This is a genomic window from Halorubrum salsamenti, assembly GCF_007671685.1.
Taxonomy (GTDB): Archaea; Halobacteriota; Halobacteria; order Halobacteriales; family Haloferacaceae; genus Halorubrum; species Halorubrum salsamenti.
On sequence record NZ_VCNL01000001.1, the window covers coordinates 778,818 to 834,061 of the forward strand.

60 protein-coding genes and 1 tRNA gene (2 of these 61 cut by a window edge) are annotated in these 55,244 nt (G+C 65.6%); 35 read left to right on the top strand and 26 right to left on the bottom strand.

The window, feature by feature from the left end; genetic code table 11:
- The 3 genes in view from hisC to FGL94_RS03840 are tightly spaced (at most 26 nt apart) and all read left to right on the top strand, a layout consistent with a single transcriptional unit that may run on beyond the window.
- Positions 1-865, top strand: partial view of a histidinol-phosphate transaminase gene (gene hisC / locus FGL94_RS03830; RefSeq protein WP_144921092.1) — the 3' portion only. Its footprint begins 230 nt before the window's first position; only the last 865 of its 1,095 coding nucleotides appear in the window; the start codon falls outside the window, past its left edge; the stop codon is at positions 863-865.
- A complete protein-coding gene (locus FGL94_RS03835; RefSeq protein ID WP_144921094.1) occupies positions 862-1,404 on the top strand; it encodes an adenylate kinase family protein in 543 nt (180 codons plus the stop codon). Before hisC ends, FGL94_RS03835 begins: the two co-directional genes overlap by 4 nt.
- 26 nt (positions 1,405-1,430) lie before the next feature.
- Complete coding sequence (locus tag FGL94_RS03840; RefSeq protein ID WP_144921096.1) at positions 1,431-2,033, top strand: CDP-alcohol phosphatidyltransferase family protein; 603 nt, start codon at positions 1,431-1,433, stop codon at positions 2,031-2,033.
- Between the two features lie 43 nt (positions 2,034-2,076).
- On the opposite strand, the gene FGL94_RS03845 is transcribed toward FGL94_RS03840, so the two are convergent.
- Positions 2,077-3,222, bottom strand: a complete 1,146-nt coding sequence (locus FGL94_RS03845) for an acyl-CoA dehydrogenase family protein (RefSeq protein ID WP_144921098.1) — start codon at positions 3,220-3,222, stop codon at positions 2,077-2,079.
- A gap of 124 nt (positions 3,223-3,346) precedes the next feature.
- Between FGL94_RS03845 and FGL94_RS03850 the strand changes: the two genes are divergently transcribed.
- Complete coding sequence (locus FGL94_RS03850; RefSeq protein WP_144921100.1) at positions 3,347-4,144, top strand: RIO1 family regulatory kinase/ATPase domain-containing protein; 798 nt, start codon at positions 3,347-3,349, stop codon at positions 4,142-4,144.
- Positions 4,145-4,200: 56 nt separating this feature from the next.
- Positions 4,201-4,821: a replication initiation negative regulator SeqA gene (locus tag FGL94_RS03855; RefSeq protein ID WP_144921102.1), complete on the top strand. Its 621-nt coding sequence runs from the start codon at positions 4,201-4,203 to the stop codon at positions 4,819-4,821.
- A 169-nt stretch (positions 4,822-4,990) separates the two neighbouring features.
- On the opposite strand, the gene FGL94_RS03865 is transcribed toward FGL94_RS03855, so the two are convergent.
- Complete coding sequence (locus FGL94_RS03865; RefSeq protein ID WP_144921104.1) at positions 4,991-5,425, bottom strand: PIN domain-containing protein; 435 nt, start codon at positions 5,423-5,425, stop codon at positions 4,991-4,993.
- The gene (locus FGL94_RS03870) at positions 5,426-5,677 is read right to left on the bottom strand and encodes an AbrB/MazE/SpoVT family DNA-binding domain-containing protein (protein ID WP_144921106.1); all 252 of its coding nucleotides are present in this window, start codon (positions 5,675-5,677) and stop codon (positions 5,426-5,428) included.
- A gap of 281 nt (positions 5,678-5,958) precedes the next feature.
- Between FGL94_RS03870 and FGL94_RS03875 the strand changes: the two genes are divergently transcribed.
- Complete coding sequence (locus tag FGL94_RS03875) at positions 5,959-6,564, top strand: site-specific integrase (RefSeq protein ID WP_144921108.1); 606 nt, start codon at positions 5,959-5,961, stop codon at positions 6,562-6,564.
- Positions 6,565-6,846: 282 nt separating this feature from the next.
- Here FGL94_RS03875 and FGL94_RS03880 read toward each other — a convergent pair whose 3' ends face one another.
- Positions 6,847-7,644: a helix-turn-helix transcriptional regulator gene (locus FGL94_RS03880; RefSeq protein ID WP_144921110.1), complete on the bottom strand. Its 798-nt coding sequence runs from the start codon at positions 7,642-7,644 to the stop codon at positions 6,847-6,849.
- Positions 7,645-7,872: 228 nt separating this feature from the next.
- Between FGL94_RS03880 and FGL94_RS03885 the strand changes: the two genes are divergently transcribed.
- The gene (locus tag FGL94_RS03885) at positions 7,873-8,295 is read left to right on the top strand and encodes an ester cyclase (protein ID WP_144921112.1); all 423 of its coding nucleotides are present in this window, start codon (positions 7,873-7,875) and stop codon (positions 8,293-8,295) included.
- Positions 8,296-8,559: 264 nt separating this feature from the next.
- Here FGL94_RS03885 and FGL94_RS03890 read toward each other — a convergent pair whose 3' ends face one another.
- Positions 8,560-9,087: a hypothetical protein gene (locus FGL94_RS03890; RefSeq protein WP_144921114.1), complete on the bottom strand. Its 528-nt coding sequence runs from the start codon at positions 9,085-9,087 to the stop codon at positions 8,560-8,562.
- 292 nt (positions 9,088-9,379) lie between these two features.
- Positions 9,380-11,047, bottom strand: a complete 1,668-nt coding sequence (locus FGL94_RS03895) for a hypothetical protein (RefSeq protein WP_144921116.1) — start codon at positions 11,045-11,047, stop codon at positions 9,380-9,382.
- A 378-nt stretch (positions 11,048-11,425) separates the two neighbouring features.
- Here FGL94_RS03895 and FGL94_RS03900 point away from each other — a divergent pair, with 378 nt between their 5' ends.
- The 3 genes from FGL94_RS03900 (at position 11,426) to FGL94_RS03910 (ending at position 16,093) form a co-directional block, all read left to right on the top strand.
- Positions 11,426-13,099 carry a histidine kinase N-terminal 7TM domain-containing protein gene (locus FGL94_RS03900; RefSeq protein WP_144921118.1) on the top strand — a complete coding sequence of 558 codons (1,674 nt, stop codon included), beginning with the start codon at positions 11,426-11,428 and terminating at the stop codon, positions 13,097-13,099.
- Between the two features lie 669 nt (positions 13,100-13,768).
- On the top strand, positions 13,769-15,313 hold the full coding sequence (locus tag FGL94_RS03905) for an ATP-binding protein (protein WP_144921120.1): 1,545 nt from the start codon (positions 13,769-13,771) through the stop codon (positions 15,311-15,313).
- Between the two features lie 273 nt (positions 15,314-15,586).
- Positions 15,587-16,093 (top strand): hypothetical protein, encoded by a 507-nt coding sequence (locus FGL94_RS03910; protein ID WP_144921122.1) that lies wholly within the window; start codon positions 15,587-15,589, stop codon positions 16,091-16,093.
- 225 nt (positions 16,094-16,318) lie between these two features.
- On the opposite strand, the gene FGL94_RS03915 is transcribed toward FGL94_RS03910, so the two are convergent.
- Entirely contained in the window at positions 16,319-16,504 is a 186-nt protein-coding gene (locus FGL94_RS03915; RefSeq protein WP_241659120.1) for a hypothetical protein, read from the bottom strand.
- A 236-nt stretch (positions 16,505-16,740) separates the two neighbouring features.
- Between FGL94_RS03915 and FGL94_RS18155 the strand changes: the two genes are divergently transcribed.
- Together FGL94_RS18155 and FGL94_RS03920 are read left to right on the top strand one after the other, a co-directional pair.
- Positions 16,741-16,911 (top strand): hypothetical protein, encoded by a 171-nt coding sequence (locus tag FGL94_RS18155; RefSeq protein ID WP_186313327.1) that lies wholly within the window; start codon positions 16,741-16,743, stop codon positions 16,909-16,911.
- A 148-nt stretch (positions 16,912-17,059) separates the two neighbouring features.
- Positions 17,060-17,572, top strand: a complete 513-nt coding sequence (locus FGL94_RS03920; protein WP_241659121.1) for a hypothetical protein — start codon at positions 17,060-17,062, stop codon at positions 17,570-17,572.
- Between the two features lie 269 nt (positions 17,573-17,841).
- Here the strand turns inward: FGL94_RS03920 and FGL94_RS03925 are convergent.
- Both FGL94_RS03925 and FGL94_RS03930 read right to left on the bottom strand, forming a co-directional pair.
- Positions 17,842-17,915 (bottom strand) — tRNA-Ile (locus FGL94_RS03925).
- A gap of 132 nt (positions 17,916-18,047) precedes the next feature.
- Positions 18,048-18,704, bottom strand: a complete 657-nt coding sequence (locus tag FGL94_RS03930) for an FxsA family protein (protein WP_144921124.1) — start codon at positions 18,702-18,704, stop codon at positions 18,048-18,050.
- Positions 18,705-18,818: 114 nt separating this feature from the next.
- On the opposite strand from FGL94_RS03930, the gene FGL94_RS03935 reads away from it, so the two are divergent.
- Both FGL94_RS03935 and FGL94_RS03940 read left to right on the top strand, forming a co-directional pair.
- Entirely contained in the window at positions 18,819-19,532 is a 714-nt protein-coding gene (locus FGL94_RS03935; RefSeq protein WP_144921126.1) for a DUF1405 domain-containing protein, read from the top strand.
- A gap of 59 nt (positions 19,533-19,591) precedes the next feature.
- Entirely contained in the window at positions 19,592-20,638 is a 1,047-nt protein-coding gene (locus FGL94_RS03940) for an enolase-like domain-containing protein (protein WP_144921128.1), read from the top strand.
- A gap of 477 nt (positions 20,639-21,115) precedes the next feature.
- Here the strand turns inward: FGL94_RS03940 and FGL94_RS03945 are convergent, their stop codons facing one another.
- The 3 genes from FGL94_RS03945 to FGL94_RS03955 form a co-directional block, all read right to left on the bottom strand.
- Complete coding sequence (locus FGL94_RS03945) at positions 21,116-21,475, bottom strand: hypothetical protein (protein WP_144921130.1); 360 nt, start codon at positions 21,473-21,475, stop codon at positions 21,116-21,118.
- Positions 21,476-21,541: 66 nt separating this feature from the next.
- Positions 21,542-23,473, bottom strand: a complete 1,932-nt coding sequence (locus tag FGL94_RS03950; protein ID WP_144921132.1) for an aldehyde ferredoxin oxidoreductase family protein — start codon at positions 23,471-23,473, stop codon at positions 21,542-21,544.
- 43 nt (positions 23,474-23,516) lie between these two features.
- The gene (locus FGL94_RS03955) at positions 23,517-23,753 is read right to left on the bottom strand and encodes a hypothetical protein (protein WP_144921134.1); all 237 of its coding nucleotides are present in this window, start codon (positions 23,751-23,753) and stop codon (positions 23,517-23,519) included.
- Between the two features lie 19 nt (positions 23,754-23,772).
- On the opposite strand from FGL94_RS03955, the gene FGL94_RS03960 reads away from it, so the two are divergent.
- The 3 genes from FGL94_RS03960 (at position 23,773) to FGL94_RS03970 (ending at position 25,813) form a co-directional block, all read left to right on the top strand.
- Positions 23,773-24,273: a hypothetical protein gene (locus FGL94_RS03960; RefSeq protein ID WP_394348591.1), complete on the top strand. Its 501-nt coding sequence runs from the start codon at positions 23,773-23,775 to the stop codon at positions 24,271-24,273.
- A gap of 37 nt (positions 24,274-24,310) precedes the next feature.
- The gene (locus tag FGL94_RS03965; RefSeq protein ID WP_144921136.1) at positions 24,311-25,405 is read left to right on the top strand and encodes an archaeosine biosynthesis radical SAM protein RaSEA; all 1,095 of its coding nucleotides are present in this window, start codon (positions 24,311-24,313) and stop codon (positions 25,403-25,405) included.
- Between the two features lie 186 nt (positions 25,406-25,591).
- Positions 25,592-25,813, top strand: a complete 222-nt coding sequence (locus FGL94_RS03970) for a hypothetical protein (protein WP_144921138.1) — start codon at positions 25,592-25,594, stop codon at positions 25,811-25,813.
- 40 nt (positions 25,814-25,853) lie between these two features.
- Here the strand turns inward: FGL94_RS03970 and FGL94_RS03975 are convergent, their stop codons facing one another.
- Entirely contained in the window at positions 25,854-26,654 is an 801-nt protein-coding gene (locus tag FGL94_RS03975) for a 5-formyltetrahydrofolate cyclo-ligase (protein WP_144921140.1), read from the bottom strand.
- Positions 26,655-26,770: 116 nt separating this feature from the next.
- On the opposite strand from FGL94_RS03975, the gene FGL94_RS03980 reads away from it, so the two are divergent.
- The 3 genes from FGL94_RS03980 (at position 26,771) to FGL94_RS03990 (ending at position 28,591) form a co-directional block, all read left to right on the top strand.
- Positions 26,771-27,484 carry a DUF4013 domain-containing protein gene (locus tag FGL94_RS03980; RefSeq protein ID WP_144921142.1) on the top strand — a complete coding sequence of 238 codons (714 nt, stop codon included), beginning with the start codon at positions 26,771-26,773 and terminating at the stop codon, positions 27,482-27,484.
- 73 nt (positions 27,485-27,557) lie between these two features.
- Positions 27,558-28,178 (top strand): GTP-binding protein EngB, encoded by a 621-nt coding sequence (gene engB / locus FGL94_RS03985; RefSeq protein WP_144921144.1) that lies wholly within the window; start codon positions 27,558-27,560, stop codon positions 28,176-28,178.
- Positions 28,179-28,222: 44 nt separating this feature from the next.
- On the top strand, positions 28,223-28,591 hold the full coding sequence (locus tag FGL94_RS03990) for a hypothetical protein (RefSeq protein WP_144921146.1): 369 nt from the start codon (positions 28,223-28,225) through the stop codon (positions 28,589-28,591).
- 29 nt (positions 28,592-28,620) lie between these two features.
- Here FGL94_RS03990 and FGL94_RS03995 read toward each other — a convergent pair whose 3' ends face one another.
- The 4 genes from FGL94_RS03995 to FGL94_RS04010 all read right to left on the bottom strand — a co-directional run bounded on the left by FGL94_RS03995 (position 28,621) and on the right by FGL94_RS04010 (position 31,191).
- Positions 28,621-28,977: an AzlD domain-containing protein gene (locus FGL94_RS03995; protein ID WP_144921148.1), complete on the bottom strand. Its 357-nt coding sequence runs from the start codon at positions 28,975-28,977 to the stop codon at positions 28,621-28,623.
- Positions 28,974-29,615 (bottom strand): AzlC family ABC transporter permease, encoded by a 642-nt coding sequence (locus FGL94_RS04000; RefSeq protein ID WP_144921436.1) that lies wholly within the window; start codon positions 29,613-29,615, stop codon positions 28,974-28,976. The genes FGL94_RS03995 and FGL94_RS04000 overlap by 4 nt, the downstream gene beginning before the upstream one ends.
- A gap of 125 nt (positions 29,616-29,740) precedes the next feature.
- Positions 29,741-30,607, bottom strand: a complete 867-nt coding sequence (locus FGL94_RS04005; RefSeq protein ID WP_144921150.1) for an RNA methyltransferase — start codon at positions 30,605-30,607, stop codon at positions 29,741-29,743.
- A complete protein-coding gene (locus FGL94_RS04010) occupies positions 30,604-31,191 on the bottom strand; it encodes a hypothetical protein (RefSeq protein ID WP_144921152.1) in 588 nt (195 codons plus the stop codon). Before FGL94_RS04010 ends, FGL94_RS04005 begins: the two co-directional genes overlap by 4 nt.
- A gap of 96 nt (positions 31,192-31,287) precedes the next feature.
- Between FGL94_RS04010 and FGL94_RS04015 the strand changes: the two genes are divergently transcribed.
- Positions 31,288-31,956, top strand: coding sequence for a DUF192 domain-containing protein (locus FGL94_RS04015; protein ID WP_144921154.1), 669 nt, complete (start codon positions 31,288-31,290; stop codon positions 31,954-31,956).
- Between the two features lie 59 nt (positions 31,957-32,015).
- On the opposite strand, the gene FGL94_RS04020 is transcribed toward FGL94_RS04015, so the two are convergent.
- Positions 32,016-33,290 carry an RNA-guided endonuclease InsQ/TnpB family protein gene (locus FGL94_RS04020; protein WP_144921156.1) on the bottom strand — a complete coding sequence of 425 codons (1,275 nt, stop codon included), beginning with the start codon at positions 33,288-33,290 and terminating at the stop codon, positions 32,016-32,018.
- A gap of 561 nt (positions 33,291-33,851) precedes the next feature.
- Here FGL94_RS04020 and FGL94_RS04030 point away from each other — a divergent pair.
- A complete protein-coding gene (locus FGL94_RS04030; RefSeq protein ID WP_144921159.1) occupies positions 33,852-35,087 on the top strand; it encodes a dihydropteroate synthase in 1,236 nt (411 codons plus the stop codon).
- Positions 35,088-35,261: 174 nt separating this feature from the next.
- A complete protein-coding gene (locus FGL94_RS04035) occupies positions 35,262-35,969 on the top strand; it encodes a 6-hydroxymethylpterin diphosphokinase MptE-like protein (RefSeq protein ID WP_144921161.1) in 708 nt (235 codons plus the stop codon).
- A 21-nt stretch (positions 35,970-35,990) separates the two neighbouring features.
- Here FGL94_RS04035 and FGL94_RS04040 read toward each other — a convergent pair whose 3' ends face one another.
- Positions 35,991-36,764 (bottom strand): creatininase family protein, encoded by a 774-nt coding sequence (locus FGL94_RS04040; RefSeq protein ID WP_144921164.1) that lies wholly within the window; start codon positions 36,762-36,764, stop codon positions 35,991-35,993.
- Between the two features lie 148 nt (positions 36,765-36,912).
- On the opposite strand from FGL94_RS04040, the gene FGL94_RS04045 reads away from it, so the two are divergent.
- The 9 genes from FGL94_RS04045 (at position 36,913) to FGL94_RS04085 (ending at position 43,765) form a co-directional block, all read left to right on the top strand.
- Positions 36,913-37,329: a nascent polypeptide-associated complex protein gene (locus tag FGL94_RS04045; protein WP_144921176.1), complete on the top strand. Its 417-nt coding sequence runs from the start codon at positions 36,913-36,915 to the stop codon at positions 37,327-37,329.
- Positions 37,330-37,339: 10 nt separating this feature from the next.
- The gene (locus FGL94_RS04050) at positions 37,340-38,080 is read left to right on the top strand and encodes a methyltransferase domain-containing protein (protein WP_144921178.1); all 741 of its coding nucleotides are present in this window, start codon (positions 37,340-37,342) and stop codon (positions 38,078-38,080) included.
- A 45-nt stretch (positions 38,081-38,125) separates the two neighbouring features.
- The gene (locus FGL94_RS04055; protein WP_144921180.1) at positions 38,126-39,169 is read left to right on the top strand and encodes a transcriptional regulator TbsP domain-containing protein; all 1,044 of its coding nucleotides are present in this window, start codon (positions 38,126-38,128) and stop codon (positions 39,167-39,169) included.
- Between the two features lie 25 nt (positions 39,170-39,194).
- Positions 39,195-40,316, top strand: coding sequence for a pyridoxal phosphate-dependent aminotransferase (locus FGL94_RS04060; protein WP_144921182.1), 1,122 nt, complete (start codon positions 39,195-39,197; stop codon positions 40,314-40,316).
- A 93-nt stretch (positions 40,317-40,409) separates the two neighbouring features.
- On the top strand, positions 40,410-41,612 hold the full coding sequence (locus FGL94_RS04065) for a methionine adenosyltransferase (RefSeq protein ID WP_144921184.1): 1,203 nt from the start codon (positions 40,410-40,412) through the stop codon (positions 41,610-41,612).
- Between the two features lie 77 nt (positions 41,613-41,689).
- Entirely contained in the window at positions 41,690-42,142 is a 453-nt protein-coding gene (locus FGL94_RS04070) for a DUF5804 family protein (RefSeq protein WP_144921186.1), read from the top strand.
- A 78-nt stretch (positions 42,143-42,220) separates the two neighbouring features.
- The gene (locus tag FGL94_RS04075; protein ID WP_144921187.1) at positions 42,221-42,913 is read left to right on the top strand and encodes a hypothetical protein; all 693 of its coding nucleotides are present in this window, start codon (positions 42,221-42,223) and stop codon (positions 42,911-42,913) included.
- Between the two features lie 22 nt (positions 42,914-42,935).
- Positions 42,936-43,352, top strand: a complete 417-nt coding sequence (locus tag FGL94_RS04080; RefSeq protein WP_144921189.1) for an MPN domain-containing protein — start codon at positions 42,936-42,938, stop codon at positions 43,350-43,352.
- Positions 43,353-43,438: 86 nt separating this feature from the next.
- A complete protein-coding gene (locus tag FGL94_RS04085) occupies positions 43,439-43,765 on the top strand; it encodes a DUF5789 family protein (protein ID WP_144921191.1) in 327 nt (108 codons plus the stop codon).
- A 45-nt stretch (positions 43,766-43,810) separates the two neighbouring features.
- Here FGL94_RS04085 and FGL94_RS04090 read toward each other — a convergent pair whose 3' ends face one another.
- Entirely contained in the window at positions 43,811-44,113 is a 303-nt protein-coding gene (locus FGL94_RS04090) for a PRC-barrel domain-containing protein (RefSeq protein WP_144921193.1), read from the bottom strand.
- A 198-nt stretch (positions 44,114-44,311) separates the two neighbouring features.
- Here FGL94_RS04090 and FGL94_RS04095 point away from each other — a divergent pair, with 198 nt between their 5' ends.
- Positions 44,312-47,395, top strand: a complete 3,084-nt coding sequence (locus FGL94_RS04095) for an FAD-binding and (Fe-S)-binding domain-containing protein (protein ID WP_144921195.1) — start codon at positions 44,312-44,314, stop codon at positions 47,393-47,395.
- Positions 47,396-47,470: 75 nt separating this feature from the next.
- On the opposite strand, the gene FGL94_RS04100 is transcribed toward FGL94_RS04095, so the two are convergent.
- Both FGL94_RS04100 and FGL94_RS04105 read right to left on the bottom strand, forming a co-directional pair.
- Positions 47,471-48,472: a DUF5787 family protein gene (locus FGL94_RS04100; RefSeq protein ID WP_144921197.1), complete on the bottom strand. Its 1,002-nt coding sequence runs from the start codon at positions 48,470-48,472 to the stop codon at positions 47,471-47,473.
- Between the two features lie 109 nt (positions 48,473-48,581).
- Positions 48,582-49,028: a bis(5'-nucleosyl)-tetraphosphatase gene (locus FGL94_RS04105; RefSeq protein WP_050024081.1), complete on the bottom strand. Its 447-nt coding sequence runs from the start codon at positions 49,026-49,028 to the stop codon at positions 48,582-48,584.
- A gap of 205 nt (positions 49,029-49,233) precedes the next feature.
- On the opposite strand from FGL94_RS04105, the gene FGL94_RS04110 reads away from it, so the two are divergent.
- Positions 49,234-49,566, top strand: coding sequence for an uS10/mL48 family ribosomal protein (locus tag FGL94_RS04110; RefSeq protein ID WP_144921198.1), 333 nt, complete (start codon positions 49,234-49,236; stop codon positions 49,564-49,566).
- A gap of 100 nt (positions 49,567-49,666) precedes the next feature.
- Entirely contained in the window at positions 49,667-50,947 is a 1,281-nt protein-coding gene (locus tag FGL94_RS04115) for an amidohydrolase (RefSeq protein WP_144921200.1), read from the top strand.
- A gap of 416 nt (positions 50,948-51,363) precedes the next feature.
- On the opposite strand, the gene FGL94_RS04120 is transcribed toward FGL94_RS04115, so the two are convergent.
- The 4 genes from FGL94_RS04120 to FGL94_RS04135 form a co-directional block, all read right to left on the bottom strand.
- Complete coding sequence (locus FGL94_RS04120; RefSeq protein ID WP_144921202.1) at positions 51,364-52,734, bottom strand: geranylgeranyl reductase family protein; 1,371 nt, start codon at positions 52,732-52,734, stop codon at positions 51,364-51,366.
- 106 nt (positions 52,735-52,840) lie between these two features.
- Complete coding sequence (locus FGL94_RS04125; RefSeq protein ID WP_186313328.1) at positions 52,841-53,941, bottom strand: ABC transporter permease; 1,101 nt, start codon at positions 53,939-53,941, stop codon at positions 52,841-52,843.
- Positions 53,934-55,181, bottom strand: coding sequence for an ABC transporter permease (locus tag FGL94_RS04130; protein ID WP_144921204.1), 1,248 nt, complete (start codon positions 55,179-55,181; stop codon positions 53,934-53,936). Before FGL94_RS04130 ends, FGL94_RS04125 begins: the two co-directional genes overlap by 8 nt.
- On the bottom strand, positions 55,178-55,244 hold the 3' portion of the coding sequence (locus tag FGL94_RS04135) for an ABC transporter ATP-binding protein (RefSeq protein WP_144921206.1). Its footprint extends 1,559 nt past the window's final position; the window shows 67 of its 1,626 coding nt (coding positions 1,560-1,626); the start codon falls outside the window, past its right edge; its stop codon occupies positions 55,178-55,180. Before FGL94_RS04135 ends, FGL94_RS04130 begins: the two co-directional genes overlap by 4 nt.

Sequence of the window (55,244 nt, forward strand, 5' to 3'; positions counted from 1 at the left end):
GTGGGACGTGCCGACCGAGCAGGTGTGGGTCTCGCCCGGCGCCGACGGCTCGATCGACTACCTCTCGCGGGCGGCGTTAGAGCCCGGCGACGAGGTGCTCGTCCCGGAGCCCGGCTTCGCCTACTACGCCATGTCCGCCCGCTACCACCACGGCGAGGTCTCCGAGTACGCGCTCTCTCCCGACGACGGCTTCGCGCAGGACGCCGAGACGGTGCTGACCGCCTACGGCGGCGAGCGGATCGTCTACCTCACCTCGCCGCACAACCCCTCGGGCTCGGTGATGCCGCTCGACGAGGTGCGGGCGATCGCGGACGCGACCGCGGAGGAGACGCTCGTCGTCGTCGACGAGGCGTACGGGGAGTTCGCCGAGGTCGACAGCGCGATCCCGCTGACGACCGAGCGCGACGACGTGGCGGTGCTCCGCACCTTCTCGAAGGCGTACGGCCTCGCCGGGCTCCGGATCGGGTACAGCGTCGTCCCGGAGGCGTGGGGCGAGGCGTACGCCCGGGTCAACACCCCCTTCGCGGCGAGCGAACTTGGGTGCCGGGCCGCGCTCGCGGCCCTCGACGACGAGGGGCACGTCGCGGAGTCGGTCGAGACGGCGCGCTGGGCGCGCGAGTACATCGCGGACGAGCTGGACGCCCCGACCGTCGAATCGGCCGGAAACTTCGTGCTCGCCGAGGTCGGCGACGCGGAGCGGGTCGCCGAGGCGGCCCAGGAGCGCGGCGTGATCATCCGCGACTGCACCTCCTTCGGGCTCCCGAACCACGTCCGGATCTCGACCGGCACGCGCGAGGGGACCCGCGAGGCCGTCGACCGGCTCAACGAGACGCTCGCGGACCTCGGGTTGGGTGTTCGAGCGTGAGCGGGACCGAGCGCGACGAAGCTGACTCCCCAATCCGCGTCGCCGTCACCGGCACTCCCGGGACCGGGAAGTCGACGGCGACGGCCCTCCTCGCGGACGAGTACGACGTCATCCACCTCAACGACCGCATCAAGCGGGACGACGGCCTCTGGACCGAGCGCGACGCCGACCGGGACACGCTCGTCGCCGACCTCGACGCGGTCCGCGACCGCCTCGGCGACTGGTCCGGCGTGCTCGACTCCCACCTCGCGCACCGGTTCGACGTCGACCGCGTGGTCGTCCTCCGGTGTCACCCGGAGACGGTCGAGACGCGGCTTCGCGAGCGCGGCGAACCCGCACCGACTGCCGAGGAAAACGCAGAGAGCGAGGCGCTCGACGTGATCCTCTCGGAGGCGGTCGCCGAACACGGGACCGAGAACGTCTACGAGATCGACACCACCGACCGGGACCCGGCGGCCGTGGCCGACGCGATCCGCGCGGCGATCGAGGGCGATCGCGAGCCGAGCGCGGGGACCGTCGACTTCATGGATTATATATGAGCCCGCCGCGACCGTCGGATCGATAGATGACCCTCGACCAGTACCGTTCCGTCGCCGACCGCCTGCTCGGGCCGTGGGTGCGCGCCGCGGCCAAGATCGGGCTCTCTCCGGACCAGGTGAGCGTCCTCGCGTTCGGCGTCGCGGTGGCGGCCGCCGGCGCGTTCGCGGTCGGCGAGCCCGCCTTTTATCTCGCCGGGGCGGTCTGCGTCCTGCTCAACGGCTGGCTCGACCTCGTCGACGGCGCGCTCGCGCGCCACCTCGAGGTCTCCTCCGACGGCGGCGACCTCCTCGATCACGTCCTCGACCGCTACGCCGACATCGCGGTGATCGCCGGGTTCACGGTCGGGATCGAGGCGTACGCGCTCGGCTTCGCCGCGGTGACCGGCGTGCTGATGACCTCGTACATGGGGACCCAGATTCAGGCCGTCGGCATCGGCCGCGAGTACGGCGGGCTGCTCGGGCGTGCCGACCGGCTCGCGCTGATGGGGATCGTCGGCGTCGCCGCCGCGGCGTACTCCGCGCCGATCGTCGCCGGCCTGACCGTCGTCGGGCTCCTGCTCGCGCTGTTCGCAGCCGTCGGCCACCTCACCGCCGTCCAGCGGTTCCTCGGCGCGTGGCGCGATTTATAAGGGACGGAGGCTCCGTTGAAAAACCGATATAAATGACGTCCGTCTACAGCCCGAGCTCGCGGCCCAACACGACGTGTTGGATCTCGCTCGTCCCCTCGCCGATCTCCATCAGCTTCGCGTCACGGTAGAAGCGCTGGGGCGCGAAGTCGGTCGTGTAGCCGTAGCCGCCGAGCGTCTGGACCGCCTCCTCGGCCACCTCGCGGGCGGCCTCGCTGGCGTCGAGCTTCGCCAGCGCGGATTCTCGAGTGACGGACTCGCCGGCGTCGTACGTCGTCGCCGCCTTGTGCGTGAGCAGGCGGGCGCGCTCGGTCTGGCGGTGCATGTGGACTACCTTGTCGCGGATCGCGTCGAACTTCGCGATCGGCTTGCCGAACTGCTCGCGCTCGCCGGCGTACTCCTTGGCGGCCTCGTAGGCGCCCTGCGCGAGCCCCACCGAGAGCGCCGCGATGGAGATCCGGCCGCCGTCGAGCGTCTTCATCGTCTGCGTCCACCCCTCGCCCTCCTCGCCGAGCAACCGGTCCTCCGGGATCCGCACGTCGTCCAGCGAGATCTCGCAGGTGGGCGAGCAGTTGAGCCCCATCTTGTCCCAGACCGTCGTCACCTCGAACCCGTCGTCAGCGGGATCGACGATGAACGTGGAGATGCCGTCGTAGCCCGCGTCGGGGTCGGTGACGGCCTTCACCAGCACGCTGTTGGCGACGTTCGCGTTCGTGATGAACTGCTTCGTCCCGTTCAGCACGTACTCGCCGGCGTCGGCGTCGTACTCGGCGGTCGTGTCCATGTCCGAGGCGTCGGAGCCGCTGCCGGGCTCCGTGAGCGCCCACGCGCCGAGCTCGCCGCCCTCGGCGAGCGGCCGGAGCCATTCCTCCTTCTGTTCCAGCGTCCCGAACAGCTCGATCGGCTTCGCCCCGAGGGAGGTGTGGGCGGCGTACGAGAGCCCGATTCCCCCGGAGACGCGGCCCAGCTCCTCGGTGACCAAGGCGTACATGAGCTGGTCGCCGCCGAGCCCGCCGTACTCCTCCGAGATCGGCACGCCCATCACGTCGAGGTCGTTCAGGTCGGCGAACACCTCCTCGGGGAACCGGTGGTCGTCCTCGATCTCCTGCGCGATCGGCCGGATCTCGGACTCGCAAAAGTCCCGCACGGTGTCGCGGATCATCCGGTGTTCCGCGGGCAGCTCGAAGTCCATGGGCAAGAATTGCGACGCGCTGGCATAAACGATACGAACGACCGTGATCGTTTTTCACGGGGAGACGAGGCGCTCCATTCGGTCGACGTGACCATTTATCAGTCGCGGTCGCCTCGGACCCTCCATGGAGCTCCGCCGGATCGTGCGCGGTCGCGTGGACTGGCCCGATATCGAGCGGGTCGTCCGCGAGCTGGCGGACCGGTACGACCGCGACGAGATGCGGGTGCGGTTCCTCGACGCCGACAACTGGCTGTCGACCCCGATGGTGATCGACGACGACCTGTTCGTGAAGGTGATCACCCGCCAGAACACGCTCGTCCACGCGCTGTTCACCACCGGACGCAACCTCGGCGCCTTCTCTGCGGGCACCGAGGGCTTTTTCGAACGCTACGAGACTCCCTACGAGATGGCGCGTCACGAACTGGAGGCGACGCAGAAGGTCCGCGAGATCGGCGTCAACGCCCCGGAGCCGATCGAGGCGCTGGAGGTCGGCGACCTCGGCGTCCTCGTGTTGGAGTACCTCCCCGAGTTCCGGACGCTCGACGAGCTCGACGCCGAGGACGTGGCCGCGCTCGCCCCGGCGCTGTTCGCCACGCTCCGGACGATCCACGACGCCGGGCTCGCCCACGGGGACCTCCGCGCCGAGAACGTCCTCGTGCGCGACGGCGACCTCTACGTCATCGACGCGACGAGCGTGAGCGAGGAGGGTCGCGAGTCGGCGCGGTCGTACGACCTCGCGAGCGCGCTCGCCGCGCTGGAACCCCTGATCGGCGCACCCGACGCCGTCGACGCCGCGCTCGACAGCTACTCGACCGACGAGATCCTGGCCGCTCGGCAGTTCCTCGACTTCGTCGCGATCCGGCCCGACCACGAGTTCGACGCCGCCGGACTCACCGGCGAACTGGAGAAGCGGGCGGCGTAGGGTGGCGGAGGGGCGAGGAGAGACGGCCTCACCTCGAATACTCTGGGCTCAAAATCATGGACATCAAGATCGGCAAGTCCACCGACATCGACAACACTCTCCGCCAGTACAGCCGGGGCAACCGCGACATCGAACTGCTCGACATGTGGACACCGACCCCCGACAAGACCCTCTCTACCGCCGAGCACGGCGTCCACGAGGTCGCCGAGCAGTACGCGTACGATAAGCAGAGCGAGAAGTTCGTCTTCCTCCAAGGCGCGTATCAGGACTTCGCGGAGACGATCAACAAGCTCCTGCAGAACACCACCCGAGAGGAACTCGCCGAAGAACCGGCGTCGAGCGACTCCACCGCGATCGACGACTACACCGGAACCACGCCCTCCGTGCTCAAGCTCTTCGGCGAGAGCTACGACGTGGACACCTGGGCGGACACGCTCACCACGGCGGTGACGCAGATCCTTCGCAACGTCGACGACCACGAGCCGATCACGGAGATCGAGGGCCGCAAGCGGAGCTACTTCGTGACGGAGGGCCGGCAGTCGGAGCTGGTAAAGCCGCGGAAGATCCCGGACACCGATCTGTATCTCGAAACCAACTTCTCCGCAAATACGGTTGTACGGCTCATCGAGCAGGTGATGGAGAAATACGGGTGCGATAGGGTCGAACTGGAGATATAGTCCTCATACCCGACATACGGCGGGTCGCAGTAGAACACGGTGTCCTCGCTGTCGTACTTCGCGAAGACCTCGAATTAGGCGCGTTCCGAACGGTGTTCCGGATGGTCGAACCGTCGGAACACTCGTCCGGTGTGTGAAGGAGGTTCGCGGAACGCGGGCCGCGTCCCGGTCACTCCGATTGATACGGGTTGGTTTCGACGTCGAGGCGGTAGACGTCCTCGGCGGCGTCGAAGTCGTCGTCGAACGCGTAGAGGTACCCGAGTCCCTCCGCTTGCATGTACGCGACGATACAGGCGTCGACGAACGAGAACCGTTCGTGCTGCCGGAAGAGGGCTTTCGCCGTCGCGAACGCGTCCGTCGTCAGGGAGTCGACATGGAATCGTGTGTTCTCCTCCACCCGGTCGAGGAAGTCGACGGCGGCGTCGTGGCCCGCGTGCGTCGTCAGGCCGTTGAGCGTTTCCGCGAGCACGTAATCGAGGATCACCGCTTCCGGGAGGTCGGCGGTGTCGATCCCCCTGAGGATCGGGAGCGCGTCATCGTGTGCGCTATCGCGGCGGTACGCCGCCGCGAAGAGAACCGTCGTGTCGACGAGCGCGCGGGGCATCTACTCGGTGTCGACGCCCCAAGCGTCGTGTTCGCTCTCGACGGTGGTCTGCTGGTCGCCGTCGTATCCGTCGAAGTCGCTGAACGTTCCGCTGCGCTGTTGGACGACCCGCACGCGGAGCGTGCCGTCGTCCTCGATCTGCCAGCGGAGTTTGTCGCCGTCGTCGATCTCCAGTTCTCGGCGGATGTGGGCGGGGATGTTCGCCTGGTTCCCCGAGACCTTACTCTCGGAATCAACGCTATCGCTACTCATACGCGGGAGTACGGGGACACGACCAATAAATATAGTGTGTCATCACACTACTGTTCGAAATTGGGAGTTCGCGTTCAGCGGGCCGTCTGTGTCCGAAGCCTTCGAATCAGAGCTGTTCGGGAACTGACTCGGAATGGTCGACCCCGACGAGAGAGTACCGCTTCGTTCCCTTGTCCCACTCGACCTTGACCAAGTCAACGAACCCCCCGAATTCGCTCCGATCGCGGTGAGGAACTCGTCGGTTCTGCCGTACTAAGTGCTACCTTCTTTTGGAAGTTCACATGCACTTAGAGGCGACCGGCAAGGGGGACCAGTACAAGTGTTGGCTCACGGATGATGAGATCGAGGAACTCCGGCGCGCTGCGGGAGGCCACCGCGACGACCTCGTGATACAGCTCAGTGGGTTCGTCGGGCTCCGCGCGTTCGAGATCCCGCAGGTCGCACCGAAACACGTGAAGCGGGCTCCCGACGGTGACCACTTCCGGCTCCGCGTGCCAGAGGGGAAAGACACGACCGGGAGCGGCGGGAAACCTCGCGACGCCTACCTCCCGCGGGAGGTCGAGGGCTATATCCATCGGTACGTGCGCTCGGAGGACGTCGGGCGCCACGATCCGATCGTCGACCTCTCCGAGAGCGGGATCCGGGCGGTGGTCAAACGCACGGCCGAACGCGCGGCCGACGCGACCGGCGACGAGGACTTTCTCCACGTGTCGAGCCACGATCTCCGGCGCCGATTCGCGCAGCGGCTCCTCGTCGATAAGCAGGTGAACCCGCGCGTGGTCATGCAGGTCGGCGGGTGGGATTCCTTCCAGGCGATCGAGCCCTACCTGAACGCGCCGACACCCGAGGTTGTGAACGACGCCTTCGAGGAGGCGGGGTTCGCGTAAAATTCGAATCTTTAGAATCCTCGGCAACGGCTCTGTTGAAATCCTCAACGGGTGACACATTCTGATCCGGATGCGGTCAATACAGGAGATCCACCTACCGATGTATATCACCGATCTACCCACATTCCATCAGAAGCCACGTGCGAGATACAGAAGATGTATGCAGCAGAAAAGTAACTACAGACGAGGTAAGAACGGTCAGCTGTACCACTTAAACCGACAGAACCACCGCTCTCAATTTACGACGATTATCGCTCGGCCTGTTGGAACAAAACGGGGTATCTATATCGTGAACAGATCCGGGGTTAACGGTCTTGCCGCATCCACATACTCCTCGTAAAACGATTCCGCCCACGATACGACACGGGGATTTTCGGATTCGAGGAGTCCCTTCGGCACCACCTCATTTCCGTCCTCGTCTTCTCCGCATAACCAGATTAGCGCAATATCGTCGATGAGATGCATGTTTATTGGTACGTGGCCGTCGTAGACCCACACTTGGTCGGCAATCACTGACCAAGGATCGGCCCGCTCTCTGTCGTTTCGGAGGACGTCAAGGAAACTCTCTTCGATAACAGCCTCGAATTCGAGGCTATCTGCCTTGACTTGATCACCGATCGCGCGCATGTACTGCGGTAGTGAATTCTGGGTTAGCCCTCGGTACACGTTCGCGTCTCTGATTCGATCCAGCCCCTGATCGAACGCAGCAGTTGGATTCTCTTGGGTTGGCAACGTGATCCGGGCGTCTTTGAAATGGCAATAATCGATGGTTTGGACTGGTTCTGGGAGCCACTCAACTGCCTTCCCGAGATGCTGAACGCCCTTTGTGGCCTCAATTGACCGAGATATCTCCGTGATCATGGCCTCTCCGCTCCCTGTAATCCAGTATTCGCTCCCGGTTGAGCCAACCCACCCACGTGTTTCAGCTTCTTCAAGAACTCGCGCTGCTGAGGATCGGGGGACCCCTGTCTCCTCTTGCAACTGACGTCGAGAGGCGGACCCATGGGTGAGCGCACTCAAAACGCGAATGCGGTTCTCCGAACTTGCCAGGAATCGGATGTCCTCCAATGCGCCCTCCATGATAAACAGTAACACAGATAGCAGCAAAAAACCACCGAGAAACCGCCGAGGTACCAATAGCGGATGCGTGGTCTGTCTTTTGAACTGAGCGGCTCCCATATCGAGGCCATGGCGAGTAACAAAACAATCGGAGGTGTGGGGGAGAAACTATCAGTTCCCAGACTATGGGAAGATTCCTACGAAGTAAGGCTTTGTAATGCCGGTCTCAATTCTCACCGGGGTACACCGATGGCACAAGCTACGACGGAGTCCGAACAACTCGTGAAAGCGTATGTGGAAGCATGGAATGAAAAGGATTACTCGGCGATACCAGAACTCGTATCGGAATCTGTCGTTGTTCAGAATCCAACGGCACCTGGAGGTTCCGTCCATGGCCGTGACGAACTGGAGGCGTTCATGCGCGGGGTAGTGGCTGGCTTCCCCGATTTCCACGTATCAATTATCGATCTCTTGGCCGACGATAATCGAGTGATGTACGAAGCGAAGCTGACGATGACCCACGAGGGCGAATTCGAGGGTATCCCGCCTACGGGACACGAAGTCGAGATTCAGGAGATGGCTCACTGCTACGTCGCAAACGGTAGGATACAAGAGTATCGGGTTTACTTTGACCAGCAAGAGGTCTTCGAACAGCTCGGATTATCGGAATGAGGCCCGCTCTCCGCTGTTACATATACCCTTTATTTTACCACTGTTTCAGATTTTAGCCAGTGAACTGATAAGACATCGGGACCATGTTGACTAAGCGAATGTTGTGACCGGTGGGTTCAGGTCGATACTCCGTGCAAGACGCGCACTGCATTCAGCATCGCCCAGGAGATCTCCTCAGTTTCTGTCAGTAGTGAGGTGCGAGATACAGAGACCTGTATACAGCACGCGGTTCCTGTCCGACCGAAGAGAGTTCAACAGAGGCGGTTATTTTGCTTTCTCTCGACACGTGGAGACAAACTCTTCAACAATGGCTTTGAATTCGTCTACATCACCATCTGATCCGATTGTTTCGAACTGTACAGTTGTCGTGTCCGGTGAAACTCCCTTGAGTGACTGAAATGCCCTTTCAAATTCGTAGTAGTCTTCCTCGTCCCACTCGACTACACTAAAATCCGGAGCGTTATCCATTATCATTCTGGCCGGCCAGATCTTCAGGTCCCCGTTCACATTCGCTGTAAACACACTAGGGTTGTTCTGGTAATCGCCGAGGTGAGCATCCACCCGGACTTGGAAATTTGCGTTTTTTGCCTCTCCGATGGAAACGTCATCGCCGATCTCCTTCGCAAATTCGTATAATTCGATGAAGGCTTCCGCAGTCTTTGTGGAGATGTCTCCATGACTCTGTTTACGATCGATATCTGCGAATAGTTCCGATTCGGACTCGACGAATGCTGGACCTCTTCGAGACACAGTTTTTGCAATTCGTGTTGCCCTACATAAGTAGCTGCCCACTCTACTGAAATCTTCATAGACTGTACTAACCGATCACTACTCTTCGGGATCGAGCTTCAGCCCGTGCCATATGCGCGTTGTATCTCGCAAGACTATCGAAATACCTACCCAAATTGGTAGAACTCTCGGTGCTCAATACGCACTCTTCAGCGACTGGCTATTTCAGGTGAGAATGTATCTGAAGAAGGGGATTTCAACAGAGCCAAAATAACTGTAGTCACGCCACTCCAGCGGAATACGTTGTTGAACTTCTCAACCGGAGAACCTACCGCCTATGGACCCGCTCGTGACGTCACTCCCCTGCCGACGAATCAGCAGGGGAAGGTTCGATTATCTTTTGCAACATCCACACCAGTAAGATGCCAGCGACGATGAGATACACGACAAGTGGGAGCGAACGGAGAGATTCCACTGCGAACAGCGAGACAGCAAGGATTCCGGTCGCGTAGATCAAGTCGAGATAATGCGCCATCCCCTGCCGACGCTCGCTGTACACAATGAATTCGGGGAGATAGGTGAGGCTGACGAGGAGCAGCGGGAATCCGAGTATCAACCAGGGTGACTGCTGGGTAAAAAGGGTAAACACGATACTAAAGGATACGAACTGGATTCCGAACGCAGCGAGGATGGCCCGTCCCTCGCCCCGAAGTGGTTGCGGTGAGTGACGATAGCCAGCACGAACCGACCAGACGACGATTCCGACCAGGACGGGCCAGACAACACCAAATCCGATCCATCCTATCAACGGACCGCCGTTGACGGTCAGCCAGGCCACCAGTCCCAATCCCAATAAGAGAGCGTTCCCGGGCAAGAACAAGCCGGGAGGCCGCGTCACCGACGGCACAGGAGGCGAACTGGACTCATTCTGCCAGTGGGCCTGCCAGAACGTGACGTATGCAGGCAGCCGTTGGAGTTGCCGGAACCAGTACAGTAGGCTGTAGACAACGTACGTCATCAGACTCATAATAACTCCCACACCAACCCACAGACGCCCTACGAGGCCGCCTATCCGTGAAAAGAACTGGTCACCCAATACATCGGGAATTGCGACAAATCCAAGCCAGGTATCAAAAAACAATTTCCCGATATATGCGAAAATAAAGATGCTAAAGACTAGGGTGAGCCCGCTGACCAGCATACCTAGAATACAAGGCCATAACAGAACCATTCCCTTCCGATTCTGGAAAGAGTCCATGACATTGTCGGCGATTCTGAAGTCGATGTCGCTACCGACAGTGTCGGCGACCGAACCGGGCAGCCGACCGCTGAGTGGGTTATAGTTCCCGAGAACGGCCACAACAACAAGTCCTTCTGGTATCGGTGACAGAAGCCCAACAGCGGCCAGTGTTATACCAAGAAAAACGGCCGGAGTCACGTAGAGCGCGCCGACTAAACTCTCGTTGAGTGCGACGTACAAGTGGCGACGACGACGCGGGAGTTTCTCAATCTTCTCAACTTCCTCATGTAATGGCCTGGTACTAAACAGATCGAACGTCTTGAAAATGTCACCTGACGTGTCGAACAGACTCTCATCCCTGAGCAGGTGTATATAGCCACTAAAAATGACTGTACTGACCACGAAACCGGCGAGAAAGGCTGCCATTATGTTCCCATCGTCTTGGGGGAGGTAGACAAACGGGCCCCCATCTGGAACGCTCCCAGTTATCCGACCGATGAGGAGTCCGAAATAGAGTGTCGCGACCGCAGTGAGTGCTCGAAAAACCTGTGCCTCGACGATGTCGCCGAATTTTCCGATGTACAATTCTGGGGTGTAGGCGTATACGAGATATCCGAAGAACACGTACGTAAGAATGGCACCGACGACGGCATTCCCGCCGCCGAGCGCCTGGTAGCCGATAAATAGACTAGAGCCGAGATCGAATAGATCACCGGCGCTGGCTAGAAGGTTGGCCGCGGACTGGGACGCCAAGATGCTCACACCAGCGAACAGTCCAGCCATCGCTCGACGAGATCGCTTTCGCACCCCTTCGATAAGCCATATCACCGCGACCATGATATGTTATTTGTTACCACTTCTATTCAATATGTTCTATATGACACAGGACAGGTTTCAGCTGATCCTAGCCAAATTAGTTAAAAGAACAACATGGTAAGCACCAATCCCGCCCTGACCGCAGTAGCTACACTCTCTATACTCACCAGAGGCTCTGTATCAGTTGCCGAGGCTCTGTTGAAATCCTCTTCTTCAGATAGATTCTCACCTGAAACAGCCGGTCAATGAGAGCTGCCTATTGACTGTGAGCAGGTCAAATTGACCAATGTCGGAGTATATTTCCAAACAGTTATTTTGAATGCCTGATGACTACTGTGTATCTGAATGCTTGAGCCACTTCTTATCGGTCACATCATAATTTTCGCGCTATCTGCGATTGCCTGTGTGGCGGCAATTCCTCAAGCACGGAAGATCCAGCATCCGGGGACACGAGAGGGGTTCGTTGTCTTCCTCGGTTCCGTCGCTCTGTGGTCTGGTGGGTATCTCGGTTACCTACTCGCACCGACGCATTCGGGGAAACTTGCGTTCTATATACTGGGATTTGTGTTTGCGTTCGTTGCTGTCGGGTCGTGGCTCTACTTTTGTGCTGCCTATACCGGCCGTCCACCGAGACAGGCTCCGTTCCGGAATCTCATCCTCGGGACATTCCTCTTTTTCACCGCACTCAAGGTCACGAATCCACTTCACAATCTCTATTTTACGACCGAATGGGTCACTGAGCCATTTCCTCATCTCGTTATCCACCACGAACTGCTCTACTGGATCGTCTTAGGACTCTCATATGCCGCCATCGCTGTTGGGTTCTTCGTCCTTATGGAGCGATTCTATCATACCGGTAGTGACAGTCGCCCGCTCGTCGTTCTCGTTGGCCTTTCAGGACTGCCAGCTGTTGCAACGATCATTGGCGGTCAAGTTGACTGGCTGCTCCCGTTAATGTATGAGCCGCCTGGCGTCGCGCTCTTCGCCGTTGGAACACTCTTCTTCTACAGACAGCGGTTTGAGGGGATCCGACTCACCGGAGAGTCAGACAAGCCGGCGATCTTCCTCGATCAGGAGAACTGTATTCGGGATTATAACCAAGCAGCTCGCAGACTCTTTCCGGCACTTGAGGAATCGTTTGGCAAACCGCTCGATACTGTGAATCCAGCACTTGCCGATCATCTCACAAAACAAGATGTGCTGGCGATTATGCGAGACGACGGTACACGGTACTATGACGTCTCAAGCACGCCATTCTTAGCTGGTGAGGTGATGACCGGCCAGTTAGTGACAGTTATCGACGTAACAGAGCGCGAGTCGTATCGCCAGCGGCTCGAAGAGAAAACCGATCAGCTCGAAGCCCTGAACCGCGTGGTTCGGCACGACATCCGGAACGATATGACCGTTATTTTCGGATGGGCCAAGATCCTCGAAGATCATATCGATGAAGACGGGGAAGATGCTCTGAACCGAGTGTTACAGAAGTCCCAGCACGTAATCCAAATCACAGAGGTCGCACGTGATTTCATTGAATCTCTTTCAGACGATGGAACTGCTGAATTGGAAGAAGTCAAACTCAAGCCGCTTCTGGACGCAGAACTCGCTGCAGTACGAGATTCGTTCCCGAGCGCTCAGTTTCAGGTAGCGGGTGAGCTCTCTGACGTGTCGGTACAGGCAAACGAGATGCTCTCATCGCTCTTTCGGAATATCCTCGAAAATGCGGTCCGACACAACGACAAAGAAACCCCTGAGATCACTGTTACCTGTGAAGAGGATCCTGAGAAAGTTCGTTGCCGGATTGCAGATAATGGACCTGGCATTCCCGACAACCAGAAAGAACAGATCTTCGGGAAGGGAGAAAAGGGCTTAGACAGTCCCGGATCTGGGATTGGTCTGTATCTCGTCTATCTCTTAACCGACCAATTCGGTGGCGACGTGTGGATCGAAGACAACAATCCTAACGGTTCAGTCTTCGTCGTCGAACTACCGATTCGTACGCCTCCGAATAAGGCGTCTTAGTGATATCCGTGCTGAGATTCGTTGCTAAAATTAGAGAACATCTGAGTTACTACGATTACGGCACCTGAACTCATTCTGTATGTCTCGTAGTATCCTCTTGACTGGAAACAATTTATTCAGTGGAATGATCGGTACGTGAGTCCCCTGTATTTAGCAATCAGTACGTATCAATCTCTGAGTATTTCGACAGAGCCCCGCGTTCTTATTCCCCAAGGGCACGGGCGATAGCTCCCACGATAACGAGTATCCCACCGAGAATGAACGTTCCCGGAATTGGGAGGACGAATACGATCACGCCCACAATCAGGATTAGTGATGATTTACGCATGAGGTTCCATTTCATTCTCCCGGTGGTTAACCATTGGGCCTGTTCCAGAGAGGTACTCAAAGACGGTTTCCGGAAACCTCGACTCGATAGGGAATTGTGGCTCTGTTGAAATCCTATTATTCAGACACATTATCGGCTGAAACACCCGGTCGATGAGAACCGCGTATTGAGCGTCGAGGATTCTACCAGCTCAAGGAGGTGTCCCGATATTCGTGCGAGATACAACGCGCGTATCTTGCACCTGAACTCTTTTCGGCGATGTACACCCGAATTTACGAGGAGATAGTGCGAGCTGATTGGGCCACACAACTTTCATACGAGTTGACTAGGTGTGTTCCGATATGGAGTCCGTCGCGTATCGAGACCAAATCTACGAGATATTTGCCGATCCGAACACCGAATTTGAGACTCAAATTAAGCAGGCACTCACTACGGGTACTGAATTTCTCGACCTCTCTGTGGGCTTTTTCACGCGTATTATTGACGGTACGCAGAAAATCCTTCACGCGACCGGAGATCACCCGTTGATCCAGCCCGGCGAGAGCTGTCCGCTCAACAAAGCGTACTGTCGTCGAACCATCGAAATCGATAGCCAACTCGCCATCGAAGACGCTCATGCGTCCCCAGAGATCTCCGACACCGCTATTGAGACGTTTGATTTAGGCGCGTACATCGGCGCAAAAGTCATCGTCGATGGTGAGGTGTATGGGACGGCGTGCTTTGCCGATACGGAGCCACGCGACGATCCCTTCGTTGACGCAGAGCGGTTCTTCGTTGAACTGGTCGCGCGACTCGGCGGGCAAGCCATCGAGCGACGACGATACGAACGAGAACTCACACAGCGCGAAGAACGGTTGAACGAACAGCGAGAGATATACCGAGCCGTCATCGACGCCAATTTCGACTCCGTCTTTCGCTTCGATACCGACGGAATGTTCACGTATGCCTCTGAAGGCGTCCGGGACCTGTTGGGCTATTCGCCGGCGGAACTGATCGGTCAACCGATAACGATCACCCATCCGGACGCACAGACCAGCGAGCGGGCGTTGAAAAATCGCTCACAGATACTGAGCGGGGAGCCGGCCGAAGCCCAAGATCTGCCACTAAAAACGAAATCGGGTGACATCGTCTACACGGATATTCGCGGTGTCCCAGTCTACGACGGGGGCGTGCCCGAGTCGGAACGCTCAGAGGACGACATCGTCGGGATACAGCTACTGATCCGTGATGCAACGGGACGTCGTCAGCGCGAAGGACTCATCAGCGTGATCAACCGAGTGCTCCGGCACAACGTACGAAACGAGATGACTGTGATCCGAGGGTGGGCCGATATGCTTGCCGAAGACATGGACGGAGAGCAGGCTACCAAAGCGACAGTTATCAGGGCAGCTGCGACGCGGTTGCTTGACCTGACAGAATCCGCACAGCAAATAGAGGAAAACCGCGATATTTCGCCCGAGTTGGAACCGACGGACATCATGCCGCTGGTCGATCGTATCGTCACTGAGTGTGAAACACGGTATGCGGATGTCTCAATAACTGTTGACGCGCCGGACAAAGCGATCGCGGAGACGCTTCCACGCGTCGAAGTGGCGTTATTTGAACTTGTGGACAACGCCGCGAAGCATGGGGGGAGTCCTGCATCTATCGAAATTGATGTGCATGTGTCCGATCTGCAGGTAATCTGTCAAATACGCGATGACGGACCGGGACTTCCGAATACAGAACGGGGTGTCTTAGAGACAGGCGAAGAGACACCACTCGTCCACGGACAGGGGCTTGGACTGTGGCTGTGTTATTGGATCATCACAACGTTAGATGGGAAGATCGAAGTCACAGAATTCGATCGAGGGACAACAATCGAGGTTCATCTGCCGACACCATAACGGGAGTAGAGAGAACAAGAACAGCTTAGACAACTTTTAAGATCGTTATTGAGCAATTCACATACCATTCCATAGAGTCGGGCGAACGCTGCGGTGGATGAGTCCAACTGACCCGCTCATACCGTCGTTTGGCTCTGTTGAAATCTTCAGGTCTGACACGACACCTCTGCTGAATAGAGAGCGCGAGTCGGTCGTGAGTGAGTGGTGTCAGTCGGGGTGATCTGTCGTCACACCTTTATGACCGAGAAACCGCAAGAATTCTCCGATCAGAGTATGACCGACTATCTCGGTCTGTCTCGGCGAGATGTAGGGGCTGGCCTCGCTGCCGGTGGGTCGGCGTTCCTCGCTGCCGTTCTGGTTAACCTCTGGAACTTCGTTCAGACGTTCAGGGCCCGAGGGTTCGACTCCGTGAGCCTAGCGGAGTATCGCACGGGAGTGGGTGAGATCATCTTCCTCGGGATGATCGTCACACCGGTCGTCGCGCTCCTCGTAACGGCCGTCGTTTGGCGTGTGATGATGCCAGATGAACCAGACCCGCGCTACGGTGCCGTTGCAGGTATCGTTTCAGCGATCGGGTCGCTCTTCATATACGCAGTTTTGCTGGGCATTATGCTCTCTCTGAGTCAGAGTTCCGCTGGCGGACTCGGTGGTGGGGTCTCCGAATTCCTGTTCCTTACTGCTCTAATCGCTCTATTCGGGAGTGTGATTGTTCTCTCTGTTATCGCCCCAATAGGGGCTACTGTGGGATACGGATACGAATGGTACTTGACCAGACGGTAGAACTACCCATTTGCGGACAATTCCCGATCGTTCCGTTTTCGCCGTGCTGTACGTCGCTTAACGACTCGACCGGCACGTCTTTGATTCTGAATCTATACTCTGTACCTCGCACGGGGTTTCTGACACAATGTAGGTAGATCGGTACTGTGTGTTGGTATGTGGATCACCTGTACTGACCGCGACCGGGGCAGAATATATCACTTTCTGAGGATTTCAACAGAGCCGTTATTTTGGAGATCCTCCCGGACGCCGGATCTCGGCTATATCAGACCCTTCTTCAGCATAGAACGGAATCTGGTCACCCTGTTCGATCTCCCACTCCTCCGCGAGTGGACGCGAGATCGTCACCGTGACACTCCCGTCTCCTTCCTGTGCGGTGCGACAGTCGGCGAACCGGCCCTGAATGCCCATATTCCTTCACCAACCGGTTGAGGTATAAATCGGCAGAACCCACCAGAGTCTCTTAGATACGCCGAGAAACCTCCTTATTTTCTGTGACTTAGGCGCCGGCGTCGCGACGTGCACGTGTCGGGCCGACGGATCGGTTCGGCTGTCGAAGGCATGAACGACGACGAGCGGGACTCTGAGAAAGAGCCCGACGACGGCGGGAAGCGGTGGACAGACTGGTCGAACTACGGAGGGGAGACATGACCGCAGACGATGCGGAAATCGTCCTCCGCGGCGACGCGGAGACGACGGCGCAGCTCCGGGACGACCTCACGGAGATCGTCGGTGTTCGCGACGACGTGATCCGCGAGGAGCGACCCGGCGGGAGACTCGCCGGGATCCTCACCCGCGTGCGGGGAGCCGTTGCGTGAGCTGGGACCCGGACGGGATCGTGGTCGGAGAGGCGTTTCGCGAGTACGTTGTAGTCCTTCGAGAGACGAGTAACTACGCCCCGGGCGGCGAAAACGCCCGTTCTCAGAACATGACACAGACACTTAGCGGAAGCTACGGAGGAACGGTATGAACATCAAGAAGACGGGACTCGCTGCGCTGCTGGCGCTGACGGTCCTCACGCCGATGGTCGCGATGCCGGTCGCGGCGGCCGGCGGGATCGGCTGGGGTTCGGACGCGAAGACGCCGAACCCGGCGATCGAGACCGAGGTGACGGTCGACGAGTGGTCGAACGCGGACTTCGACAGCGCGCTCGAGTACTACGACGACAGCGGCGAGGCGGCAAACCTGCCGGCCTCGCTGAACGAGTCGAACGACAACCCGGTCACGCTGACGGCGACCGACATCGACTTCGACGAGCGTAACGAGTTCCCCCGCCTCGACGCTGAAGACGGCGAGAACTCCGCCTCGGCACTCGACTCGAGCGAGTGGACGACCTCGGGCGCGACCGTGAGCGACACAACCACGACGCCGGGCGTCGACGCGCTCGGCTACGTCGGGTCGGCGACCTCCGACTCGGCGACGTACAGCAACGTGATTTGTAACCAAATGAGAGTTTCCTCGATAACAGTCATTCAGTAGTGGATGATATACCACTAAGGTATGATCCATTCTGAATATTGGGATTGACAAAATAACGGTCAATACCAACTGAAGAACAACCACGAGTCAGGGCGCGATGACGGGGGGAGGCTAACCAAAAATCCGTGATATAGAGAGGGTGCGTGGAAATTACGGTTGAACCATACTGCTACAGAGGGTTCTAACTATTGAGAGTTAGGACGGAATTAGGTGGCTGGGGAGTTCCCGGCCCCTAACACGCCACGGCCAAAGACCGTGGACGTTGTAGGTGGGCCAACACGGATTTGAACCGTGGACCTCCCGGTTATCAGCCGAGCGCTCAACCTGACTGAGCTATTGGCCCAGGTGAGCGCATTCGTTCGTTGCGCTGGTAGGATTTTAAGGGTTTCCTTTCGCGAATCGACCGCAGTCAGCCGGTTTCAGATTCCGTCGGAAACGGCTCACGCGGAGGGGAGAGCGCGTCGGAGGCGGGGCGTCAGTCTGATCGGTCCGGTTCCTCGTCTTCGACCGTGAAATCCACGTCGACGACGTCGTCCGCGTGGTCCGGATCGTCGAACCGGTCGCCGTCGGAGGCGTCGCTAGGGCCGTCGCCGGTGGACTCCTGGCCGTCGAAGTCGCCGCCGCCACCGAACTCGCCTTCGTCGAAGTTGCCGCCGCCGAACGCGCCGCCGCCCATCGTGAATCCGGTGCCGGCACCGTCGCCGTCGCCGCCCGGGAACCCGCCGATGTAGACGTTACCGGTGGTGAACCCGTTGGTCTCGCTGTCGAGGTACGGGATCACGACGTACTTCTTGAGGGCCATGCGGATCGGGACCCGCGAGAGCGGGAGCGCGAGCAGGAACCCGACCGCGTCGGTGACGAGTCCCGGCGTGAGCAGGAACGCGCCGGCGGCGATCAGGAGGCCGCCGTCGAGCAGTTCGTCGGTCGGGGGCTCGCCGCGGGCCAGCTTGCGCTGGACCCGCGCGAGTGTCGCGCGCCCCTCGGCACGCAGCAGGAGCATCCCGAGGACGGCCGTCAACACGACGAGCGCGACCGTGATCGCCCACCCCAGCCGCGTCGCGACGACGATCAGGAACAGCGCGTCCACGAGGGGGACGACGAGGAGCAGCGCGAGCAGCGTTCGCGGGCGCATACCGTCGCCTTCCCGCCGGGGACCCATAGCCCTTTTCGTCCGGGGTTCCCGCGACTCCCGCCTCCACCGATCTGCGACCGCCACGGCTTTGACCGGTCGGTTCGAGCCGACCGTATGGACATCGTCGGCGCGCTCGGCCGCGATCCCCCGGACCGCGAGTCGCTGCCGCGGTGGCTCGCCCCGCTCCCGAAGGCGCTGGAAGACGTCGCCTTCCGATTCGTCTGGGTCATCGTCGCGATCAACCTCCTCGGCACCGCGTTCGGATTCTGGTACTACCGGTTCCAGTTCCGCGAGCTCCCGGTCGAGATGTGGGCGTTCATCCCCGACAGCCCCGGCGCGACGCTGCTGATCGCGCTCGCGCTCGCGGCGTGGGGGCTCGGCCGGACGAGCGACACGCTCGCGACGCTCGCCTTCTTCGGGAACGTCAAGCTCGGGCTCTGGACCCCGTACGTGCTCGTCGCCTTCTACCCGGCGTTCCTCGCGAACTCCGGGCCCGCGATGTACGCGTTCCTGTTCGTGAGCCACCTCGGGATGGTCGTACAGGCGTTCGTGCTCCACCGGATCACCGACTTCCCGCTGAAGGCGGTGGCGGTCGCGGCCGCGTGGTACACCGTCGATCTGCTGATGGACTACTTCGTCCCCGTGATCGGCGAGGTGACTCACACGTCGATCCCCTACCCCGACGCCGAGCCGTGGTTCACGACGACCGTGCTGCAGGTCGCGGCGGCCGGCGCCGTCGCACTCACCGTGATCCCGCTGTTCTGGGCGCTCGCGACGCGGGTCGCCACGCTCCGGCTCCGGCTTCGCGACGCGGGCGGGGGTGTCTGACCTCGCGAGATCGCCGACGGCGTCTCCCGTTTAAGTCCCTGCGGGCCGTCGAGTACGTCATGAGCGCGTACGAGCGGATCGCGGACCTATCGGTGACGATCGAGTCGGTTGAGCGCCGACGGTACACCGGCGAGACGACGAGCGGCTTCGAGCGCACGACCACCGAGTTCCGCCTCACCGGGGACGGCGTCATCGGTCGCGGCGAGGACGTGACCTACGAGACCGAGGACCACGACGCGCTCGTCGGGACCGACCCGATCGACGTCGAGGGCGAGTGGACGATCGACGAGCTGTCGGCGCGCCTCGACGAGATCGACCTGTTCGCGCACAAGCCCCCCGAGCGGGAGTACTTCCGCAACTACCGCCGGTGGGCGGTCGAGAGCGCCGCCCTCGATCTGGCGCTCCGGCAGCGCGAGGAGTCGCTCGGCGAGTACCTGGAGGTCGAGCCCGACCCGGTCCGGTTCGTCGTCTCGACGCGGCTCGGGGAGCCGCCGACGACGGACCGCGTCGAGGAGCTGCTCGCGCTCGACGACGAGTTGGAGTTCAAGCTCGACCCGACGCCCGACTGGCCGGAGGAGGCGTTCACGGCTCTCAGGGAGACCGACGCGGTCCGGATCCTCGACCTGAAGGGCTGGTACGAGGACACCGACGTCGACGTCGAGGCCGACCCCGAACTGTACCGGGACGTGTTCGCCGCGTTCCCGGCCGCGATCGTGGAGGACCCGGCGTTCACGCCCGAAACCCGCCCGCTCGTCGAGCCGCAGGCCGACCGGCTCTCATTCGACTACCCGATCGACGGCGTCGAGAGCCTCGAATCGCTTCCGGTCGAGCCGGGGTGGTGTAACGTCAAACCCTCTCGGTTCGGCACCCTCGAGTCGCTGTTCGAGACGATCGCGTACTGCGAGGAACGCGGGATCGACCTGTACGGCGGCGGCCAGTTCGAACTCGCCAGCGGCCGGACCGCGATCCAGACGCTCGCCGCGCTGTTCTACCCCGACGGGCCGAACGACGTGGCTCCCCGGCCGTTCAATGACCCCGAGGCGTCGCCGCCGTACCCGATGAGTCCGATCCGGCCCGACCGCGACGCCGTCGGCTTCGAGTTCTAGGGAGAGCGCCCCGTTGAAGTCCTCAGCGCGAACGGTTTCGGGAATCGGTAGTGCGGATCGACGGCAACGATTCAGGATTTAAAGCGCCGTGAGCGACGGCGACGATCGCTTATAAAGAACGATGCGGTCGGCGCGCCTGCGAGCGACCGCCATCGGCGGCCGCGAGCCAGCCCGCGAGGGACGCGGTGAGCGCTCGGAGAGCGCGAACCGCGAGGCTGGGGAGGTGTGAGGCTGTGCGGTGCGGTCGGGTGGGTGGGGCTCAACGGGGCAGTCGCCGGCGGCGTTGCCGCCGGCTGCCAGCGGCGCTTCGCGCCTCGCGGCTCGCGGCTGGGGCTTTGGCGGTGTTCTCCGCGTCGTCGATCACGGATAAACAGCCGACAGCGACACCGCTAGCCCACTTATAAATGACCACTCTCACGACGGACTACACCCACTCCCGCCGTCGTTCAGCAGAACCGTGCGTGGTGGGAGCTCCTTCTAGCGCTCGCGCTCGCTGATCCGTTCCGACGACCGCGACCCCCCGATGTCGCGTTCGGTCGCGGAGTCGTCCTCGGTCGCGGAGTCGTCCTCGGTCGCGGAGCCGAACCGGGACGCCGCGTCGGCCTCGCGCTCGCGGGCGTCTGCGATCCGCTGGGCGGCGTCGGCGAGCGCGTCGAGCGCGGCGAACAGCCGGTAGCTGAGGTACAGACCGACCGGTAGCGCGATCCCGACGAGAGCGCCGAGGAGGAGGTGTGCGATCACGAACGAGTAGACGAACGCGAGGAGCGAGACGACGGCCACCGCCGTCCCGACCGGCGTTCGGAGGGCTTCGGAGGGAGAGAGCGGGTCGTGCGCCATACGCGGCGCTACCGTCGCGGGCTACTTAAAAATAAACGCGAGCGGCGGTCGAGACCCGACCGTCGATCAGTCGTCGGCGGGGGCCGCGGAGTCGCCGGCGGAGACGCCGGTTCCGGGGCCGATGTCGATCCCGAGCTCGTCGAGCTTCTCGTCGGGGACGACGCCGTCGACCCAGTCGCGGGTCTCGTAGTACTCGGCCTTCATCTCGTCGAGCTCCGCGAGCTCGCCCTCGCTGGCGCCCGTGCCGGGGATGGCGTCCGGGTGCCCGTCGATGAAGCGGTTCGGAAGCGTGTCGTCCGCGCCGTCGAATCCGACGAGGTTGTTGTAGTAGCGCTCGAGGTTGTACACCCGCTCGCCGGCCTCGAACAGCTCGTCCTCGGTGACGTCGCGGCCGGTCATGCCGTTGTACTGGAGCACGTACTCCTCGATCCCCTCCGCGAACGCGCTGAACTTGCAGATGTCGAAGGAGTCGGAGACGGCGTGCAGGTTCTGGAAGGTGGCGGTGAGTTCGCCCTTGCCCTCCCACTCGTACGGGTCGACCTTCTCCGGGATGCCGAGGATCTCGGCGGCCGGCGTGTAGCCGCGCAGGTGGCAGGCGCCGCGGTTGGAGGTCGCGTACGCGATCCCCATCCCCTTCATGCAGCGCGGATCGTAGGCGGCCATCGTCTGGCCCTTGACGGAGAGCTTGTTGCCGTGAGCGTCCTTCGCGTCGGCGACGCGCTCGGGGCCCTCCGCGAGGAGGTCGCCGAGGTCCGAGGAGCGGTGGCCGATCTCGTCGATGAGGTCGATCATCGTCTCGGAGTCGCCCCAGTCGAGGTGGCCGACGCCGTCGAGCTTGCCCTCCTCGCTCATCTCCATCGCCATCGCCATCATGTTGCCGGCCTCGATGGTGTCGATGCCGAGGTCGTTACACCGCTGGAGCATGAGCGCGATCTCGTCGCGGTCGGAGTGGCCCGAGTTCGGTCCGAGCGCCCACGCGGACTCGTACTCGTACGACTCCGTGCGGACGTTCATGTCCTCGCCTTTGTGCGTGACGTCGACCTCGACCTCCTTCTTACACGCCACCGGACAGGAGTGACAGGTCGGCTCGTCGACGAGGATGTTCTCGCGGACGTTCTCGCCGGAGACGCGCTCCGCCTCGATGTCGACCCCCTCTGCCTCGTTGTACGCCTCGGTCGAGGTGTACTTCGCGTTCTTCGACGGGAGGCCGTCCATCTCCTCGGTCGCGTTCATCAGGACGTTCGTCCCGTACATCGAGAGCCCGCCCTCGTTGGGCGCGGTCACATCGGACTCCCGGATGACCTCCATCGACTGCTGGTACCCCTCCTGGAACGTCTCGGGGTCGGCCGGCTTCGGCATATCGGTGCCGCTCTTCACGACGACCGCTTTCACGTTCTTCGCGCCCATCACGGCGCCCGTGCCGCCCCGTCCCGAGGCGCGGTCGTCCTCGTTGATCACGCAGCCGTAGCGCACCTGGTTCTCGCCGCCCTGGCCGATCGCCATCACGGAGACGTCGCGACCGACCTTCCCGTCGACCTCCTCGCCGATCTGGTCGATCGTGTCGTGGACGCCCTGTCCCCAGAGGTGGGAGGCGTCGCGTACCTCGACGTCGCCGTCCTGGACGAACAGGTAGACGGGGTCGTCGCTCGCGCCGTCGAGCAGGATCCCGTCGAGCCCGGACCACTTGAGCCGCGCGCCGGACCAGCCGCCGTGGTGCGAGTCGGTGACCGTCCCCGTCAGCGGGGACTTGGTGACGAACGCGATCCGTCCGCTCATCACGGTCTGGGTCCCCGTGAGGGGCCCGGTCATGATCGCGAGCCGGTTGTCCGGCCCCAGCGGGTCGACGTCCGGGCCGGCGTCGAAGACGTACTTGACCCCGAGCCCGCGCGCGCCGATGTACTTCTCCGCGTCCTCCTCGTCGATTCCGCGGTAGTCGACCGCTCCGTCCCCGAGATCGACCTGTGCAACTCGGTCTCTGTAGCCGCCCATTTCAGTCATGTAATGCTCGTTCATTATAGAAGCGCCGTAGTGGGTTAGTTGTTCACCTCTCGACGTAGCCGATATCAGTTACGTCGACAACCCCGAGGTCGCCGCCGCGATATATAAGCGATAGAACCGAGGAACACGCCGAAAACCCCCGACAGAACGGCGTTTGCTCCACCTCCGCACGCTCGAGTCGGTGGCCGTGCTTCCGAGCGGTTTCGGCGAGAGCAGCGCGGGCAACGGTGTCGTCTCCGGACGCGTCACCCCGCGACCGCTCCGTGACGGCTAACTTCACGGGCCGCGAACGAGGGCGCGTGAACGGGACCGACCGCGAACGCGACGGCGGCGGCGACGGCCACTCCGACCGGGGGGTGCGAAGCGGCCCGCGGCTCGGTACCGCCGCGTTCGCGCTGGCGGTCCTCGTCGCGTCGGTGATCCCGGTGTCGTGGGTCGCGCCCGGCGGCGGGGCGGAGGGCGCGAGCGGCGGAGGCGGCGTCGGCGCCGCCGGACTCGTCGACGCGCTCCCCCTCGACGTCGGGCTCACCGACCCCTTCCACCTCGTCGGCTACGCGATCCTGACGGTTCTCGCGAGCCGCGCGATCGGCCGAGGTCGACGCGGGCTCCTCCTCGCCGCCGGCGCGGCGGTCGCGTTCGGGTTCGGGATCGAGCTCGTGCAGGCGCCGATCCCGTGGCGGTCGTTCGCGTGGCGCGACGCCGCCGTCAACGCGGCCGGGGCGGCGATCGGGTTGGTCGCTCTCGCCGCGACCAATGCGATCGGTGCGGTCGACGCGTCCCGGGCCCGGCGCTCGCAATGACGACACGGCTTTACGCGCTCGTCCGCTTCCTCCGGTAATGAGCAAGCCGAGCCCCGACGCGTACGAGCAGGGGCGCGGGATGGACGCGCACAACGCCGTGATGCGCGACATCCGCGCCGAGCGCTCGGAGACGTACGACCCGACCCAGCCCACCCGCGTGTGGATCGACGAGGACAACACGCCCGACGGGGTCGTGAACTCCCTCACGATAATCCTCAACACGGGCGGCTGTCGCTGGGCCCGCGCCGGTGGCTGCACCATGTGCGGCTACGTCGCGGAGTCGGTCGAGGGCGGCAGCGTGAGCCACGAGGCCCTCATGAACCAGATCGAGGTCTGCCTCGACCACGAGCGCGAGGAGGCGGACGAACCGGCCGAGCTGATCAAGATCTACACCTCCGGCTCGTTCCTCGACGAGCGCGAGGTGCCCGCGGAGACCCGGCGAGCCATCGCCGAGACGTTCGCGGACCGGGACCGCATCGTCGTCGAGTCGCTGCCGGACTTCGTGAGCCGGGAGAAGATCGGCGACTTCGCGGACCACGGGATCGCGACCGACGTGGCGGTCGGGCTGGAGACCGCGACCGACCGCGTCCGCCACGACTGCGTGAACAAGTACTTCGACTTCGCCGACTTCGAGGACGCCTGCGCGGAGGCGGCCGCCGCGGACGCCGAGTTCGACGCAGACGTGGGGATCAAGGCGTACCTCCTGATGAAGCCGCCCTTCCTCGCGGAGCCCGAGGCCGCCGCCGACATGATCGACTCGATCCGGCGCTGCGCCGACGTGGAGGGCTGTCACACCGTCTCGATGAACCCGACGAACGTCCAGCGCTACACGATGGTCGACGAGCTGTTCTTCGAGGGCGGGTACCGCCCGCCGTGGCTCTGGTCGGTCGCGCACGTCCTCGCGGAGACCGCCGACGTCGACGCCATCGTCGTCTCCGACCCGGTCGGGCACGGCTCCGATCGCGGCGCGCACAACTGCGGCGAGTGCGACGACCGCGTCCAGACCGCGATCAAGGACTTCGACAAGCGACAGGACCCGAGCGTCTTCGAGCAGGTGTCCTGCGAGTGCGAGGCGACGTGGGAGCTCGTGATGGAGGAGGAGACGAGCTACAACATGCCGCTCGCGCGGTAGCTCCGGCTTTCTCCCTCCGTCCGAAAGGGAAGCGATCGAGGGCGATTGCGATCACCTCACTTCGAAATACCGGAACGTTCGATCTATTCCGTACGAATCTTTGGACGGTATGAGCATGTGAATGCGGATCATACCGAACGATCAGGTCGAAAAAGACCCTTATACCTCCGGATACTGAGATGAACCATGAACGCAGACGCCAGCAGTTCCCGGTCAGACGTCGGCAGTCCCCGGTCCTCCCGCGGAAAGTCGGTCCTGTTCTGTGCGGAGTGCAGCTTCGAGAACCCCGTTTCCGAGGGGTGGCTCGTCGTCAGCGACGGCGACGAGCGCACTATCGTGTGCCCGGAGTGCGGCCACGTCGCCGACCACCGGACGGAACGGTCGGCTCCGGCGCCGCGGGCGGACTGAAAACGGAACCGGTCAGTTGTCCTCGGTGCCCCGCCACAGTTCACTCCCTCCCCGGCGCACGCTCTGACAACACCGGAATCGCGTCCAGTTTCTCGTCGTCGAGCGCGTCCCAGTCGATTCCCTCCGGGCGCGCGTAGGGCGTCTCGGTCCGAATCGTCCGTTCGGGAGTCACCACCAGATCGAGCGGTACGTCGTGCGCGTCGGGCGCAGGGAGGTCTGCCGGGTCGGCGATCGGTGATTCCGGGCCGTCGAGTACCGACAACCCGTGAACCGTGGTCGCCACGGCGGTCGCGTCGTCGTCGGACCGCGTTCGACTGCCAGAGGCGCGGAGCGCCTCGCTGTCGACGGCGCCGAGCTCGCTGAGTACGCCCCACTCTAAGTCGCTGTACCCCTCACCCTTCCCGATCCGGGCGCCGTCGGTCGTGACGCCCACGGAGCCGGCGATCACGAGATCGACGTGCGGCACGTCCTCCGGCGGGACCGGGGTCCCGTGCGCCGAGATACCCGAGACGGTGGTGGCGTCGTCGATAGCGGCGTCGTCGGCCTCGATCGCGTCCAGGTCGAGCCGGAGGAACGGGTCCGGGTCGCGGAGCCGCGGCTGGGCGACGTACACCGTCTTTCCGTCCCGGAGCGCGGCGCGCCGCACGGGGAGCTGTGGCGCGTCCGGATTGCACTTCAGCGTCGTCGCCGTCGCCCACGCGTCGGTCTCAGTCAGGCGGTCGCACGCCGCGTCGGCGCCCGCGAAGTTCGGGATCCGGTCGTGAGGCGGAAACGGGAACCGGGCTTCGCCGCGCTCCTCGAAGGCGTCCCAGACGGCCTCGCGGACGGCCTGTTTGTCCATGATCGAAACAGGAAGCGCACCGACAAGTACTCCTCGACCCGGCGTCCGTCGCGCTTTCACCTCTCGATCGGTGAATTACCGGGATGTTTATATATCAGATGGGTGTGAAATCATCTATGCTCGAAGACGGACTCTCGTATCCCGTTCGCGGTGACTGGATCGGACGAATCATCATCGGGGGCGTGCTGGGCTTCCTCTCAGTGCTTCTCCTTCCGGCGTTCGTCATCGTCGGGTATCTCGTTCGCGTGCTCGAACAGACGATCGGCGGAGCGGACGTGCCGCCGGAGTTCGACGAGTGGGGCGACCTCCTAATGAAGGGGGTAATCGGGTCGGTGATCACCCTCGCGTACACCATCGTCCCGCTGATCGTGTACACGGTCCTCGTGACGGTCGTGTTCGGGGCCGGCGCCGGCGTCGGCGGGGACGCGGGTGCGCTCATCGGGATCGTCGGCTTCCTGCTCGCGCTGGCGTTCATCCCCGTGCTGTTCCTCATTTACTACGCGGTCCCGGCCGGTCTGACGGCGTACGCGGCCCGCGGCGAGATGGGCGCCGCGTTCGACATCGACCTGCTGAAGCCCACGCTGTTCAGCACGGAGTACCTCGTCGCGGTGCTGATGCCCATCGTCGTCGCGATGATCACGTGGATCATCACGGCGGTGCTCTCGGTGACGGTCATCGGCCTCCTGCTCGTTCCCTTCGTCCAGTTCTACGGACAGGTCGCCGTGTTCCGGATGTTCGGCTCCGCGTTCGCGAGCGTGAACGACCGGATCGACACGGAGTCGGCCGGTAACGACGCCGGTGCAGTCGGCGGCGACGACCTCGCGTACTGAAACCGCCTCGGCGACGACTGCCGACGCGTCTCGCGACGCGCCTTTTAAACCGCTCAACCGCTCACGTACGGATATGTTCGAAGACCGGCCGGACCGCGACGCCGAGGTCGTCCTCGTGGGACGCTCGAACGTCGGCAAGTCCACGCTGATGCGCGAGCTGACGGGCCACGACTTCTCGACCGGCGGCAAGCCGGGGGTCACCCGCCAGCCGAACCACTTCGACTGGGCCAGCGAGAGCTTCATGTTCACGGACCTGCCCGGGTTCGGGTTCATGTCCGGCGTCGAGGAGGAGCACCGCGAGGCGATCAAGACGAACATCGTCCGCTACTTGGAGGAGAACGCCGACTCGATTCTGGCGGGCGTCGTCGTGATGGACGGGAAGGCCGCCGTCGACATCATCGACCGCCACGCCGAGCGCGGGAACATTCCACACGACGTGGAGATGTTCGGCTTCCTGGAGGACGTCGGCGTCGAGCCCATCGTCGCCGTCAACAAGACCGACAAGATCGACGACCTCGACGAGCGGCTCGACGAGATCTGTGACCGGCTCGGGCTGTACCCGCCGTGGCAGCAGTGGTCCGACCGGATCGCCCCGATCTGCGCGAAGCGCGGCGATATCGAGGCGTTAGAGGAGTGTCTCCGGACCCGGTTCCACGAGCACAACCGCGACGACCTGCTGAAGTTCGTCGCGTGAGGATCCGCCTGCTCTTTTAACCCGTTCGGCGGCGATGGAGCCGTATGAACGCCCGTCCCGTCGCGGCGCTCGGCGTCGCGCTCACGACGTTCCTCGCCGTCGCCGCGCTGCTCACCGACCTCCTCGCGGCTCGGATCGCGTTTTCCGCGATCGTCGGGCTCCCGGTCGGGCTCGTCGCCGGCGCCATCGCCGGAATCGAGACGTGGGCGCGCCTCTGGCGCTCCCCGCGGGCTCGACCGCTCCTGCTCGCGGTCGCCGCGTTCGGCTACGCGCTCCTCGTCGCCGCCGCGGTCTCCTACGCGATACCCCCGGCTCGCGGTCTCGTGAGCGTCAGTACGGTCGTTCCGTTCGCCGTCGCCTGCGCGGTCGCCGCGTTCCTCCTTGCTCGCCGGTACGCCGACCGGATCGCGTGACCGGTGGGAGAGGCAGGCGATCGTCGCCCTCAGGCGAACACGACGAACCGGAACAGCCACAGCGTGACCATCCCGACGCCGATGGTCGCCGTTACGTTCTCCGTACGCCACGCGACCGCGCCGGCGACGACGCCGGCGATCAGTCGCTCGTCGACGAGCGTGGCCGCGACCGAGGGGCGAATCGTCACGAGGTCCGGGAGCACGAGCGCCGCGAGCACCGCCGGCGGAACGTATCGGAGGGGGCGTTTGATCCGGGATGGCACCTCGTCGATCCGCCCGAACAGGTGGATGAAGGAGAGCCGGAACCCGTACGTCGCGAGCCCGATGAGGAGGATGGCGAGCCAGATCCCGAGCGAGCCGCCGAAGAGGGCGGACCCGCCCGTCACTCGCCGAACACCTCCGTCAGCAGGCCGACGGCGATGCCGGAGACGGCTCCCGTGAGCAGCCCGAGGTTCAAGGGGAGCCCCGCGGCGACGACCGCGACGGCTCCGCCGGCGACGCCCGCAGCGGTCGTCGGTCGGTCCTTCATCGCAGGAACGAGGAGCGCGAGGAACACCAGCGGGACCGCGAAGGTCAGCCCCCACGCGTCGGGGACGCTGGCGCCGACGACGACGCCGATCACCGTCCCGATCTGCCAGACGACCCACAGCGCCGCGGCCGCGCCGAGGTAGTAGCGCCACCGGCTGCGCTCCGGGTTCGCCTCGAACTCCGCGACCGAGAGCGCGTACGCCTGATCGGTGAGCAGGTACGCGAGGCCCGCCCGGAACCTGCGGCCGTAGTCCGCGAAGTGCGGCGCGATCGAGGCCGAGTACATCACCATCCGGACGTTGATCACGACCGCGGTGCCGACCACGACCGCGAACGGCGCGTTCGACCCGATCAGATCGATCGCGGCGAGCTGAGACGCCCCCGCGAACACGATCACCGACATCCCGACCGCCTCCGCGAGTCCGAGCCCGGCGTCGACGGCGGCGATGCCGGCGACCAGCGCGAACGGAGCGATGCCGAGCAGCAGCGGCGACACGTCTCTGACGCCGGCCCGGACGTCGCCGGCGGAGGGATCGTCGCCGGGATGATCGCCGGCGGAGGGATCGTCGCCGGGATGATCGCCGGCAGAGGGATCGCCGTCGGCGAGGTCTCCGTCCACGGTCACTCTCGCGGGTAGACGGGCTCGTCGTACTTCGACGCGAGGTGGTCGGCGTGTTCCAGCTTCGCGTTCGCCTTGCGGAACGTGCCGAGCAGCGAGTGGATCTCGCGTTCGGTCGGGTGCGCGCGCCCGAGCAGCCGGCGCATCAGCAGTGCGTTCTTCTCCCGTACGTGTTCGCGCTGACCGGTGGCCTCGAGGAAGTCGCCGAAATACTCGTGGAAGCGCTCCACGTCGGCCTCGGGGGCGCGCGTGACCGCGGTGTCGGGGAGCTGGGTCTCGCCGACGGTGAGATCGCGGAGCTCGTACAGCAGGACCGTGGCGGCCTGCCCGAGGTTCAAGACGGGGTAGTCGTCGTCGGCCGGGATCGAGCACACCTCGTCGAGCCGCGAGAGCTCCTCGTTGTTGAGTCCGCGTCCCTCTCGGCCGAAGACGATGGCGGTGGGCGCGTCCACGGTCTCCAGCGACGTTCGCAGTTCCGTGGGCGTCTTAAACGGGTACCGCTCGTGGCTCTGGTCGTCCTCGCCGGTGATCGCGGTGGTGCCGACCGTGTGGTAGTTCGCGACGATCTCGTCGAAGGTCACCTCGTCGGCGTTCGGGAGCACGTCCTCGCGGGCGTGGCCGGCGAATCCGTACGCCTCGCCGTCCTCTTTCAGTTCCGGCGGATCGACCAGCTTGAGGTCCGTGAGCCCGAAGTTCTTCATCGCTCGGGCGATGGTACCGACGTTTCCGGGCGTCTCCGGCTCGACGACGACCACGACCGGCTTGCGGCGGGTCTGCGAGTCGGCGTCGGTAGCGGCGTCGGTGTCGGGGCTATCGGCGGTCGCGTCGTCGGTGCGGTCGGCGCCGTCGCCCTCGTCGGCTCCGCTCATCGGTTCGACGGGTAGTCGGTCGAGAGATCGACGTCTTCGAAGTCGTCCTCGCTCAGCTTGTCCTCTTCCTCGTCGTCCGTCTCGCCGGCGAGTTCGAGGATGTCGATCCGGTCGCCGTCGAAGTCCTGCTCGACGCGCTCCTGGATGTCCTGCTGGTCCGGTAGGTCCGGAAGTCCGTCGGGGTCCTCCTCGACGTGCTCGACGGAACCGTACCCCTCGGGAGCCTCGTTGCCCGCGGCGACCCACTCGTGGAACCGGTCGCCGAACTCGAGGGAGCCGGCGTGCTCGCTGCCGCCCTCCTCGCGGAACCAGTAGATCAGGTCCGGCTCGTGTTCGGGACAGAGCAGTACCTCCCCCTTCGGCTCGCCGTAGACGATCTCGGCCTGATTACAGCGGTGAACCTCCGCCTCGCCGTGTTCGAGGTAACAGACGTCGCAGGGCTCCTCGACGAGGCTGACGAGCCTGACGAGGCGCTCCCGGGGCTCCTCGGGGATCTCGTCGAGGGGCTTCAGCTCCTCGTCGTCGGTGAATATCTCGTCCTCGTCGAACCGCCATCCGCGGAGGCCGACGCTCACTTTCGCCATGCGCGAGGTTACGCGAGGCGCGGATAAAAGCGCGTCCTTCCGGGGACGAACGCCCCGTTCGCGAGGCATATACGGGCGCGGTCCGTACCCCCGTCAATGCGACGACGGAAAGTTCTCGCGGCGGCGGGTGTCGCGTCGATCGGCGGGCTCGCGGGCTGCGGGGGGAGCGCGCCGACGGCAGACGAGGGGGGCGGGAGCGGCGACGACGGGAGCGGCGACGACGGGAGCGGCGACGACGGGAGCGGCGACGACGGGAGCGGCGACGACGGGAGCGGCGACGGCAGTGACGGAGACGACGAGGCGGGTGGCGACGGCGAGACCGACACCGTCACCGACGACCTCCCCTCCGACTGGCCCTCCGGGAGGTACGCCGACTACGACGCGACCACGGTCACGGTCCGAGACGCCGAGGGCGACGATCTGGGTGCGGTGCGGGCCGCGATCGCAAGAACGGGGGACGACCGAGGCCGCGGCCTCAGCGACGCCCCCTCCCTCCCCGAGAACGCCGGGATGCTGTTCGTGTTCCCGGAGCCGCGCGACTCGCTGACGTTCATCATGCCGGACATGGACTTCGGGATCGACATCGTCTACGTCGACGCTGAGAGGACGATCACTCGGATCCACAACGCGCCGGAACCGGGACCGAACGAGGACGGGAGCGAGCAGGAGTACGACGGCTCGGGCCAGTACGTGCTGGAAGTTCCTTACGAGTGGACCGACAGGCGGGGCGTCGAGGTCGGTGACTCGCTGGCGTTTGAGCTTTGACATCCTCCCGCGCCTGAAGACGCGGGAATCCCACGGTACCGCACCGCTGAGTTGGGATATTATGGTTCGCGGTTAGCAACCTGTTCTCGTGGGGCGAAACGGCCCTCACTACGGTCGAACAAGTGAACCGCTGGCTGTGCCAACCAGCCGTTATCCCTATCGCCGCCATCCGTGGCGAGACTCGGGAGTACCTTTTGTCGAATGTTCTCCGCACCGTTCACGTCCGCGTTCGCAACCGTATTGCACTTCTCACATACGTACAACCCACGTTCGACACGCTGGTTGTCATCCGTGTGACCACATGCTGAACACGACTTCGACGTATCGCGTTCCGACACCAATTCCACGTCGATGCCTTCGGCTTCCGCCTTGTAGTCAACTAGCGCCGTGAAACGGTCAAACGCCCATCCGTGCAAATCAAGATTACCGTGGTCGCCCCAATTCCGAGACTCGCCGTTCTCGTCGTCCTCTCGGATCCCGCCGAGGTCGCCAACGACAAGAGTCCCGACATCTCGTTCGATGCACTCCTCGACAATCGCTTTCGAGAGCGCGTGCAAGAAGTGTGTCCGACGACCAGTCCGCGTCCGGTCAAGACGGGTGGCCTCACGAGACGAGGAATCGTCGCACTTAGCCTTCTTCTTCGTGAAGTAGTATTCGTCCTCTTTGAGTGCGCCACCGGGATACAACACCGATTCACCGCCGAACGAGACGGCGGCGAAGTTGCAAATCCCGAGGTCAACACCGGCCACTTCATCGCCCGGTGGTTCCGGGTCGATGACGGTGCGACAGACGAATTGAAGCCGCCACTCGTCGCGCTTGTAGATCGCGCGAACCTGTTGAATGTCCCACTCGGTCAGGTCAACATCCGGGCGAGTCTGGTACTCACACAAAATGAAGTCTGAGCGGTGTTCTTTCAGGTTGCGGCCTTTCGAGAGGCGGACACGAGTGAACTGTGCGTCGTGCTTGAAGCCAGCCGCTTTGAACGACACGGTTGAACGTGGGTGGGAGTCTCCGTGTTTGCGGTAGCCGGGCGGTCGGGCACGGTCGTCGCCGTTCCGACGCTTGCCGAACCAACCGTTGAACGCTTCAGCGAGTTCTTCGAGAACGCGCTGACTGGATTGAGAATGTAAGCCCGTGTAGCGTTCGTGGCTTTTGAGTTCGGCTTTGAGTTCCCCGTCATCGGGGATCTCGCCCGTTTCATCCCACTGTTCTTGTGTATAGTAGCGACCGACGTTCCAGAGTTTTGAGGCGGCCCATCCGAGTTGGTTGAGGTCGTCACGAACCTGTTGCTGATTCGTGATAGTAGCCTCGAAGGTTCGGATGGTTCGACTCATTTTCTGGCTTCATAACTGGTTATGAGTGCTGTTTTGTTAATAGTGGTGGTTGCCGTGGAATATCCGGCCCTGCTATCGCCGGTGGGTTGTGCAGGAGTTGTCGGATTCATCCTGCGCCTAAAGGCGCAGGTATTCTCCTTGATTCTATATAAGTCGTGATCGTCGTCGGATCTCCGGCCGTTTATTTATAAATGGTACTTGACGGAGCGACCGTGAACATCGCCAAAGCCCCAGCCGCGAGGACGGGGCAGGCGACGCAAGCACTGGAGGGAGTGAGTGAAGCGAACGACCGAAGCGCACAGCGAGCGTGCGCCGTCCTCGCGGCTGCCCCTTCGAGTCCATCCCCACGGCACCACAGCCTCACACCTCCCCAGCCTCGCGGCTCCCTTCGCTTCGCTCCGGTCGCCGCGTCCCTCGCGCGTGCTCCTCGTGGCCTCTCGGCCACTCGGAGGCACGCGCCACCGCACCGCCGGTGATTTATAAACGGTTGTCGCCACCGATCCCCCGGCGAGCGCGTCGGGTACTCGTCCCGTTTATGTCGCTCGCGCCCGTGGTGAGCGTATGCGAAACGTGGACGCCGCGGGGCTCGGGATCGGCGACGACCACCCTCCCCGGATCATGGGCGTGCTCAACGTCTCCGCGGAGTCGCCGTACGACCCCAGCGTGTACGACGACCCCGGCGAGGCCGCCGAGTACGTCGACGAGGAGCTGATCGGCGAGGGCGCCGACATCGTCGACGTGGGCCTCGAATCGGCCAACAAGGACCTGGACGTGCTCTCGGCCGAGCAGGAGCTGGATCGACTCGATACCGCGGTCGAGACGCTGGAGTCGACCTCGGGCGACGCCGTCTGGTCGATCGAGACGCGGTATCACGAGGTCGCCGACGCGGCGCTCTCGCAGGGGTTCGACATGGTCAACGACATCTGCGGCTTCGCCGACCCCGAGATGCCTCGCGTCTGCCGCGAACACGACGCGGCGGTCTCCAAGATGGCCTCGCCGCCGGATCTGGAACGACCGGGAGCCATCGAGGACGTCGACGACATCTACGAGGCGCTGTCGATGAACGGGTTCACCGACAAGACGATCCTCGACCCCGCCTTCGGCGGCTGGTCGGAGGCCAAAACGCACGCGGACGACCGCGAGACGTTCCGCCGCCTGCGGGAGTTCCGGGGGTACGGCCGCCCGCTGCTCGTCTCGATCAACCGCAAGAGCTTCCTCAAGACGATCGCGGGTCGGAGCACCGAGGAGGCCCTCCCCGTGTCGCTCGCCGCCACCTCGATGGCGGTCGAGCGCGGCGCCCACGTGATCCGCACCCACGACGTGGCCGAGACGCGCGACGCGGCGCTGGTCGGCGCCGAGTTCGCCCGGGACCGGGTCCGCTCGGTGGGCGGGGCCGAAGCCGGCGAGGTCGCCGTCGAGGAGCTCGACGTGACGACCGTCCGAGAGGCGGAGCGCCACCTCGACCGGCTCGACGCCGACCGGTCCGTCGCCGGCGACGCGGTCGTCCGCACCTACGAGCTGCGCGGGCTCGCCGACGAGGCCGTCGGCGCGCTCCGGGCGGCGACCGCCGAGTCCGGCGTCGGCGCGGCGTTCGCCCTCGCCGGCTCCGCCGCCCACGAGGCCGCGGTCCAGCCCTCCGCCACCGACGGGGGGAAACCCGACCGCACCGGTGCCGACGGCGGAGCCGGGCTCCTCGTCGGAACGCCGGCCGGGCTGTCCGCGGTTCGATCGTCCGTTTCGGGCGTGTCAGCCGCGCTCGACGCGGGACTGGAACCGATCGATAACACTTCCAAGTAAGAGAAAGTTTATGCCGTCGTGCAGACAACCCGTTCAGTGGACGCCGGAGGGGCACGCGGGTAGGGGTACTCTGTGCTACTCCGGCCCATACCATATTCTACCCCGCCAGCGGCTGCGCCGCCCGGCGTCAGGGTCGAGACGCGGTGTCGGCGCGTCGACAGTGAGGGGGAACCAATGAACTTCGAGACCTTCGAACCCGTTTACGAGGCGATCCTCGCCGACTTCGGCTTCGACCGGGCGGCCGACGAACGCGCTCGCGACCTCGCCGCCGATATCGCGACCCCGTTCCCCCTCGACCGACTCGGCGACTGGCGCGGCGAGACGGTGGCGGTGGCGGGCGCCGCCCCGTGCCTCAGCGACGAGGTCGAGGTCGCCCGCGCCGCCGACGTAGTGGTCGCCGCCTCCACCGCCGCCGACGCCCTCCGCGACCGGGGGGTCGCCGTCGACTGCATGGTGACCGACCTGGACAAGAACCCCGACACCGCGGCCGAACTCACCCGCGAGGGCGTTCCGGTCGCGGCCCACGCCCACGGCGACAACGTCCTCGCGGTCCGCGAGTGGCTCCCCCGGTTCGCAGACGAGGCGACGCTCGCGACGACGCAGGCGGCCCCCGTCGGCCCGGTCCGGAACCTCGGCGGGTTCACCGACGGCGACCGCGCCGCCTTCCTCGCCGACCACGTCGGCGCCGGGCGCCTCGTCTTCCCGGGGTGGGATTTCGACGACCCGAACGTGAACCCGATGAAGGCGCGGAAGCTCGACTGGGCCGCCCGCCTGCTGCGGTGGCTGGAACGCCGCCGCGACGAGCGGTTCGGAGTTCTCGACGGGCGTCGCGGGGAGCTCGACGACGCGCTCGATCCGCTTCTTCGGGGACGCGACGGGTAGTTCGAGGGGGAACGGAGGGAGTTACCTGACCCGACCCTTCGGCAGCAGCTCCGCGCGGTCGCGGGCGTCGAGCCACTCGACCAACTGAACGAGCTGGTCGCTCGCGGCCTCGAACAGTCGCTCCGCCTTCTCTTCGGTTACGTCGGTCGGGTCGCCGAACGCCCCGTTCGCGGAGTTGTCGATCGAGTCGTAGAACGTCCGGGCGCCGTGGACCACCGCGTCCGACTCGTCGAGGTGGACGAGCCCGTCGTCGCGGGCGTCCTCCAGCCGGTCCGCGTCGACCAGCTCCGGGGCGATGTGGGTGATCATCGCGGTCTCCTTCGGGCCGGCGTGCGGACCGTTGTGCTCGAATAAGTCGTCGACGAGGTCCGGGATCGACTCGTCCCACATCCACTCGATCGCGTAGGCCGTCTCGTCCTCGTGGAGCCGGCGCCCGACCTCCCGGAGGTGCTGGACGTTGCCGCCGTGGGCGTTCACGAACACGACGCGGTCGACGCCGTGATACGCGAGGTTCCGCGTGAACGACTCGACGTAGTCGCGGAACTCCGGCGGGTCGACCCACATCGTCCCCGGGAACTGCCGGTGGTGCGGGCTGACGCCGACGGTGACCGTGGGGGTGCGAACGGCGCCGGTCTCCTCGGCGGCCGCGGTCGCGAGCGCCTCGGCGATCAGGTGGTCGGTCGCCAGCGGCAGGTGCGGTCCGTGCTGTTCCGTGGAGCCGAGCGGGACGAGCGCGACGGATCCGTCCGACAGCGCCTCCCCGAGCTCCGGCCACGTGTGATCGGCGAGATACACATCTGACCTCGGGTTCGTGGACGTATGAAACCCGCTTTCTCGGTCGCGCTCGCCGGGAGGGGAACTCCGGGCGATCCCGAGCGCCCCCGAGCGACGCCGTCGACCCGTGTCGCCACCCTTTTTGTGCTGTCCCGCCGAATTCGGGCGTATGTTCGGAGGAGGCGGCATGAACCCGCGAAAGATGAAACAGATGATGAAACAGATGGGGATCGACGTCGAGGAGCTCGACGCCGAGCGGGTCGTCATCGAGACGGCCGACGGCGACGACCTCGTCTTCGACGGCGCCCAGGTGACCAAGATGGACGCCCAGGGGCAGGAGACCTACCAGATCGTCGGCTCGCCCGACTCGGTCGCCGACGCCGGCGCCGGCGGGAGTCCCTCGGCGGTCGAGAGCGGCGAGGGGTCGGTCGACGCGACGGAACGCGACGCCGGCGTGACCGACGCCATCCCCGACGAGGACGTGGCGCTCGTCGCCGAGCGCGCCGAGGTGCCGAAGTCGACGGCCCGCGAGGCCTTGGAGAACGTCGACGGCGACCTCGCGGCCGCGATCGCGGAGCTGGAGTGACTGATCCGGCGTGACCGACGCCGCGTACCTGTTGGTCCACGAGGACCGGGAGTACCTGCTGGAGCCGGGCGAGGAGTTCGGCACCGACCTCGGCGTGCTCGAAGTCCCCGTCGACGTCGAGGGCGGCGACACCGTCGAGACCCACCTCGGCACCGCCTTCGAGGTCCGCGAACTCCGCGGCCCGGATCTCTTCAACCACCTCGAACGCACCGGCGCGCCGATGATGCCCCGCGACGTGGGGCTCGTGATGGGTCACACCGGCGCCTCCGGCGGCGACCGCGTGCTCGACGCCGGCACGGGGACGGGAATCCTCGCGGCGTACCTCGGTCGCGCCGGCGCCGACGTGACCAGCTACGAGATCGATCCCGACTTCGCCGACGTCGCCCGCGGGAACATGGCGACCGCCGGCGTGGCGGACCGCGTCGAGGTCCGCACCGGCGACCTCACCGAGGAGCTGGACGCGCTCGCCGACGAGGACCCCTTCGACGTGTTAACGCTCGACACGGGCGACGCCCCGGCGGTCGTCGAGCGCGCGGACGACCTGCTCGCGTCCGGTGGCCGCCTCGCCGTGTACTCCCCGTTCGTCGAGGGGACCCGCGAGGCCGCCCTCGCCGCCCGCGAGGCCGGCTTCGAGGGCGTCGAGACGCTCGAAACGATCCAGCGCGAGATGGACTTCTCCGACCGCGGCTCCCGCCCCTCCACTGCGGGCGTCGGCCACACCGGGTACCTGGTGTTCGGTCGAGCGCCCTAGCCGAAACGGCGCAACGTTCTTTCCGACGCCGCCGCCACGGAGCGTATGGCTTCGCCGACGGCCGGTGACGACACTTCGAACCACGACGGCGAGGGCGCCTCCGCGGTCGCCGCCGCGCTCGCCGAGGCCGACGACGGGCTGGCCGACGCGATCGAATCGGCGCTCGCCGGTCGGTCCGAGGTCGTCGCCGTCGGGATTCCGCTGGCGCTTCTCCCGCCGATACTCGCCGCGAGGGAACGCACGACTGGAGGTGCGTGGCGGGTCGCCTGTCGTCCGGGGGTCGTCGACGCGCTCGGCCGGGCGTTCGTCTTCGGCACCGCGGTCGCCGAGGCGGTCGCGGAGGGGGAAATCGAACTTCGGACAGTCACGGACGGGGCCGGGACCGATCGGGTCCTGTTCGCGTCGTCGGACCGCGTCGACGCGGTCGCCGGGCCGAAAGGGGGTCGAGCGATCGTCACCGAGGAGGCGCCGGAGCGCGCCGTACCCGGGGCCGGAGCGGTGCGCGAGCGGTTCGCGGCGGCTTCGTCCGCGAGCGTCGCCATGCCCGCCCGCAGCCGTCTGCTCGCGGCCGCCAGCGAGACGCTCGACGACAGGTTCGCCGACGACGTTGCGGCCGTGCTCGACGCGCTCCCGTACGGCGCGGTCGGGCGGACCGGCGATCTCACCGACCGGACGCTCCTCGTCGCGCTGGCGGCGCGTCACGACCACCTGCTGTGGGACCTGCGACGGTGGATCGGCGACGGGGGCGTCGATGACGGTGGGCAGGGAGGCGATGCGGACGGAGGGGGCGTCGGGATCGCCGCCGGACAGGACCTCACCGACGACCGGCGGGCCCTCGTAAAGCGCGGTCTGATCGAGGCGATCAAGGTGCCGGAGGGCGACGGACGCCCCCAGCTCCGTCTCCGCGCGGTCGACGACGCGCTGCTCCGCGCGACGCCCGAAGAGGTGCTCAGCGTGCTCCGCGGGCGGTTCGCGCTCCCGGTCGACGGGGACGGCCGGGTCCGGCGTCCCGGAGGCGACGAACGGCGACCGGTGTGGGAGCGGAGAGGGCGGTCGACTCGGGGCACGGAACGACGTGACAAGAACTAACTCCCGGCGGCGCTCCCGAACGGATATGCCGAACTTCTCCGACAGGGTCGAGCGGATCTCGATCAGCGGGATCCGCGAGGTGTTCGAGGCGGCCGGCGACGACGCGATCAACCTCGGGCTCGGACAGCCCGACTTCCCGACGCCGGACCACGCGCGACGGGCGGCGGTCGACGCCATCGAGGCCGGAAAGGCCGACGCCTACACCGAGAACAAAGGAACCCGATCGCTGCGCGAGGCGATCGCCGAGAAACACCGGACGGACCAGGGCGTCGACCTCGACCCGGGCAACGTGATCGCGACCGCGGGCGGCAGCGAAGCCCTTCATATCGCCCTGGAGGCACACGTCGACGCCGGCGACGAGGTGCTGATCCCGGACCCGGGGTTCGTCTCCTACGACGCGCTGACGAAGCTGACGGGCGCGGAGCCGGTCCCGGTCCCGCTGCGCGACGACCTGACGATCGACCCGGACGCTATCGAGGACGCTATCACCGACGACACCGCGGCGTTCGTGGTGAACTCGCCCGGCAACCCCACCGGCGCGGTCTCCGACGAGGAAGACGTCCGAGAGTTCGCGCGGATCGCCGACGAACACGACGTGCTCTGCGTCTCCGACGAGGTGTACGAGTACACCGTCTTCGACGGGGACCACCACTCGCCGATGGAGTTCGCCGAGACCGACAGCGTCGTGGTCGTCAACTCCGCCTCGAAGCTGTTCTCGATGACGGGCTGGCGGCTCGGGTGGGTGTACGGCTCCGCAGAGCGCGTCGACCGGATGCTGCGGGTCCACCAGTACGCGCAGGCCTGCGCGTCGGCGCCCGCCCAGTACGCCGCCGAGGCCGCACTGCGCGGCGACCGCGGCGTCGTCGACGAGATGACCGCCTCCTTCGAGCGCCGCCGCGACCTCCTGCTCGACGGCTTCGACGACATCGGGATCGACTGCCCGACGCCGCAGGGGGCGTTCTACGCGATGCCGCGGGTGCCCGAGGGGTTCGTCGACGAGTGTCTCGACCGCGGCGTGGTCGTCGTGCCGGGCGAGGCGTTCGGCGAGGGCGGGCGCGGCCACGCCCGGATCTCGTACGCGACCGACGAGAGCGAGCTCCGAGAGGCGCTCGACGTGATGGCCGAAGCCTACGAGGCAACGAAGTAGCTGCAAATTCTGCCATAAGATAACTAGAGAGCATTAGACGCTCCCGGGAGGTTTCCGCAAGTTATACTGCCGCCGGCCAAGTACCGAAGCGTAATGGACCGGAACATACAGGTCAGCCGCCTCGATCGGCGGGCGGTCGAGGACCAGGAGGTCGAGATCGTCGAGCGAAAGGGTGTCGGACACCCGGACTCGATCTGCGACGGTATCGCGGAGTCGGTGTCGCGTGCGCTCTCGCAGCTCTACTTGGACCGCGTCGGGAAGGTGCTCCACTACAACACCGACGAGACGCAGCTCGTCGCGGGCCGCGCCGCGCCCGCCTACGGCGGCGGCGAGGTCGTCGAACCGCTCTACGTGCTCATCGTCGGCCGTGCCACGAAGGAGTACGAGGGCGAGCAGCTCCCGGTCGACTCGACCGCGCTCGCCGCGGCCCGCGACTACCTCTCCGAGGCGATCCCGGAGCTGGAGTACGGCACCGACGTGATCGTCGACGTGAAGCTCGGCGAGGGATCGGGCGATCTGCAGGACGTGTTCGGCGAGGACACCCAGCAGGTGCCGATGGCCAACGACACCTCCTTCGGCGTCGGCCACGCGCCCCTGACGGAGACGGAGGCCATCGTCTACGAGGCCGAGCGAGAACTCAACACGACCTACCACTCCGACCATCCCGAGCTCGGCCCGGACGTGAAGATCATGGGCAAACGCGAGGGCGACCGGATCGACATCACCGTCGCGGCCGCGATGGTCGATCAGTACGTGGACGACCTCGACGAGTACGACGACGCCGTCGCCGACGTACGCGAGTTCGTCACCGAACTGGCCGAGGCGCGCACGGACCGGGAGGTCCACGTCGACGTCAACACCGCCGACGACTACGACGAGGGCTCCGTCTACCTCACCGTCACCGGCACCTCCGCCGAGCAGGGCGACGACGGCTCCGTGGGACGCGGCAACCGCGCGAACGGGCTCATCACGCCGAACCGCCCCATGTCGATGGAGGCGACCTCCGGGAAGAACCCCGTCAACCACATCGGGAAGATCTACAACCTCCTGTCGACCCGGATCGCGGAGTCCGTCACCGACGAGGTCGACGGGATCCGCGACCTGCAGGTCCGCCTGCTCTCGCAGATCGGGCGCCCGATCGACGAGCCTCACGTCGCCGACGCGCAGCTCGTCACCGAGGAGGGGCTCGAGGTCGACGACATCGAGGAGGAGGTCGCCGCCATCGTCGACGAGGAGCTGGCGAACGTCACCGACGTGACCCGCAGCGTCATCGACGGCGACGTGTCGACGTTCTGAGTCGGGCGTCGGTCATCGACCGCGGACGGACCCCGCCGACCGCAACCGATTTGTGGAGCGGCCGAGTCCGATAGCGTGTGACGCGGGTGTGTCTCCTCGGCGACTCCGACGTGAACCTCACCTACGAGCTGCTGTCCCGCGAGACGGCCCGGGACGCGCTCGCGACCTACGACATCGAGGAGCCCTTCGAGAACAGCGTCGCCGTCGACACCGTGAGCCTCGGCGCGGCGGTGTCGCTTTTAAACGACCTCAACTGGTACCTCGTGCGCTTCGTCGACGAGGCGCTCGTCCGCGAGCCCTCTGTTTCTCCCGACGAGTGGCTCTCTCGCGACCTCGCCCGCGAGGTGCGCGACGGCGCGGTCCCGCCCGAGGAGACCGACCAACGCCTGAAGGTGTTCGGGCTCGTCGACGGCCGGCCGGTCGAACCCCTCTACGTCCGTCGGACGCAGGGCGAGACGCCCGAGTACGACCTCCGCGACGTCGACGAGACGGTGATCGTCCGGGTGAGCGAATCGGAGTTCTCGGGGTAGATCGGCGGCGATACGTCGTGTCAGCGGTTCCGGCGGAGACGGGTTGAAAAGGATCCGGGCCGAATACGTGTTATGGGAATGAAAGCTGACGGCGACGCGGATCTCCACGAGATCGATCGCTTCGGCCGCGGCGTCGGCTGGATCGCGTACCCGGGCGAGTCGATGGAGCGCGCGAGCCACGCGGTCGCGGTCCCGAACGAGGGGAGCGAGACCGACGACGTCTGGGTGTTCGACCCGGTCGACGCCCCCGGCGTCGACGACCTCTTGGCGGATCTCGGTACGGTCGCCGGCGTCGTGATCGGCCTCGACCGCCACAAGCGCGACAGCGCGGAGATCGCGGCCCGACACGACGCGCCCGTCTACGTCGCCGAGTGGATGACCGGCGTCGCGGACGAGCTCGACGCGCCCGTCGAACGGTTCGGCTCGCGGCTGGCGGACTCGGGGTTCGAGGCGTTCCGGCTCCGCGACTCGACGGTCCCGCCGTGGCAGGAGGTCGGTTTCTTCGACGGGGAGACGCTGATCGTCCCCGAGTCGCTCGGCTCCGCCTCGTACTTCCGCGGACGGCGAGAGCGGCTCGGCGTCCACCCGATGCTCCGCCTGACGCCGCCGACGGATGCGCTCTCGGGGCTGACCCCGGATCGGGTACGTGTGGGCCACGGCGTCGGCGTGGAGGAACGGGCCGCGCTCGCCGTCGAGGACGCGCTCTCCGGGTCGCGCCGCAAGGCCCCCCGGCTGTACGCGCGAACCCTGCGCTCGGCGCTCGGGATCTGACCGTGTCGACGCCCGTTCGCTCGTGATTCACGTCACGCGCGACCTGTTGACGGTGTTGCTCGATCGAGCCGCCGAGCGCGACCCCGACGCGACGAGCCTGCGGCTCTCGGCCACGCGGGCCGGTGAGTTCGACGAGGACACCGGCCTCGACCCGGCGACGCCGGTGTTGACCCACTTCACGCCGGCGGGGGTCGGCGGGTCGGTGAACGCGGTGTTCGGCGTCGATATCGGGACGCCCGTCGGCCGAGGCGGAGCGCGGTTCGTCTCGCACCCGGACGGATTCCTCGGCGTGTCGAAGACGGACGATCTCGCGGCGGTCGTGCTCGTTGCCGTCCCGCCGTACGACGACGACGCGGTCGCCGCGTTCGACCGAGCCGGCGACGGGATCGAGCTGGCGGTCCTCGACGCGGCGCCGCCGGAGGAGTCGATCCCGGAGTGAGTACGCCCTGACGGATAGGCGACGACGGAGGGTCGCCCGCGCTCCGAGCATGGGTTTAAAACCCTCCGAGCGAGTACCACGCTCCAATGTCAGCGCGCCCACCCGGTGGCGGCGGACCCTCGGAGCCGGACGCGATCGAGTTCGGTATTGCCGTGCTCGACGAACGGATCGAGGAGGCGGACGTATCGTTCCCGGCGACGGCCGAAGAGGTCCGCGACGCCCTCGGCGACCACGAGATTCCCTACGACTCCAAGGATCGGACGATCACGCTCAACGAGGCGCTCGACGAAGTGCCACAGAGCCGGTTCGAAAATGAGACGGAGCTCCTCGACGCGCTGTACCCGGTGTTCGACCGCAGGCGGCGGGAAGGCGGCGGGCTCCTGACCAGTCTGCGGGACGCGCTTCCCTTCTGACGCCCTCGGCTCATCCGCGCGGTCAGTCGAGTCGGCCCCTCGTCGCTAGACCTCGACTTCCGTCTCGGCCTCGGACTCGTCGCTCCCGGTGTCGAGCCGTTCGATGATGTCGTTTACCAGCACGACGTCGCCGACGGCCCGGACCCAACGGTACGGGAGGATGACGCCCGTGTTCCCGCCGACGCGACCCGCGAACAGCTCGTGGTTGAGTTCCGCGAGCGCGAGCCCGGTCACCGCCTGCGCGTCCAGATCGAGGCGTACGTCCTCGATCTCGCCGACGAAGACGCCGTTGTTCGAGTACACCTCGCGACCGACGAGAGACGTGATCTCCTCCGGAGCAGCGTTCATATACGATACGGTCACGAGCGCGCCTATTAAGCGTTCGTTGTCGAACGACGTCCGTCAGACGGATCGCCGACGACGTCGCCGGTCGTCCGTGTGTTCAGATACCCCTCGCGTCCGGCTTCCCACCGCGGTCTGAGAGAGCCGGTTCCCGCGATTGACGACTGGGAGAGGTTTTTCACGGCTCGGACGTGAGGGGTTCGCATGGCGACCAACACGTCGGAGCCGGATCCGCGGGAGGGAGGCGACTTCGACTACACGGGCGGGACGGTGGAGCGCCCGGACCTCGTCGAGGCGCTGGAGGCCCGGGTCGACGGCGACGTGCGGTTCGACGACTACTCGAAGCGGCTGTACGCGACCGACGCCTCGGCGTACGAGGTCACGCCGATCGGGGTCGTGCTGCCGGAGTCGACGGCGGACGTGGCCGCGGTCCACGAGTACTGCTACGAGGAGGGAATTCCGGTGTTACCCCGCGGGGGCGGCACGTCGCTCGCGGGCCAGACCGTCAACGAGGCGGTCGTCCTCGACCTCACCGAGTCGATGGACGGGGTGCTGTCGACGGACCCGGAGGCGGAGATCGCCCAGGCGCAGGCGGGGGCGTACGTCGGCGACCTCAACGCCGCGGTCGAGCCCCACGGACTGAAGTTCGCGCCCGACCCGGCGTGGCGCGACAAGTCGGCGATCGGCGGCGCGATCGGCAACAACTCCACCGGGTCGCACTCGCTGAAGTACGGGAAGACGGACCACTACGTCGAGGAGGTGGAGGTCGTGCTCGCGGACGGGACGGTGACGACGTTCGGGGAGGTCGCCGTCGAGGACCTGCGCGAGTCCGCGGACCCGGACGCCGACGACCTCCTGCCGCGGATCCACGCCGAGATCGTTCGGATGCTCGACGAGGAGGCCGACGCGGTCGACGAGCGCTACCCGGAGATGAAGCGGAACGTCTCCGGCTACAACCTCGACCGGCTGATCGCCGAGTACCGCGGCGAGTACGGCGAGGCGGGCGTCGTTAACCTCGGGCGGCTCATGGCCGGCAGCGAGGGGACCCTCGCGACGGTGACGGCGGCGACCGTCTCGCTCGTCGAGGTCCCGGAGACGAAGGCTGTGGCGCTGCTCACCTACGACGACCTCCTCGACGCGATGGAGGACGTGTCGCCCATCCTCGAACACGACCCCGCCGCCGTCGAGGTGATGGACGACGTGCTCTTGGGGCTCGCCGCGGACACGCCGGAGTTCGAGGAGGTCGTCGGGCTGTTACCCGACGGGACCGACTCGGTGCTCCTCGTCGAGTTCTACGCCGAGAGCGACGCCGAGGGGAAACGGAAGGTCGCGGACCTGATCGCAGATCGGGTGGGCGGCGGCAGCGCGAGCGCCGCCGACGCGACCGTCCCCGAGACCGAGGCCGACCCGCGAGAGGGCGCCGCGGAGACGACGAGCCAGCCGCGCCGCGCGGTCGACGCGATGGAGGCGCACGACCCGGAAAAGCGCGACCGGTTCTGGAAGATGCGCAAGTCCGGGCTCCCGATCCTGCTCTCGCGCACCACCGACGAGAAACACATCTCGTTCATCGAGGACTGCGCGATCCCGCCGGAACACCTCCCCGAGTACACCCGCGAGTTCCAGCAGATCCTCGAGGACAACGACACCTTCGCGACGTTCTACGCGCACGCCGGACCGGGCGTGCTCCACGTCCGACCGCTGATCAACACGAAGGACGTCGACGACGTGGACGCGATGGTCGACATCGCCGACCGCGTCACCGACGCCGTGGTCCGGCTCGGCGGGTCGGTCTCCGGCGAGCACGGGGACGGCCGAGCCCGGACCCAGTGGAACCGGAAGCTGTACGGCGAGGACCTGTGGCACGCCTTCCGCGAGTTGAAGACCGCGTTCGACCCCGACTGGCTGCTCAATCCGGGGAACGTCTGCGGCGACTTCGACATGCGCGAGAACCTCCGGTTCGACGCGGAGTACGAGTACGACGCCGGCTTCGACCCCGCGATGGAGTGGGCGATCGACAACGGGATGCAGGGGATGGTCGAGCTCTGTCACGGCTGCGGGGGCTGTCGAGGACCGCAGGAGACCACCGGCGGCGTGATGTGTCCCACCTATCGCGCCTCCGAGGAGGAGATACAGGCGACCCGCGGCCGGGCGAACATGCTCCGCGGAGCGATGAACGGCGAGCTCCCAGACGACCCGACCGGCGAGGAGTTCGTTACCGAGGTGATGGATCTGTGCGTCGGCTGTAAGGGCTGTGAGGTCGACTGTCCGAGCGGCGTCGACATGGCGAAGCTCAAGGCCGAGGTCGAACACGCCCACCACGAGGAGCACGGGATCGACCTCCGGACGCGACTGCTCGGGAACTTCGAGCGGTTGGCGCCGCTCGGCTCGACGCTCGCGCCGCTCTCGAACCTCCCCGGAAAGCTTCCCGGCGCCGGCCTCGTCACCGAGAAGGTCCTCGGGATCGCGAGGGAGCGCGACCTCCCCACGTTCCGCTCGGAGAGCCTGACCGACTGGTTCGAGGCCCGCGGCGGCGCCGGGGTCCCCCGCGCAGAGGCCGACCGGAACGTGCTGCTGTTCCCCGACGTGTACACCACCTACACGAACCCCGGCGCGGGGAAGGCCGCGGTGCGCGTGTTAGAGGCCGCGAACTGCCACGTCGCGATTCCGGACGTGGACGGGAGCGGGCGTCCGCCGCACTCGAAGGGGATGCTCGACAAGTCGCGACGGGCCGCCGCGGACGCCGTCGAGACGCTCGCGCCGGACGTGCGGGACGGCTGGGAGGTGGTCGTCGTCGAGCCGACCGACGCCGTGATGCTCCAGAGCGACTACCACGACCTGCTCGACGGCGACGCCAGCGACGTGCCCGACGTCGACGTGGCGACGGTCTCGACGAACACCTACGGCGTCATGGAGTACGTCGACGCCCACCGACTCGACGAGGCGCTCGCCCTCGACGCGCCCACGGAGTCGCTCACCTACCACGGCCACTGCCACCAGAAGGCGACGAAGAAGGACCATCACGCGGTCGGCGTGCTCCGGCGCGCGGGGTACGGGGTCGACCCGCTCGACTCCTCCTGTTGCGGGATGGCGGGGTCGTTCGGCTACGAGGCCGAGCACTACTCGATGAGCAAGGCGATCGGCCGGGTCCTCTTCGACCAGGTCGAGGAGAGCGACGGCGACGAGGTCGTCGCCCCCGGCGCCTCCTGCCGGAGCCAGCTGAAGGAACGCGACCGCAGTGCCCCCGAGCCGCCGCATCCGATAGAGAAGCTGGCGGCGGCGCTGACGTAGGGGGGTTGTCGCGGGGCGTCAATCGTCGCGGGGCAGGTCAATCGTCGCGAGGCCGGTCAATCGTCGCGGGGCAGGTCAGTCGCCGTCGCCTTCGGCGACCCGGTCGCGCTCCCGCTCCCGCCGCCGGTCGAGGACCAGTTCGAGCCCCTTCCCGGGACCGCCCTCGATCGGCCACCCCTTCGTCCGCCACTGGGGCGGCTCGGGCGAGAACGACGAGCACGAGCCCGAACACTCCCGCCCGGTCGGGAGTTTCTCTTTCGCCGCGCAGTGCGGGACGACCGCCTGCCCCTCGCGGCGGAGCCGGAAGTGGCGGCAGTCCGGTCGCATCGTGTCGGCGAAGGAGCGCCACCCCTTCCCGTAGGCGCGCTCGGCGATCTCCAGCCGGAGCGTCTCGGTCTCGGGATCGCGGCGCTCGTGCTCGGCGGGACCCAGATCGCTCGGGTGCCACGCCACGTCGGCCGCGTCGGCGTCGACGCCTTCGGAGAAGTCGGTCGCGAGGATACCGGCCTCGACGGGCATCTCGCGGAGGAGCGCGGGCTCGACGCGGTCGCCGGTCGTCTCGGTGGCGAGCCACGCCTCGTCCGCGAGGGCGGTCTCGACGTCGTGGGCGAGCTGGTCTGCGAGGCGGTCGGCCGCGGATCGGTCGAGGTCCGGCTTGTTCTCGACCGCGACGATCCGCTCGACCCAGTCCGGGTACGGTCGCACCCGGCGGAGCTGGATCCGGTTGTTCCGGCGTCGCTTCTCGATCAGGTCACGGCCCGCGGCGCGGTGGACCGCCCGCCTGACGTAGCGCCACGGGTAGCCGGGATGTGGCAGCGCGTCGCGGTACCACGCCCACTCGGCGGGAGCGTGGCGCACGACGTGGAGGAGGTCCGAGTCGATAGACCGGTCGCCGAACGCGCGGCGGGCCGCGAACGCCGCCGGGTCGACCTCGATCACGACCGTGTCCCAGCGGCGCTCCTCGGTACCGAGCTGGCGGGCGACGAACGCGGGACGGGAGCCGTCGCTCGGGTGCCACGCCAGCTCGGCGTACCGACAGACCAGAAGCTCGTAGCCGAACTCGGCGTCCGGAGTCACGGTTGCGGTAGTGCGGGATCGCTTAAAAACGAACCGCTGGACAGGGTGGGTCGTCTCGAACCGGGGCGACCGCTCAGCCCCGGCCGACCGCTCGAACCGGGCCGACCGCTCAGACGTAGTCGCCGCTCTCCTCGTCCTTCCGCTCGTCGAGGTAGTCGTGGGCGTCCTCGAGGATCTCTCGGGGCCCTGTCTGGGTGATCGTGTTGAGCGCCTGGTCGTAGTCGCGCCACTGCAGGTCGCGGTGCTCGTTCGAGATCTCGGCGCTCGCCTCGAACGAGCGCGCGATGAACAGGTGCACCGTCTTGTGGATGGTGTCGCCGTTCGCCTCAAACACGTAGTCGTACTCCTTTCGGAAGCCGTCGATCAGCCGGAAATCCTCGATCCCGGCCTCCTCGCCGACTTCCCGTATCGCCGTCTGCTGGAGCTCCTCGTCCCCCTCGACCCCGCCTTTGGGGAACTCCCAGTCCCCCGGCCGGCTCTTCAGGAGCAAGTACTCCCGTTCGCCGCGGGTGTCGCGGAAGAGGATGGCTCCAGCGCTGGTCGCTTCGACCGTCATTACCGTCAGGTAAGCCACCACCCCTAAAGAGGGTGTCGGAGTCGCAAACGCACCGGCCGTTACGGCCCTCTTCGGCCGATTTGCGCGGCGTTAATCGGTCGCCGCTGGGATTTTTATACGTCACTCTCGGCGTTGGATGTAGCGTCCCACGCTCGGTAGATGCGTTTTTACTCCTCGGGCCACCATGCACGGACGACCCCCAGCCATGACCTTCGTCACGAAACTCTCCTTCGCGTCCGGCGACCGCGACGTGCTCGCCGAGACCGTTCAGGAGCTCAAATCGACGCTCGAACGCAAGGGCGCTGAGTGTAAGGGCCCGCACTCCACGCCCGCCGATACCGTCCGCGTTCCGCTTTATAAACAGCTCCGCGCCGGCGACGAGTTCTCGCCGTGGAGCTACGACGTGTACAAGCGCTCGATGGAGATCCACGGGTCCGACGACATCGCTCGCGAGGTCGTCGCCCGCGACTTCCCCGACTCGCTCCACGTCGAGGTCGAGGTCGACCAGAAGAAGCCGCTCGGCCACCGCCGGGACTGAGCAGATCGGACCGACGCCGATTCGCCGCCCCGCGCCGGTGACCACCGGCGTCGGTACCCGCCACGCGATCGTTTAAGCCCGGTCGCGGCCTCCCGCCGGTATGAGCGCTCTCGACGACGACGCGTACCGCGCGTTCCGCCGCGACCTGCACCGCCACCCCGAGCCGGCGTGGCGCGAGTTCTACACGACCGCTCGGATCGTGACGGAACTGCGCGAGCGCGACCTCACGGACCTGTACGTCGGTCCGGACGCGCTGGCGACCGACGACCGCATGAACGTCCCCGACGACGAGGAGCTGGCGGAGTGGGAACGGCGAGCACGCGACGCGGGCGCGGAGCCGGAGATCGTCGACCGGCTCTCGGGCGGCTACACCGGCTGCGTCGCGGTCGCCGAGCGCGGTCCCGGCCCCGTGATCGGGCTCCGGGTCGACATCGACGCGCTCCCGGTGACCGAGTCCGAAGACGACGACCACGTCCCCGCCGCCGAGGGGTTCCGCTCGGAGCGAGAGGGGTACATGCACGCCTGCGGCCACGACGCGCACGCGACGATGGGGCTCGGGACCCTCGACGCGGTGCTCGACTCCGACTTCTCCGGCACTCTCAAGGTGTTCTTCCAGCCGGGCGAAGAGCAGGTCGCGGGCGGCAAGCCGATGGCGGAGTCGGGCCACCTCGACGACGTTGACTACCTCTACGCGGTCCACGTCGGCCTCGATCACCCCTCCGGCGAGGTCGTCTGCGGCGTCGACGGGTTCCTCGCGGTCCGGCACTTCCTCGCGGAGTTCACCGGCGAGCCGTCCCACGCGGGCGCGCGCCCCGAGCAGGGGCGAAACGCGGTGCAGGCGATGGCGGCCGCGGTTCAGAACCTCTACGCGATCCCTCGCCACGCCGACGGGCCGACCCGGGTGAACGCCGGGCTCGTCGGCGGCGGCACCGCGACGAACGTCATCCCGGAGGAGTCGCTCATCGAAGGCGAGCTCCGGGGCGCGACGACCGAACTGGCCGACTACATGTCCGACCACGCCGACCGGGTTCTGGAGTCGGCCGCGGAGATGCACGACTGCGAGGTCGAGGTCTCGACGAAGGGGGAGGCGCCGAGCGCGACGAGCGACGACGCGCTCGCCGGGATCGTCGGCGATGTCGCCGGCGGTGTCGCCGGCGTCACGGAGATCGTCGACAGCGCCGATCTGGGCGGCTCCGAGGACGCCACCTATCTGATGCAGTCGGTCCAGCGGCGCGGCGGGCTCGCCTGCTACGTCGGCGTCGGCACCGACCACCCCGGCGGCCATCACACGAGCACGTTCGACGTGGTCGAAGACGACATCGCGATCGGGATCGACGTGCTCGCCGGGGCGATCCGGCGCGTCGCCGAGACGCGGCCCTGAGCGGGTCGGACGCAGCGATGAGCGATGGGGGAGTACGTCTCTCAGTGCGGTTGGTTGGTCGTTTATAAGTCGGATCGGGGTGTTGCTGTTAGTGGTTTATCCGTGATCGACGCTGCTGCGGAGAAGACCTCCAAAGCCCCAGCCGCGCTCGGCTGCCCCTTTGAGTCCCACCCGCACGGCACCTCAACCGCAGCCTCATACCTCCCCAGCCTCGCGGGCTCGCTCGCCGACCGCACTTGTGTTTATAAGCGATCGTCGCTGTCGTTTGCGGCTATTTAAATACTGAACCGCCGCCGCAGATCTGCAACACTCACTCCCGCTACCGATCGCCGTCGTTCCTGTAGTGACCGAGACCGGGATCGCACACGCTGGAGGCTCAAAGCGTCGAAGGGACAGAAACGACGTACGGGTCCGGTTCAGTACTTCGCGTCCGCGCCGGTCGTTTCGTAGATCCGGTCCATGATCGCGTCGCGCTCGCCGGTCCAGTTCGCCATCGCGGCGGGGCTGGTGGGGTACGCGTCGTAGTGATCGAGCAGTTCGTCGGCGAGCGTCTTCGTCTGGTAGAAGTTCCGGATCGTCCCCCAGTAGCCGAAGCTCTTGACCGCCGCCTTCAGCTTCAGTCCGAAGGACATGGAGGTCGACCCCTCGTACAGCGCCTCCGCGAGCTTCTCGCCCGGTAGCGCCGCGAGCAGGCCCATCAGGTCGTCGACGTCCACCGCGGTCGCGAGCACGTTGTACACGTCGAGGCCGGCGTATCGGCCGCCGAAGTGGTCCATGACGCGGGTGTTGTACCGCCAGAGGTTCTCCTCGCTCACGTCGCCGTCGGAGACCGCCTTCACCGCCTGCTCGCCGGCGTACTTGCCCGCGTACGCCGCGCCGGCGATGCCGCCCCCGGTCGTCGGGTTGACGTGGCCCGCGGCGTCGCCGACCGCCATGTATCCCGGCGCGACCGCCGAGTCGTACGGGCGGCGGGTCGGCAGCGCGGCGCCGAGCTTGTCCGTGACCTCCGCGCCATCGAACTCGGAGCGGTTCCGGAGGTCGCGTTTCAGCGCCTCGACGAGCTGCATCGGCTCCTCGTTCATCTGGAAGCCGAGCCCGACGTTGATCTCCGTGCTCGTCCGCGGGAAGTACCAGAGGTAGCCCGCGGCGCGGTCGGTCGCTTTGAACACGAGGGCGTCGTCCCACTCGACCGGCTCCGGCACCTCGACGATCTCGCGGTACGCCGAACAGAACTGCGAGTACCGCACGTTGGTGTCGAAGGTCGTCCCCTCGAAGTCAGCCTTGTCCTGCAGCAGCGACAGCGATCCGGCGCCGTCGATGACGAGGTCGGCCTCGTAGGTGACCGGGTCGCCCTCGCGCTTGGCGCGCAGTCCCGTGACCCGCCCGTCGGCGGTCTGGACCACGTCGTTGATCACGGTGTCGTAGTGGAAGTCGACGCCCGCGTCCTCCGCGCCGGAGATGATCTGTCGCCCGTACTCCCAGCGGTCGATGACGGCGAGCTCGCCCGGCACGGGGATCTCCAGCACCGTGTCCTCCTGCGGGATCTCGAAGCGTCCGTGGTCGACGCCCGTGTTCGTGAACGCCGGTTCCAGCCGGTCTTTCGGGATCGCCTCCGGGAAGGCGTCGGCGCCTTTCAGCGCGTCGCCACAGGCGATGTGACCGGCCTCCTCCGCGTCCTTCCGCTCGACGATGACGACGTCGAGCCCCTCGTTCGCGATCGTCGCGGCCGCGTAACAGCCGGCGGTCCCGGCGCCCGCCACGACGACGTCGTACTCGTCGATGCTCATACCACGTGCGTGGTCGCCCCTGTGGCAAAACTCTTTGTTCCCGATTCGGTCGCCTGTCCGACGACACGAGGGCTGGGAATCTCGGACGGGCGAGTCGAGGTTTCCCTCAGTCCTCGGTCTCGTAGTGCTCCCCGGCCGCCTCCGGGAGCTGCGTCCGGCCAACCAACGCGAGCACGATTATCACCACCACGAACGGCGTGATCCGGATGAGCTGGCGAGGGATCCCGATCCCCTGTAGCTGGAGCACGGTCTGAACCGCGTCCAGCCCCGCGAACAGCATCGTCGAGAAGAACGCCCCGACCGGGTTGTAGTTGCCGAACAGGTACGCCACGATGGCGATGAACCCCTTCCCGTTGACCATCGTCGGGCCGTTACCGGTGAACTGGCCGAGGTCGAGCGACAGCGCCGCACCGCCCATCCCCGCGAGCACGCCCGAGATCAGCACCGCCGCGTACCGGACGCGGGTGACACTCACGCCGGCGGTGTCGAGCGCCTTCGGGTTCTCGCCGCTGGCGCGGATCCACCGTCCGAACGCCGTCCGCTCGAAGACGTACCACGAGCCGAAGACGGCGGCGAACAGCATGTACACCGACGGCGACGCCGAGAACAGCGCGCCGAAGAACGGGAGGTCGGCGAGCACCGGCACCGTGATGGAGTTCGTCGTCGCGACGGTCGGCGTGTTCGGGCTGCCGTAGATCACCTGCGAGGCGAACGGCGCGAGCCCGAGCGCGATGAGCCAGACCGCGAGCCCGGCGATGATCTGGTCCGCGCGGAACCCGATCGTCACGACGGCGAACAGCGCCGCGAGCAGCGTGCTCGCGACGACCCCACCGGCGAAGCCGATCCACACCCCACCGGTGATGTCGGCGACGTAGATGGCGCTGAACGCCGAGATAATCAGGAGTCCTTCCAGCCCGATGTTGATCACGCCGGACTTCTCCGCGAAGATCCCGCCGAGGGCGGCGAACGCGATCGGCACCGACAGCCGCAGTGCCGACGCGAGCGTGTTCCGACTCGTGAGTGCGTCCGAGAGCGTCCCGGCGAGCGAGTCCGGGAACAGCATCCCGGCGAGAAGCAGCGCGATGACGGCGGCGACCGTCACGCCGGCGACGAGCGCGCGGGTCGTGTACCGCTCGAAGAAACTCTCGCTGTCGGCGTTTTCGGTGGCGGTATCCGTGTCGTCGCGGTCCGTGGGTGTGTCACTCATCGGTCTCGCCTCCTCGGTCGCCCGCAGTGCCGCCGTCGGTCGCGACCGCCTTCGACTTCGATCCCGTGCCCGGCAGTCCGCGGGCCATCAGCCGGAAGAACTCCGGCATCGCCACGAAGAGGATGATGAGCCCGCGGAGGACTCCAACGAGCTGCGGCGGGACGTCGGTCGCGAACTGGACGACCGTCGTCCCGCTCTTCAGCACGCCGAACAGCAGCGCGGCGATACCGACGCCGAGCGGATTGTTGCCGGCGAGGATCGAGACGGTGATCCCGTCGAAGCCGTAGGAGGGGATCCCCGTCTGGAACGTCCCAAGTACCATCATCACGTACATCGCACCGGCGATACCGCCGAGCGCGCCCGAGAGGGTCAGGCTCGCGACGACGGTGCGCTTGGCGTCGACGCCCCCGTACTCGGCCGCCTCGGGCTGGACGCCGCTCGTGCGGACGTCGTATCCGAAGGCAGTGTGTTCGAGGACGTAGTACAGCGCGGCGATGGCGAGGAGACCGAAAGCGAGCGCGACGATCGAGAAGTCCTGTCGGCCGCCGAACAGCAGGGCCGGAAACTGTGCGAACTCCGGGAGCGGAACGGTCTGGTTCGCGGCGCTCTCGGGGTCTTTGAAGATCCCGCTGACCAGATACAGCGCGACGCCGGTGGCGATGAAGTTGAGCATGATCGTCGTGATCACCTCGTTGGCGTCGGCGTACGCCTTCAGCAGGCCGGGAACAGCCCCGTAGAGGCCGCCGAACACCGCGCCGACGAGGAGCCCGAACGGGATCAACACGACGGTTCCGAGGGCTCCCGACACGAGCGACGACGCCCAGAGAACGCCGAGAGCGGTCGCCAGCGCGCCGACGACCATCTGTCCCTGCGTCCCGATGTTGAAGATCCCGGCGCGGAACGCTAACGCGACCGAGAGCCCGGTGAAGATCAGAAGCGTCGTCTCCCGGAGCGTGACCGCGAACTGGCCGTTCGGCGACCAGCTACCGCTGAACGGGTCGCCGAGCGCTCCGAGGAAGAGGCGGTCGAAGACGACGACGGGGTCGTAACAGAACCCCATACCGAGGTAGTACACCGCTTCGCCGGCGGTACACGTCGTCATTCGACCGGCCACGAGTACCAGCACCGCACCGATGAGGATGGAGAGGACGAGCGCCGCCGTGCTGATCAGAATCCGCTCGGTCGCGGACGCGTCGACGAGACGGGAGAGTGCGTCACGTGCGCGGTCGGCGGCGCTCACGCTCGCTCACCGTCCGCGGCGTCCGTGGGGTCCGCTGGTTTGTCCCGTTCCGTCTCGTCCGCA

Coding starts and splice junctions, on each gene's coding strand:
- FGL94_RS03910 (WP_144921122.1), top strand. CDS start 15,587: ATGACCGACTATCTCGGTCTGTCTCGGCGAGATGTAGGGGCTGGCCTC.
- FGL94_RS04015 (WP_144921154.1), top strand. CDS start 31,288: ATGCGACGACGGAAAGTTCTCGCGGCGGCGGGTGTCGCGTCGATCGGC.
- FGL94_RS04105 (WP_050024081.1), bottom strand. CDS start 49,028: ATGACGGTCGAAGCGACCAGCGCTGGAGCCATCCTCTTCCGCGACACC.
- FGL94_RS04090 (WP_144921193.1), bottom strand. CDS start 44,113: ATGAACGCTGCTCCGGAGGAGATCACGTCTCTCGTCGGTCGCGAGGTG.
- FGL94_RS03980 (WP_144921142.1), top strand. CDS start 26,771: ATGCTCGAAGACGGACTCTCGTATCCCGTTCGCGGTGACTGGATCGGA.
- FGL94_RS04075 (WP_144921187.1), top strand. CDS start 42,221: ATGAAAGCTGACGGCGACGCGGATCTCCACGAGATCGATCGCTTCGGC.
- FGL94_RS04110 (WP_144921198.1), top strand. CDS start 49,234: ATGACCTTCGTCACGAAACTCTCCTTCGCGTCCGGCGACCGCGACGTG.
- FGL94_RS03855 (WP_144921102.1), top strand. CDS start 4,201: ATGGACATCAAGATCGGCAAGTCCACCGACATCGACAACACTCTCCGC.
- FGL94_RS03895 (WP_144921116.1), bottom strand. CDS start 11,047: ATGGCTGGACTGTTCGCTGGTGTGAGCATCTTGGCGTCCCAGTCCGCG.
- FGL94_RS03885 (WP_144921112.1), top strand. CDS start 7,873: ATGGCACAAGCTACGACGGAGTCCGAACAACTCGTGAAAGCGTATGTG.
- FGL94_RS03915 (WP_241659120.1), bottom strand. CDS start 16,504: ATGGGCATTCAGGGCCGGTTCGCCGACTGTCGCACCGCACAGGAAGGA.
- FGL94_RS03970 (WP_144921138.1), top strand. CDS start 25,592: ATGAACGCAGACGCCAGCAGTTCCCGGTCAGACGTCGGCAGTCCCCGG.
- FGL94_RS04065 (WP_144921184.1), top strand. CDS start 40,410: ATGGACCGGAACATACAGGTCAGCCGCCTCGATCGGCGGGCGGTCGAG.
- FGL94_RS04120 (WP_144921202.1), bottom strand. CDS start 52,734: ATGAGCATCGACGAGTACGACGTCGTCGTGGCGGGCGCCGGGACCGCC.
- FGL94_RS04035 (WP_144921161.1), top strand. CDS start 35,262: ATGAACTTCGAGACCTTCGAACCCGTTTACGAGGCGATCCTCGCCGAC.
- FGL94_RS03940 (WP_144921128.1), top strand. CDS start 19,592: ATGAGCGCGTACGAGCGGATCGCGGACCTATCGGTGACGATCGAGTCG.
- FGL94_RS04095 (WP_144921195.1), top strand. CDS start 44,312: ATGGCGACCAACACGTCGGAGCCGGATCCGCGGGAGGGAGGCGACTTC.
- FGL94_RS04030 (WP_144921159.1), top strand. CDS start 33,852: ATGCGAAACGTGGACGCCGCGGGGCTCGGGATCGGCGACGACCACCCT.
- FGL94_RS18155 (WP_186313327.1), top strand. CDS start 16,741: ATGACCGCAGACGATGCGGAAATCGTCCTCCGCGGCGACGCGGAGACG.
- FGL94_RS03920 (WP_241659121.1), top strand. CDS start 17,060: ATGAACATCAAGAAGACGGGACTCGCTGCGCTGCTGGCGCTGACGGTC.
- FGL94_RS04125 (WP_186313328.1), bottom strand. CDS start 53,941: ATGAGTGACACACCCACGGACCGCGACGACACGGATACCGCCACCGAA.
- FGL94_RS04055 (WP_144921180.1), top strand. CDS start 38,126: ATGGCTTCGCCGACGGCCGGTGACGACACTTCGAACCACGACGGCGAG.
- FGL94_RS03965 (WP_144921136.1), top strand. CDS start 24,311: ATGAGCAAGCCGAGCCCCGACGCGTACGAGCAGGGGCGCGGGATGGAC.
- FGL94_RS03840 (WP_144921096.1), top strand. CDS start 1,431: ATGACCCTCGACCAGTACCGTTCCGTCGCCGACCGCCTGCTCGGGCCG.
- FGL94_RS03900 (WP_144921118.1), top strand. CDS start 11,426: ATGCTTGAGCCACTTCTTATCGGTCACATCATAATTTTCGCGCTATCT.
- FGL94_RS03975 (WP_144921140.1), bottom strand. CDS start 26,654: ATGGACAAACAGGCCGTCCGCGAGGCCGTCTGGGACGCCTTCGAGGAG.
- FGL94_RS03845 (WP_144921098.1), bottom strand. CDS start 3,222: ATGGACTTCGAGCTGCCCGCGGAACACCGGATGATCCGCGACACCGTG.
- FGL94_RS03990 (WP_144921146.1), top strand. CDS start 28,223: ATGAACGCCCGTCCCGTCGCGGCGCTCGGCGTCGCGCTCACGACGTTC.
- FGL94_RS03905 (WP_144921120.1), top strand. CDS start 13,769: ATGGAGTCCGTCGCGTATCGAGACCAAATCTACGAGATATTTGCCGAT.
- FGL94_RS04020 (WP_144921156.1), bottom strand. CDS start 33,290: ATGAGTCGAACCATCCGAACCTTCGAGGCTACTATCACGAATCAGCAA.
- FGL94_RS04115 (WP_144921200.1), top strand. CDS start 49,667: ATGAGCGCTCTCGACGACGACGCGTACCGCGCGTTCCGCCGCGACCTG.
- engB (WP_144921144.1), top strand. CDS start 27,558: ATGTTCGAAGACCGGCCGGACCGCGACGCCGAGGTCGTCCTCGTGGGA.
- FGL94_RS03880 (WP_144921110.1), bottom strand. CDS start 7,644: ATGGAGGGCGCATTGGAGGACATCCGATTCCTGGCAAGTTCGGAGAAC.
- FGL94_RS04005 (WP_144921150.1), bottom strand. CDS start 30,607: ATGAGCGGAGCCGACGAGGGCGACGGCGCCGACCGCACCGACGACGCG.
- FGL94_RS03935 (WP_144921126.1), top strand. CDS start 18,819: ATGGACATCGTCGGCGCGCTCGGCCGCGATCCCCCGGACCGCGAGTCG.
- FGL94_RS04010 (WP_144921152.1), bottom strand. CDS start 31,191: ATGGCGAAAGTGAGCGTCGGCCTCCGCGGATGGCGGTTCGACGAGGAC.
- FGL94_RS03875 (WP_144921108.1), top strand. CDS start 5,959: ATGCACTTAGAGGCGACCGGCAAGGGGGACCAGTACAAGTGTTGGCTC.
- FGL94_RS03945 (WP_144921130.1), bottom strand. CDS start 21,475: ATGGCGCACGACCCGCTCTCTCCCTCCGAAGCCCTCCGAACGCCGGTC.
- FGL94_RS04045 (WP_144921176.1), top strand. CDS start 36,913: ATGTTCGGAGGAGGCGGCATGAACCCGCGAAAGATGAAACAGATGATG.
- FGL94_RS03850 (WP_144921100.1), top strand. CDS start 3,347: ATGGAGCTCCGCCGGATCGTGCGCGGTCGCGTGGACTGGCCCGATATC.
- FGL94_RS03950 (WP_144921132.1), bottom strand. CDS start 23,473: ATGACTGAAATGGGCGGCTACAGAGACCGAGTTGCACAGGTCGATCTC.
- FGL94_RS03865 (WP_144921104.1), bottom strand. CDS start 5,425: ATGCCCCGCGCGCTCGTCGACACGACGGTTCTCTTCGCGGCGGCGTAC.
- FGL94_RS03870 (WP_144921106.1), bottom strand. CDS start 5,677: ATGAGTAGCGATAGCGTTGATTCCGAGAGTAAGGTCTCGGGGAACCAG.
- FGL94_RS03930 (WP_144921124.1), bottom strand. CDS start 18,704: ATGCGCCCGCGAACGCTGCTCGCGCTGCTCCTCGTCGTCCCCCTCGTG.
- FGL94_RS04085 (WP_144921191.1), top strand. CDS start 43,439: ATGTCAGCGCGCCCACCCGGTGGCGGCGGACCCTCGGAGCCGGACGCG.
- FGL94_RS04060 (WP_144921182.1), top strand. CDS start 39,195: ATGCCGAACTTCTCCGACAGGGTCGAGCGGATCTCGATCAGCGGGATC.